This window comes from Lysobacter panacisoli, assembly GCF_009765165.1.
Lineage (GTDB): Bacteria > Pseudomonadota > Gammaproteobacteria > Xanthomonadales > Xanthomonadaceae > Lysobacter_J > Lysobacter_J panacisoli.
Map to the genome: position 1 here is coordinate 1,944,973 of NZ_VLNU01000001.1, position 55,269 is coordinate 2,000,241.

Consider the following 55,269-nt stretch of genomic DNA (forward strand, 5'->3'; position numbering starts at 1 on the left):
GCATCGCGATCGTTGCGGAAACGACAGGCGCCGTGCGGATATGGGCCATCATTGTCCCCTGGAAACGCGATTCGCGCGTGCGGCTTGACGCCGCCTTCACTCTATCTTGAACCGACGCCTCCGGGTTTCACAAGCGAGCCAGCTTCGCCTGCGTACCCTGCGATCCAGGCCCGACACGAGGAGCTCGCCATGACTGCGGATACCAAGTCGCCGCTGGAGCATGTCAACGACACGGTGCTGCAGCTCAAGGAGATGCGGCATTACTCGAAGAACAACGTGGAGCTGCTGACGACGCAGTGGCTGATGTTCGACGGCGAGCTGTCGAAGCTGAAGCAGGCCGGGACGATCGAGGACCTGATGACGCGGCAGTCGCAGTTCTACGACGCGCTGGAAGGCGCGATCACGACGCTGGAGGAAGTGGCGGTGTCGTTGCAGCCGCCGCCGGAGGAGGGAGCGGGCTGACTCCCCTCTCCCTGGCCGCCTGCGGCGGCCTGTCCCTCTCAGCTCTGCACTCCCTTCGGTCGCCACAAGGGGAGAGGGAGGACGCGGTTCAGGCCGGTTCGGCGGAGCGCTCGCGCTCGATCGCGCGCCAGCCGATGTCGTGGCGGTGGAACTCGCCGTGCCACGAAATGCCAGCGACCGCTTCGTACGCCTTGTGCTGCGCATCGGCGACGCTGTCGCCCAGTGCGCACACGCACAACACGCGACCGCCGGCGGTGACGACGTGTTCGCCTTCGACCTGTGTGCCGGCGTGGAAGACCTTCACGTCGTCGACTTCCGGCGCGTCCCAGCTGCCGATGACATCGCCGGTACGCGGCGTGCCGGGGTAGCCTTCGGCGGCCATCACCACGCCCAGCGACGGGCGCGGATCCCACTGCGCCTTCGCTGTGTGCAGGCGTTCGTCGATGGCGGCCTCGACCAGGTCGAGCAGGTCCGAGCGCAGGCGCAGCATCACCGGCTGCGTTTCCGGATCGCCGAAACGCACGTTGTATTCGATGACCTTCGGCGCGCCGCTCTTGTCGATCATCAGGCCGGCGTAGAGGAAACCGGTGAAGGGAATGCCGTCGCTCGCCATGCCGCGCACGGTGGGTTCGACGACTTCGCGCATGATCCGTGCGTGCACTTCCGGCGTGACCACCGGCGCGGGCGAATACGCGCCCATGCCGCCGGTGTTGGGGCCGGTGTCGCGGTCGCCGACGCGCTTGTGGTCCTGGCTGGTCGCCATCGGCAGCGCGGTCTTGCCGTCGACCATCGAAATGAAGCTGGCTTCCTCGCCCTCGAGGAACTCCTCGATCACCACGCGCGCGCCCGCCGCGCCGAACGCGTAGTCGGACAGCATGTCGGTGATGGCGGCTTCGGCTTCGGCCAGCGTCATCGCCACGATCACGCCCTTGCCGGCGGCCAGGCCATCGGCCTTGATGACGATGGGCGCGCCCTTGTCCTGCACGTATTCGAGCGCGGCCTCGGCCTCGGTGAACACCGCGTAGTGCGCGGTCGGAATGCCGTGGCGGGCGAGAAAGTTCTTGGCGTACGCCTTGCTGCCTTCGAGCTGTGCGGCGTCCTTCGTGGGCCCGAAGATGCGGTGGCCTACCGCGCGGAAGCGGTCGACGACGCCGTTGACCAGCGGGCCTTCGGGACCGACGACGGTGACGCTCACGCCCTCGCGTTCGACCAGAGCGAGCAGGGCGTCGATATCGGAAGCGGGCACGTCCACGTTGCGGCACTTGGGCTCGGTCGCGGTACCGGCGTTGCCCGGCGCGACCAGCACCTCGCTGATGCGCGGCGACTGCGCGAGCTTCCAGGCCAGGGCATGTTCGCGACCGCCGGAACCGATGACGAGGATTTTCATGCGCGCGCTCCTGCGGGGGATCCAAGACGGGGCCACGATTTTACGGGGCCTTGCGCGCCCCCGCGACCCGACAGGCGTGCGGGTCCTGTTCTGATCACAACGCCGTCGCGGCCGGTCATCGGCCTGAATGCGTCGCGTCCGGCGTCATTCCGCCGCCGAAAACGCGGCGTGGTAGCGCACTTCGCCCTGGGGAACGGTGTCGTTGAAGGCCAGCGCCTGGAAGTACTGCGCCGGCACGTCGCCGTAACGCAGGCGAGGGTCGGCGCGGAACCCGAAGCGGCCGTAGTAGTCGGGTTCCCCCAGGACCACGCAGCCCGCGGCGCCGCGTTCGGCCAGTTCCGCCAGACCCGCGCGGATCAGCGCGCCACCGACGCCGTGGCGCTGGTCCTGCGGCATCACCGCGACCGGGCCCAATCCGTACCAGTGCGGTGTGCCGTCGCCGATGTCGACCGGCGAGAACACCACCACGCCGGCGATGCGCCCGTCGATGTCCGCCACCAGCGAGAGCTTCAAGTCGCCGCTTTCGCGCAGCGCATCGACGAAGTCCACCTCGATGCGGCCCGCGCCCGGCACGTCGGTGAAGGCAGCGCGCAGCAGTGCGCGGATTGCGTCGTGATCGTCCTGGGTTTCGGTGCGGATCCACATGGCATGCCTCCTTCGGCGAAGTCTGCCGCGGGTGCGGTTACGGCGCGGTCAGCGCCCGGAATCCGATATCCGGAAACGATCATCCCCGCCGGGGCGGGGATGATCGCAACGCATCAGGGCTTCGCGAAGACCTGATCAATGGCGGAAATGGCGCACGCCGGTGAAGACCATCGCCAGGCCGTGCTCGTCCGCGGCGGCGATGACTTCGTTGTCGCGCATCGAACCGCCCGGCTGGATCACCGCCTTGATGCCCGCTTCCGCGGCGGCGTCGATGCCGTCGCGGAACGGGAAGAACGCGTCGCTGGCCATCACCGAACCCGGCACGACCAGACCCGCGTCGGTCGCCTTGATGCCGGCGATGCGCGCCGAATACACGCGGCTCATCTGGCCAGCGCCGACGCCGATGGTGCGATGGTCCTTCGCGTAGACGATCGCGTTGGACTTCACGAACTTCGCCACGCGCCACGCGAACAGCAGGTCGTTCATCTGTTGCGGTGTCGGCGCGAGCTTGGTCACGACCTTCAGCTCATCGCGCGTGACTTCGCGGATGTCGCTGGTCTGCATCAGCAGGCCCGAGCCGACGCGCTTCACGTCGAAGTTGTTGCGGCCTTCGCCGTGCGGGATGCGCAGCACGCGCACGTTGGCCTTCTTCTTCGCGTAGTCGAGCGCACCGTCCTCGTAGTCCGGTGCGATCAGCACTTCGACGAACTGGCGGTCGAGGATGGCCTTGGCCGTCGCCGCATCGAGCTTCGTGTTGAAGGCGAGGATGCCGCCGAACGCGGAGGTCGGGTCGGTCGCGTAGGCGAGTTCGTACGCATCGCCGCAGGCCACGCCCTCGGCGACGCCGCAGGGGTTGGCGTGCTTGACGATCACGCACGCCGGACGCTCGAACTGGCGCACGCATTCCCACGCGGCGTCGGCATCGGCGAGGTTGTTGTAGCTCAACTCCTTGCCCTGCAGCTGGGTGAAGGTCGCCAGCGTGCCCGGCACCGGCCACAGGTCGCGGTAGAACGCGCCCTGCTGGTGCGGGTTCTCGCCGTAGCGCAGGTCCATCACCTTCACGAAGTTGCTGTTCTGCTGCGCCGGGAACAGCGCGCGCGATCCGTCGTCCTGCAGCGAGGACAGGTAGTCGCTGATGCACGCGTCGTACTGCGCCACGCGGTTGAACGCGGCCACCGACAGCGCGAAGCGCGTGCGTGCCGACAAGGCTCCGTCGTTGTTCGCCAGTTCCTCGACGATGCCCGCGTACTGCGCCGCATCGGTGGCGACGGCGACGCGCGCAAAGTTTTTCGCCGCCGAACGCAGCATCGCCGGGCCGCCGATGTCGATGTTCTCGACGATCTCGTCGAGCGTGCTGTCCGGATTCGCCGAGACCTTCTCGAACGGATACAGGTTGAGCACCAGCAGGTCGATCGGCGCGATGCCGTGCTGCGCCATCACCGCGTCGTCGGTGCCGGCGCGGCCGAGCAGGCCGCCGTGCACGATCGGATGCAGCGTCTTGACGCGGCCGTCCATCATTTCGGGGAAGCCGGTGACGTCGCTGACGTCCTTGACCGGCAGGCCGGCATCGCGGATCGCCTTGGCGGTACCGCCGGTGGACAGCAGCTCCACGCCGTGGCCGTGCAGCGCACGGGCCAGGTCGAGCAGGCCGGTCTTGTCGGAAACGGAAAGCAGCGCGCGGCGGAGTTTCACCGGCGAGGCGGCAGGATCGAGGTTCATTGGGGGGCTTGGGAAGCGGAAAGCCCCGGAATTATACGCCGCGTGCCGGACCGGCCGACCCGGCGCAGGACCTGCGTCCTGCGCCAAGTGGTCGTCAGGGCTTGGCCGTGCTGGCGGCCTTGACCGTGGTGCTCGGGAAGTAGAACTCGATCTCGTCGCGCACGGCGAGCATCGCCGGGTCGTGTGCGAGCTTGGTGGCGACTTCCCTGGCGGTGGACTGGACCCATTCCATGCCGCCCTTGCCCAGCCCCTCCGTACCGTCGGAACCGGCGGTCCAGATGTTCTGCGCGCGCGTGGCGGTGCGTTCGAAGGTGTAGCTGGTGACGACCTTGCCGTTCAACAGCACTTCGTAGCGGACGACCAGGCGATCGTTGGTGACCACCGGCAGGATGCCCAGCGTGCCGCCGGACAACATCGCACTGAGCAACCCGGCGGCCGTGCCAGCGGCGGTCGGCCGCACGGTGTGCGTCACCACCAGCACCAGCGGGCTGCCGGCCAGTTCCTTGTCGAGCGCGACGAACGCCGGATCGGACTTGAGCGCGGTGAGCACTTCGTCCTGGGCGACGGACGCGAGGAACTTCATCGGCGGCAACACCACCACGGCGGTGGGCGATGCGCCGCTGGCGATCACCGGTACCTGCACCGGCGGTGGCGGTATCGTGGCATTGGCGGCGGGAGCGGCTGGCTTCGCCGGCGTGCTGCCGTTCGCGACCACGGGGATCGGCGGCGAGACAACAGTCGTGGCGACGGGCGCGACCGGCGTTTGCGCGACGGCGACCGGTGCCGCGGGAGCGGCAACCACGGGCTTGGCCGGCGATATGCCGTTGGGAACCGGCGCCAGCGGCGCGGCGACCTTCGATTGCCCGGCCGTCGCGGACAGCGGAAGTGCGAGCAGGAGAACGAGCATCGGCTTGCGGATCATGGCGCGCCTCCTCACTGGTAGCAGTTGAGCTGGACGGTGTTGGTCAGCGCGGCCTGGTTGGCGGCCTGCATGCTGCCCGCGCCCTGCGCCCGGATCACGTCGAAGGGCACCTTCTCGCGTTGCAGGAACTTCGCCACGTACGTCGCGTCGAGCGCGAAATTCACGTTCTGCGGGATCTGCCCGAGCTGGGCCAGCGCGACCGCGTTGAGCGTGCTCACCGCCATGCCCAGCAGTTCGCCGTTGTCGGAGACGATCGGGCCGCCGCTGTTGCCGGGCTGGATCGGCGCGGAGAACTGGAACATGCCCAGCGAACCGCGTAGCCCCTTGCTCGCGCTGATGTTGCCGCGGGTGACGTTGGGCGAGTCGCCGAGCAACCCCTGCAGCGGGAAACCGACGCTGGTGACCGATTCGCCGAGCACGATCTCGTTGCCCTGGCGCAATGCGATGGCGGTGCCGCGCGGCTTGCCGGAGTCGAGCACGGCGATGTCGAGCAGGTCGCTGGCCGCACGCGAGGTGACCGCGAAGGTGGTGCCGTCCTGGTGCGCTTCCAGCAGCGTGCAATCGCGCGACACGTGGGCCGCGGTCAGCAGCTGGCCGGTCTTGTTGACGAAGAACGCGGTGCCGGTGCGCAGCGGCTTTTCGCGGTCGACGTAGGGCGTGAGGTCGATCTTCGCCGTCGAGGCGTTCGCCGGGAACTGCGTGGCGTCGGGCTTCAGCCGCGTCTGGATGGCGTACATGATCTGCTGCACGGCCAGGCCCGAGGCGGTGGCGGCGCCCGCGTTGAGATTGCTGCCGCGGATCGTCTGATCGATGCTGCCGAACAGCAGCTGCTTGCCGTCGAGGCCGTGGACCGAGTACTTCACCGTAAGCACCGGCTTGCCGGTTTCGCGCGACCACTTCGGCGCCATGTCGACCAGCAGTGCGTACGGTGCGTCGGTCGCACCCGGCACCAGCTGCATGGCCGGGAAGTACTTCTTGCCCACTTCGTCGAGTGCGTCGGCGAATGCCTTGCCCGGCTCGATCCACATGTTGCTGATCGGCACGTAGGTGCGCGCGGTCAGCGACGACGGCGGCACGTAGACGGCGATCGGCGTCGGATTGGACACCACTGGAATGGTCTTGCTCGTCGCGGCGTGGGCCGCGGGCAGGATCATGGACGCGAACAGCACCAGCGCCGGCGCGATGCGCGCAGGCAAGGACACGACGACTCGCATTGGACAGCTTCCCCCGGCTGCGCCGCGTCCACCGGCACGACGCCCGGTACGCGGCAATGGTCTCGTTAGAACCGGCTCCCCAGCCGGTCGAACGGAGTCTAGCGGATTACGGCTCGGGGGTTACAAGGGCCGGAACGAAGCCGGAAGGGCTCAGTCCAGCCCGTACTCGCGCAGCTTCTTGCGCAGCGTGGCGCGGTGGATGCCGAGCATCGCCGCGGCGCGGCTCTGGTTGCCGTCGCAGTGCTGCAGCACTTCCACGAACAGCGGGATTTCCAGCTCGCGCAGTGCGATTTCGTAGAGGTTTTCGGTGCCGCAGCCGTCCAGGTCGCCGAGGAAACGGCGGATCGACGTGGCGACGTGGTCGCGCAACGGCACGCGGGGCGCGGTGCGTGCGGCGTCGGTGCGGTCGATGGCGGCGTTCAACGGATTCCCCAGTGTGGCGTTCGTCGTCCGGTCCTGGCCGACGGGAAGCGGAGTCTAGCGCGCGTCTGTCGCAGGCGACAATGTGATGGCCGTCGCTTAGCGGAAGTCGAAACTGAAGGCGACGATACGCGGCGCCGGCTCGACCACATCGAACGCGACCGTCGTGCTCTGGCCGGGCAGCAATGCGTCGCCGGCACGGTGCGACTGACGGTATTCGTCAGGGGTGAACGCGCGCTGGCCGACCGGGCGGCCGTCGACGTCGGAGAGGCTCAGCACCAGTACGGGCCAGGGCTGCGGCCACTGCGCGTCGTTGCGGAAGCTCGCCTCGACGGCGAGCACGCCACTGTCGCCGGCCTTCGGCCGCACGCCGCGCTGGAGCATGGTGAACGCGGTGGGTTCGTGCCACGGGGGCAGTTCGCACTGGAGCACGCCGCACAGACTGGCGACGAGCGGTCGCCAGCGCGGATCGGCGGCGAGGTCGTTTCGTTGCGCCAGTAACAATTGCAGTGCGAGCAACAATGCGAGGCCGGCGACGATGGCGTAGCCGCGCCACGACGTGCGCGCGGGCGATGCGGCCACGGCATGTCGCGCGAAGCTCGGCGCGCCCTTGCGTCGCGGTCGCGCACGCCGGCGTGCGCGCGCCGGCGCTGCGGTCGCGGTCACCGCGGCGATGGCTTCCTCGTAACTCGGCGCGGGTGCCGGATCCGCATCAACGTCGGCATCCGCATCGACGGCGTCGCTCGCCGCGACGTCATCGCTGGCCGGTTCCACGGACGCCGCATCCGCATCGGATTCCTCGATGGGGGGCGCTGTGTTCTCCGCGGTGTCGGCGATCGCTTCCGAATCGGCGCCGTCCTCGACCGGCGACTGCACGAGCCCGTCGCAGCGCGGACAACGCTGCGGCGGACCGTCCTCGCGGACGATCAGTGCGACCAGGAAACCGCAGTGCGGGCAGGGAACGAACATGCCCTTATTCAAGCATGCCGCCCATGCGGCATGTCAGTGGCGGCGCACGCCTGTGACGCGCATCCAGTCCTCGAGGCGCTCGGCGCGGAGCGACTCGAAGTCCTTAGCGTAGCGTTCGATCACTTCGTCCTCCTGGCCGTGGAGGATGCCCGACATCGCGATGCGGCCGCCCGGCGCGACGCGCGCGGCCAGCGTGTCGGCCAGCGCCACCAGCGCGGAGGCGAGGATGTTGGCGACCACGACCGGGTAGGTGTCGGCCGGTTCGTCCTGCGGCAGGTACACGGCCAGACGATCGGCCACGCCGTTGCGTTCGGCGTTGTCGGCGGTGGCGGTGATCGCCTGCGGATCGTTGTCCACGCCGATGGCCTGCATCGCGCCGAGCTTCAGCGCAGCCAGCGCGAGGATGCCCGAGCCGCAGCCGAAATCGAGCACGCGCGCGTCGCGCAGCGCGCCTTCGTCGGCGAGCGTGTCGAGCCATTGCAGGCACAGCGCGGTGGTCGGATGCGTGCCCGAACCGAAAGCCAGGCCCGGATCGAGCCGTACCACGGCCGCATCGGCGGCGTCGGCGCCGGCCGGCAGCTCATGATTCCACGGCACGATCCAGGTGCGCCGGCCGAACTGCAGCGGCTCGTACTGGTCCATCCACGCGCGCTCCCAGTCCTGATCGGCGACTTCGCGGAAGCTCGCACGCGACCAGTCCAGACCCTCGTCGGCGGCGTCGAGTGCGTACAGCAGCAGTTCCTGTGGCGTGCCCGCCGCGAACAGGGCGGTCAGGACCAGCTCGTTCCACAGCGGCTGCTCGCCGACGCCGGGCTCGAAGATGGCCTGTTCGTCGGGCGCGTCGGCATGCGCGTCGGCGAGCGTGACCGCCAGTGCGCCGACGCTCTCCAGCGCGCGTTCGTAGCGGGGCTGCTGCACTTCGGTGCAGGGCAGGGAAAGTTCGAGGAACGGCATGGTGGGCACGGACGTGGGGCGGCGTGGGCGGTCATGGTGGGCCGTGGCGCCGGCGCCGTAAAGCCGGGTCTTCGCCGGCCGTCATGGCAGTGCGCGCATTCAGGCTGTTTGCCCCGGATGGGCGACCCGATTGCCCTAGAATGGCCGCCACGTTTGGATTCGCGAGCCGATGGCCAACACCCTGCAAACCGGGTTGAGAGGACGTTCGCCCCACTGGGGTGGAACGCGCCTGCTCGCGTGGTCGGCGATGGTGGTGCTCGGCATCGCTGCGTTGGCCGCGCTTGCGCTTTACCGCGATGGTGGGTTCGTGCATCCGGGCGCGGTCAGTATCGCGACCGTGGTCGATGCCGAACTCGACACGCGCGCCGGTGCGACCGACGACCGCGTGCGCCCGAACGACATCGGCGTCGCCGACGCGGCGACGGTTGCGCCGACGTCCGTGCGGGCGCGCTTCGATGCCAGCGACGATCTGTACGCCTACGTGCAATCGCTGGAAGCGGCGGTGCGCGAGAACGACGCCGACGCGATCTGGATGGTCAGCCGCGTGTACGACTACTGCTCGTCGTTCGCGATGGCGCCGGCCGCGTACGACCGCGATACGCGCGCGATCGGCGAGATGAACATGCGCGGTTCGCCGGCGATGGTGGCCGCGCGCCAGCGCGTGGGCCAGCGTTGCTCGCGTTTCGTGCCGCAGGACGAGATCACGCCACGGCTGGTGTTCCTCAAGCGCATGGAAGCCGCGCAGGCCGGCAGCCTCGCGGCGGAAGCTTCGCTCTTGGCCTCGGGCGCGCCGCTGCAGGAAACCGCGGAATACAAGCGCGACCTCGTGCAGCGCGTGCAGCGTTCGGGCGACGCGGAAGCGTATTCGGCGCTGTCGCCGGGCATGGGCATCGCCGCCAGCGGCCAGCCCGCGCTCGCCGACCAGGTCGCCGGTACGCAGTTCGCCGAGCTCGCATGGCAACTCGCCGCGTGCCGGCTGGGCCTGGACTGCGGTCCGAACGGCGCACTCATGACCTCGTATTGCGCGAACGGCGGTATCTGTTCGCGCGATCCGCAACAGGATTTCGAGCGGTTCGTCTTCGACGCCGCCGTACCGCGCCAGGGCGCGGAAGTGATCAACGAAATGATCGACTCGCTCATGCGCGAGAAGAGGACAAAGCAATGAAGAAGCTAGGATGGGCCGACAAGGTCGCGCGGTATTTCTGGGTGCTGCTGTTCGCCACCTATTCGGTCGCCGCGGCGGGCGTGATGATCGACGTGCTCGGCGACGAGTACAAGGATCTGTCGCAGGTCGCGGTGACCACCGTGCATTCGTCGGAGGATGTGCGCATGTCCGGTGCGGCGCAGGTCGCGGCGGTGTATCGCGCCAGCAGCGGCGCGCCGTTCTCGACGCTGCCGCCGGGCAGCACGTTCAAGGTGGTCTGGCCCGACGGCTCCAGCGAGTACGTCATGGTGGTCAGTCCGGCCTCGACGTCCGGCGTGCATCCGATCCCGCACACGCAGCGCGTACCGTCGGCTCCGGGCAAGACCGGCACGGCCGGCGACGCAGCGGCCGAAGCGCAGCTCCAGTAACGACGAACGCGTCGAAAACCCGGGCTCAGCGGCCCGGGCGTTCGGAACGGTGGTGCATCGCCTCGATCGGAGGCACGAAGTCCACCGGCACCTTCACCATCTGTCCCGCCGGCTCGCGTTCCGAACGGATCCGCCAGCGCCATGCGGTGGTGATCGCGGACTGGTCCAGCAGCGGCCAGCCGGAGGATTCGGCAAGGCGCACCGCGCGCACTTCGCCGCACGGATTCACCAGCAGCCGCAATTCCACGCGACCGCCTTCGCCGTTGCGCGCCATCGAATCCGGATACGGCGGTGCCGCCATCTCCTTCGGGGCAGGCGTGCAGGTTTCCTGTTCGATGAGCTTGCGCCACGCGCCGTAGCTCACCGTTTCGGTGTCGGTCGGCGGCTCCGGCGGCATCATCGCCGCGGTGTCGTCGCGCAGCTTGCGGCACGCGGCCTGCGCGGGATCGCAGTACACGCGCGCGACGATGCGGTAGTTGATCGTGTCGGAGCGGTCGATGATCTGCACCGCGCTTTCCGGCCAGTGTCCGTTCTGCGGCGGCAGGAACGTCCATTGCCCCGCCGTCTCGCCGTTGTCGATCGCGAAGCGGGTCAGGTCCGGGCGGAACGCGAAGTACTCCGCGTCCGGCAATACCTTCAGTTCGCTTTCGTCCATCGTCCCGCTGTCGCGGTACCAGCCGAGCAGCTGGTCGCGATAGAGCTTCGAGACGAAGGCCGGCGACACGCCGGCCATTTCGACCTGCAGCCAGTTCTGCGGCCGCGGCTTGGCGCCGATGGCCTGCGACGAGGCCAGTCCGAGCACGAGGGCAAGGGCGAGGCGCGAATTCATGGAAGCTCCGGGTGGAAAGCCGCGGCGACGCCGCGGCCCGTGGCGGTCAGACGATCGACAGCGCCTTTTCCTTCTGTTCCTTCAGCCGCTTTTCCAGGTAGTGGATGTTCATCCCGCCCTGCTGGAAACCGGCGTCGGACATGATCCGCTGCTGCAGCGGCACGTTGGTCTTGATGCCGTCCACGACCATCTCGCTCAGCGCCACGCGCATGCGTGCGATCGCAGTCTCGCGGTCGGGGCCGTGCACGATCAGCTTGCCGATCATCGAGTCGTAGTTCGGCGGCACGCGATAGCCTTCGTAGATGTGGCTGTCCACGCGCACGCCCGGGCCGCCCGGTGCGTGGAAATGCTGGATCAGGCCCGGGAACGGCATGAACGTCTCCGGGTCCTCGGCGTTGATGCGGCACTCGATGGCGTGGCCTTCGAGCACGATGTCGCTCTGCTTGATCGATAGCTTGTGGCCGGCGGCGATCATCAGCTGCTCGCGCACCAGGTCGATGCCGGTGACCAGTTCGGTGACCGGATGTTCCACCTGGATGCGGGTGTTCATCTCGATGAAGTAGAAGCGGCCGTTCTCGTACAGGAACTCGAACGTGCCCGCGCCGCGGTAGCCGATGCGCAGGCAGGCCTCGACGCAGACCTTGCCGATTTCCGCGCGCTGTTCGGGTGTGATGCCCGGTGCGGGCGCTTCCTCGACGACCTTCTGGTGGCGGCGCTGCATCGAGCAGTCGCGCTCGCCCAGGTGGATCGCGTTGCCCTGGCCGTCGGCGAGGACCTGGATCTCCACGTGGCGCGGGTTCTCCAGGAACTTCTCCATGTACACCATGTCGTTGCCGAACGCGGCCTTGGCCTCGGACTTGGTGGTCTGGATGGCCGCGGTCAGGTGCGCTTCGGTGTGGACCACGCGCATGCCGCGACCGCCGCCGCCGCCCGCCGCCTTGACGATGACCGGATAGCCGATCTCGCGCGCGATCTTGACGTTGGTGGCCGGATCGTCGCCGAGCGGACCGCCGCTGCCGGGCACGCAGGGCACGCCGGCCGACTTCATCGCGCGGATCGCTTCGACCTTGTCGCCCATCAGGCGGATCGTGTCGGCCTTCGGGCCGATGAAGATGAAGCCCGACTGCTCCACGCGTTCGGCGAAGTCGGCGTTCTCGGACAGGAAGCCGTAGCCCGGATGGATCGCCTGCGCGTCGGTGACTTCCGCCGCGGCGATGATCGAGGCCATGTTGAGGTAGCTGTCGGTGGACGGCGCCGGGCCGATGCAGACCGACTCGTCGGCCATCGCGACGTGCTTGAGGTTGCGATCGACGGTGGAGTGCACCGCGACCGTACGGATGCCCAGCGCGTGGCACGCGCGCAGGATGCGCAGCGCGATCTCACCGCGGTTGGCAATTACAACTTTGTCGAGCATGGGATCGTTCCGTTAAAGGTTTTGGGGGCTGTGCCCCCGGCCAGCGGGCTCGCATGCCCGCTGGCGTTCGCGGGCTCGCGGCTGGCGCCGCTCGAAATCCCGCTCACCCGATCACGAACAGCGGCTGGTCGAACTCGATCGGCTGGCCGCTCTCGACCATCACCTTGAGCACCGTGCCGGCGACGTCGGCTTCGATCGGGTTGAACATCTTCATCGCCTCGATGATGCCCAGCGTGTCGCCGGCCTTGACCGCCTGGCCGACGCTGACGAACGCCGGCTTGTCCGGCGAGGGCGAGGCGTAGAACGTACCGACCATCGGCGCACGCACGATATGGCCCGGCGGCAGGTCGGCGACGGGCTTGGGCGTGCCGCCGCTGGCGGCCTCGGTCGGGCCGTGCATCGGCATCACGGGCGCGGCAACCGGTGCGGCGTGCATCACCGGGGCCGCGGCCACGGCGATGCCCTTCGGCGTACGGGCCAGGCGGACCGACTCCTCGCCTTCCTTGATCTCGATCTCGGCGAGATTGGATTCTTCGAGCAGGTCGATCAGCTTCTTGATTTTGCGCAGGTCCATGGTGGGCCTCTAGGTCATGCGCCCGCTCAGCGCGGGCAGGTCGGTTGGAATCAGGGCGACGCGGCCAGCCGGGCCAGGGCCGCGTCGAGGGCGTAGCGGTAACTGTCCGCGCCGAAGCCGCACACCACGCCCACGGCCAGATCGCTGAAGTAGCTGGTGTGGCGGAAGGGTTCGCGGCGGTGCGGGTTGGACAGGTGGACTTCGATGAAGGGCAGGGCCACCGCCGCCAGCGCGTCGCGCACGGCGACGCTGGTGTGGGTGAAGGCGGCCGGATTGATCAGGACGAAGGCGGTCCCGTCCTCGCGCGCGGCCTGGATCCGGTCGACGAGGACGTGCTCGGCGTTGGACTGCAGGCTTTCGAACGCATGGCCGGCAGACTCGGCGCGGGCGCGCAGGTCGGCGTCGATGTCGGCGAGCGTCGTGCGGCCGTAGACCTCCGGCTCGCGTGTGCCGAGCAGGTTGAGGTTGGGGCCATGCAGGACCAGCAGCTTCGCCATCGCGGACCGGGAATTCCCATCGAACGGGTCTGAAGGGCGGCAGTGTGCGCCATGCCCGTCGGGGTGTCCAGACGTTCGGTGCCGTATCGGCGAAGTTCGCGGAATTTAATCAGTTGTTTGAGTGGTCGCTCTAATCTGCGACCCAGTTGTCGATTTCGCCGTGCTGGAACGGCCCGATCTTCTGCCTGATCAGCCGTCCGTCGGCGGACACCAGCACGGTGTAGGGCAGTACCCCTTTCGGATTGCCCAGTTGTACGCCCGCGTCGCGCGGTCCGGCCTGGTCGAGCAGGATCGGGTAGCGCACCGGAATCCGCTTGAGGAAGTCCTGGACGGCGGCCGCATCATCCAGCGCGATGCCGACCACTTGCGTGCCGTTCGCACCCTGCGCGGCGGCGAAGCGGTCGAGCTCGGGCATCTCTTCGATGCACGGCCCGCACCAGCTGGCCCACAGGTTGATCAGCAGCGGCCGCCCGGCGTAGGCGGCGGGCAGGGCCACGTTGCGACCGTCGAGCGACGGAAGCTGCAGCGCCGGGATGACCTCGCCGCGCCGAGCCACGGCCAGGTCGGCGGGAGGCTTCGGCGCCGTGGCTTCCATCGCCGACTGCAGCGCGCGCTGGCCGACCTCGGTCCGCAGCAACGGGCCGGGGCCGTTGAGCCACAGGCCCGCGCCGGCGCCAAGCACGCCGGCCACGGCGGCGACCAGCAGGATCTTGCCGGTCGAACCCATCAGCGCGCGGCCCGGTTCGCGCGTTCGACGAACTTGTCGGCGTCTTCGAAGCCGAACAGCCGCAGCTCGCGGCGTTCCGCACCGTCGGCGTAGTACAGCGTGGCCGGCGGGCCGATGATGCCCAGCCGCTTCATCAGCGCCTGGTCGGTGTCGTCGTTGGCGGTCACGTCGGCCTTGAGCAGGACGAAACCGGACAGCGCGCGGTGCACGGCAGGTTCGGGGAAGGTGTACTTCTCCATTTCCTTGCAGGACACGCACCAGTCGGCATAGAAGTCGAGCATCACCGGCTTGCCGGCCGCCTTGGCCGCGGCGACCTCACGGTCGAGATCCTCCAGCGACTTGATCTTGCGGAACGGCAGCTCGGCTTCGCGCACGCCGCCACTGCGCAGGCCGGCGAGCGGCTGCAGCGGATCATGGCTGCCGGCCATCGCGCCGACCAGTTGCGCCGCGCCGAACAGACCCAGCACCAGCGCGGCGGTCCAGCCGACCACGCGCGCACCGGCGCCGTGCGCGGCCCGGATCGCGACCGCTATCGCGGCCGCAGCGGCGAGCAGCACCACGCCCCACAACGCCAGCGTGGCGGCCGCCGGCAGGATGCGCGACAGCATCCAGATCGCCAGGCCGAGGAAGATGAAGCCGAACACGCGCTGCACCGCGACCATCCACGGTCCGCTGGTCGGCAGGCCCTTGCCCGCGGCCACACCGAATGCGAGCAGCGGCACGCCCATGCCCATCGCGAGCAGGAACAACGCCGCACCGCCGAACGCCGGATCCTGGGTCTGGCCGATGTAGAGCACCGCCGCCGCCAGCGGCGGCGCCACGCAGGGGCCGACGATCAGTGCCGACAGCGCGCCCATGATCGCCACGCCGACCCACGAGCCGCCACGCTGGCGGTCGGTCATCGAACCCAGGCGGTTGCGCAGGGCGGTCGGCAGCTGCAGCTCGTACAGGCCGAAACTCGACAGCGCGAGCGCGATGAAGATGAGCGCGAAGACCACGATCACCCACGGCGTCTGGAACGCGACCTGCAGGTTCGCGCCGACCAGGCCGGCGATCACGCCGGCGACGGTGAACACCAGCGCATTGGCCAGCACGTACACGAACGACAGCGAGAACGCGCGGCGCGCGCCCAGGCCCGGGCCGTGGCCGGCGATCAGGCCGGACAGGATCGGGATCATCGGCAATACGCAGGGCGTGAACGACAGCAGCAGGCCGAAGCCGAAGAAGCTCGCCAGCGCCCACCAGCGGTTCGGGCCGGACAACGCCTTGGCGAGACGGCTGTCTTCGGCCAGGTTGGCTTCGTCAGCGGTGGTCGCGGACGGCGCCGTTGTTGCAGCGGTCGCGGGGATCGCCTCGCTACCTGCGGTCGCTGGGGCTGCGCTGGCGACGGCGGTCGCGTCTTCAGTCGGAGCCGTCGAGGTCGCGGTCGTCGCAGGCGCCGCATCGAGCGCCTTGACCACGCCGGCAGGAAGCGCGACATCGACTTCGCGCGTCATCGGCGGATAGCAGATGCCGTCGGTCTGGCAGCCCTGGAAGCGTGCGGTGAGATGCAGGCGCGTGGCGCCGGCCTCGCGGCGCGCGAGCGGCACCGGCACTTCGACCTGGTCGAAGAACACCACGACGTCGCCGAAATGTTCGTCGCGATGTGCCACGCCCCGCGGCCAGCGCGGCGCGCCCAGCGCGAAGCCGGCGCGCTTCGCCGCGTCGTCGAGCGTCAGCGTGGTCTTGTCGCGGTACAGGTAGTAGCCGCGCGCCGGCGTGAAGCGCAGCAGCAACGTATTGCCGTCGCCGGCGATCGCCTCGAAGCCGAACGCCTGTTCCGGCGGCAGCGGCAGCGCGTCCGTGGCACCGGTCTTTCCACCAAACAGTCCGCCACTGAGCGGTGCGCCGGAACGCGCGGCACCAAAGTTCACCACCGGCTGTTCGTCGGCGTTCGCGCCCGCCGATGCCGGCAGTGCGACGTTCACGCTGCGCGTCTGCGGCGGGTAGCAGATGCCCGCGTCGGCGCAGCCCTGGTATTTGATCTTCAGCGTGACCTGTCGCGCCTTCGCCGTGCCGGGCAGCACCGCGGTGAGTGCCTGGCGGTAGGTCTCGACCTTGCCGAAGAACTCGTCTTCGTGCGCGTCGCCCTTGGGCAGCTGCAGCGGCTGTGCAGCGAAGCCGGCGTCGGCCTGCACGGCGATGCGATGGCGGTAGAGGTAGTAGCCGTCGGCGATGCGCCAGCGGATTTCGATGCGGTCCGGCGATGGTGCTTCGGCGCGCAGGGCGAAGGCTTCGTCGACCGGCAGCAGGTCGTCCGGGTCGATCGCCGCATGCGCCGGCAGGATGGTCAGCGCGGTCAGCGCGGCGGCGCCCAGGCGCAGGGCGAGGGAACGGAATTGTCCGCGAAGGCGGGAGCGGAATGCGTCAGTCATCGTCTCGGGTCTGTTCGGCCACCCAGTCCAGGTAGGCGGCCAGGCCGCCCACCGCTTCGACCGCGATGGCCTCGGGCAGTTCATAGGGATGCAGAGCCTGCAGTCGCGCGATCAGCGCGTCCTGGCGGTCGGCGGTGGTCTTGATCAGCAGCAGGATTTCGTCGCCGCGCTCGACCGCGCCCTGCCAGCGGTACGTGGAGACGACGCCGGGAAGCATGTTGACGCACGCCGCCAGGCGCTCGCTGACAAGCGAGCGGGCGAGGGCATCGGCGGTCTGCGGATCGGGGCAGGTGCTGAGCACCAGCCGGACCGGCGGGGCGGGAGACGCGGCCATGAGGGGCGCCAGTGTAGGGCACCGGCCTCGGGCATGGGCGTGGGAAGGTTGCGGCCGGCCGGTCACCCGGGCGTCGGGGCTTTGGCGTAGGCTGCCGGCGCCGGCCCCCACCGGCACGGGAGGTCCGATGCCGTACCGCTCCATCGCCGTCCTCGCGCTGTGCGCGTTCGCCGTGCCGGCCGCCCTGGCCCAGCCGGGCGATGCGCACGGCATCCGCGTTCGCGCCGCCTGCTACCAGGCGACGCCCGCGCCGCGGCTGATCATCGACCTGAGCTGCGAGCACGCGATGGATTGCTGGCGCGATCCCGCCACGATCGGCGTCATCGACCTGGAGACCGGCAAGCGGGTGAGTTCCTCCGCCAACGACCTGGTCTACGTCGATGCCAATGGCGCACTGCTGGTCGAGCCGCCGATGCAGGGCGTCATCCGCGCGGTCTGGACCGTGGGCCTGGGCGACGCGGTGCTGCCCAAGCGCGTCCAGCTGGTGCAGGGCGACGAAACCGCGACGTCCGCGTTCGAACCGGCTGCCGACTGCGCGGCCCTGCCGCCTGCTGCCGTCAGACGCCTGCTCGGACGCTGAACCTATCGGCGCGCGGCGCCGGTGCGACCGCGCCCGGTGCGCACGTCGGCCAGTTGTTCGACCACTTCCACCAGCGGTGCCTTAGAGCGGGTCGGCGCCTCGCGGAAGGCGGCGATCAGGCGCAGCTCCAGTGGGTCCTCGATCAGGATCGCGTCAGCCGCGGCGACGGAGTCCATCGCCGTTTCGGCCGAGAGGTTCATGTTGCCGCGCCCCGTCGCCAGCCATTCGAACTGGACCCCGGTGACCAGTGCGATATCGCGCAGGTGGGACACGCTCGGGAACTTGCCGCGCGTGGCCTCCCAGTGCCCGACGGCACTGCGCTGGACGCCCACGGCCGTGCCGAGCGAGGCCTGGGAGAGGCCGGCATGGCGCCGGGCGAGACGAATGCGTTGCTGCGGGGTCATGGGCTGGCTACCTGTGCTCACCTGGTGAACAAAATACACGCCATGCTGTGCGCTAACGGTAGCGTATGACAGGATCGGCATACATGAAAGCCAACACTCCTCACAGTTTTGCCTGCGCGGCGCTACCCAACGTCAGCAGGCGCGCTCTGGCCGCAGGGCACGCAAATGCCCAACATCCATTCCCGAGCTGACAAGGATTGTTGGCCATGACAAGGCGTCAGGTTCGGGGACGGGTGCAGGGACGCGCCAAGCTCAGGACGGCCAACTCCGCACCAAAAGAGCGCGTTCCACGGGGACGCGCTCTTTCTTTTTGCGTTTTGCGTTCTCACATCGGGGTTCACGTCCTGCAATACGCAGTCGCCCCTTGAAAGGCGGACAGGCTCCCCCACATCTCGCCCATCCCGGTTCGCCGGGTTTTCTTCGCCCCGGACGTTGGCACTCAGCCGGGGCGACTGCTAAAATTTCGATTCTTTCCCCTTTGTTTCAATCACTTACGTCATCCCCGGAGATTGTCGCGATGAATATCAAGCCGCTCTACGACCGCGTGGTCATCAAGCGCATGGAAGAAGAAAAGATGTCCGCCGGCGGCATCGTGATCCCCGACTCGGCGACCGAGAAGCCGATCAAGGGCGAAGTCGTCGCGGTGGGCGAAGGCAAGGTGTTCGACAACGGCAACGTCCGCGCGCCGAAGGTCAAGGTCGGCGACAAGGTGCTGTTCGGCAAGTACAGCGGCACCGAGGTCAAGCTCGACGGCACCGAATTCCTGGTGGTGAAGGAAGACGACATCTTCGCCGTCCTCGGCTGATCAACACCGTGGTTCGCCATCGGTGAACGGCGATCCGTCGCGGCGCACCGCGCCGACGGACTCCTCCCGGAACGAACCACACCCCCGCTTCCACGAATCACAATCACGAATCACGGAGTCAAAGAACATGGCTGCTAAGGAAATCCGCTTCGGCGAGGACGCGCGCGTCAAGATGCTGCGCGGCGTCAACGTGCTCGCCAACGCCGTCAAGGCCACGCTCGGCCCGAAGGGCCGCAACGTCGTGCTCGAGAAGAGCTTCGGCGCCCCGACCATCACCAAGGACGGCGTGTCCGTCGCCAAGGAAATCGAGCTTGCCGACAAGTTCGAGAACATGGGCGCGCAGATGGTCAAGGAAGTCGCTTCCAAGACCTCCGACAACGCCGGTGACGGCACCACCACCGCCACCGTGCTGGCGCAGGCGCTGATCCGCGAAGGCATGAAGGCGGTCGCCGCCGGCATGAACCCGATGGACCTCAAGCGCGGCATCGACAAGGCCGTGACCGAGGCCGTCAGCGAGCTGAAGAAGATCTCCAAGCCGTCGTCGACCAACAAGGAAATCGCGCAGGTCGGCACGATCTCGGCTAACTCCGATGCCAACATCGGCGACCTCATCGCCCAGGCGATGGACAAGGTCGGCAAGGAAGGCGTGATCACAGTCGAAGACGGTTCGGGCCTGGAGAACGAGCTCGACGTCGTCGAGGGCATGCAGTTCGACCGCGGCTACCTGTCGCCGTACTTCATCAACAACCAGCAGTCGATGCAGGCCGAGCTGGACGATCCGTTCATCCTGCTGCACGACAAGAAGATCTCCAACGTGCGCGACCTGCTGCCCGTCCTCGAGGGCGTGGCCAAGGCCGGCAAGCCGCTGCTGATCATCGCCGAGGAAGTCGAGGGCGAAGCCCTGGCGACCCTGGTGGTCAACACCATCCGCGGCATCGTGAAGGTCTGCGCCGTGAAGGCCCCGGGCTTCGGCGACCGTCGCAAGGCGATGCTGGAAGACATGGCCATCCTGACCGGCGGCACCGTGATCTCCGAAGAGGTCGGCCTGCAGCTCGACAAGGCCACCATCAAGGATCTCGGCCGCGCGAAGAAGGTGCTGGTCTCGAAGGAGAACACCACCATCATCGACGGCGCCGGCGACGTGTCGGGCATCGAAGGCCGCATCAAGCAGATCAAGGCGCAGATCGAGGAGACCTCCTCCGACTACGACCGCGAGAAGCTGCAGGAGCGCGTGGCGAAGCTGGCTGGCGGCGTGGCCGTCATCAAGGTCGGCGCCGCGACCGAAGTCGAGATGAAGGAAAAGAAGGCCCGCGTTGAAGACGCCCTGCACGCCACCCGCGCTGCGGTGGAAGAAGGCATCGTTCCGGGCGGCGGCGTCGCGCTGCTGCGCGCCAAGGCTGCCATCGCCGGCCTGAAGGGCATCAACGAAGACCAGAACCACGGCATCGCCATCGCCCTGCGCGCGATGGAAGCGCCGCTGCGCGAGATCGTGACCAACGCCGGCGAAGAGCCGTCGGTCATCCTCAACAAGGTCATCGAAGGCAAGGGCGCGTTCGGTTACAACGCCGCCAATGGCGAGTTCGGCGACATGATCGAGTTCGGCATCCTGGACCCGACCAAGGTCACCCGCACCGCGCTGCAGAACGCCGCGTCGATCGCCGGTCTGATGATCACGACCGAAGCGATGGTCGCCGAGCTGCCGAAGAAGGACGAGCCGGCAATGCCGGGCGGCGGCATGGGCGGCATGGGCGGCATGGACTTCTAAGTCCACGCACCCTTCGCGACACGAAGAACCCCGCAGCGATGCGGGGTTCTTTTTTTTGCGCGTCGCGTTCGTGCGCGCACGCCATTTCAGAATCGTCCGACAGCCGCATCGGTACCGCGCCGATAGCGTTCTCCGGTTCATTGGAATTGGAGAGTCGTCGTGGGTTCGTTCGTGCTTCGCCTCGCGCCGTGCGCGCGCCTGGCCTGTATGGCGCTCGTCCTCTGCACGGGCGCGTGCCAGCGCGAGAAGCCGCCGTCCGTCTCCACGCCGCAGACGGTGCCCGTCGCGGTCGACGATGCGCCGCGCGACGTGTTCGAGCGCAATGCGCAGTCGATCGTCGGCATCAGCTATCCGGCCGGGGCGCACCTTCCGGCGGGACTCGCGCGAGAACTGCAGGCGTACGCCACTACGCAGCGTGCGACGCTCGACGGCGCGATCGCCAGGCGCAAGCCGAACGATGCCCCGTACGAATTGACGCTGGCCTTCTCGCAGCTGGTCGACAGTCCGCGGCTCATCGTGATCGGCGCCGACAGCAGCCTGTACACCGGGGGTGCCTCCAGCCGGTTCACCCAGCACTGGTTCGTCTGGCAGCGCGATCGCGAGCGGCTGTTGCGGGCCGATGAACTCATGCCCGGCACGGCCGGCTGGACCGCGGTGCAGGCGTTCCTGCGCGACCCGGCGGCCACCACACCGGAGGCGCCTCCGGGCGCCCCGGCCAGCGCCGGCCTGGCCGATCCCCGCCAACTGGTCCCCAGGGTGAACTCGCAGGGACAGGTCTTCGCCGTGGGCGTGCCGACCCAGCAACCGGGCAGCGCAGAGACGGCGGTGGTGGACGTGCCGGCGGACGTGGTCCGACCCTTCATCGCCCCCGAGTTCGCCTCCTGGTTCGCCGCGACCCCCGATTTGGCGGGGTCGCGGAGCGCGACCGGGGTCACTTTTTAAACCCGACAGTTCTCTTTTGCATTGCAGCGTGCAAAGCCCCTAACGGTTCCTTCACGATCAGCGCGCATCCCGACGTGGGGGAGGGAGCAGGCCCGCAACCGGTTCGACCGGGGCGGGCTTTTTATTTGTCCAAAGCCCAGGCAGCCGTTGCTGTCGGTCGGCAGGATTCTTGCCAACACCGCCGCATCCGAGCCGCATGCATCCTGCCTCGTCGTTGCGAGGGCCAGACAGGAGCGCGCGTTGCGTGTCCTCCGCACCCAGCCGGGCGTGAGTCGTGAAAGACGCGCGCGCCTTCGCACCAACGCCGCCGACACACTGATCACGCAGTGCGATGACACGCCTGTGCGCAGCGAACATCGTCGTGCGTGCATGCCAGAATCGCGCGGATGAATCCCGATTCCCCCACGCATTCCAGCGCCATCGACGCCATCGCCGAGCGCGCGATGGCGCGCCTGCGCCTTTCGAGTCCGGACGCGATCGACGATCCGCAAACGCACGAGCGTCTGCGCCGCGTCGCCATCGCCAGCGACTTCGCGATCGACACGCTGGTGCGCCAACCCGAGCTGCTGCAGTCGCTGCTGCGCGACGATGGCGCGCATGCGTGGCCTGCGCCGACGCTATCGCCCGAACACCGCACCGACTGGCCGATGCAACTGCGCCGCTATCGCACGGCCGAATCCACGCGGCTGGTGTGGCGCGATGTACTCGGGCTGGACGAAGTCGACGACACGCTCGCCGGGAGCACGCGACTGGCCGAACGCTGCCTGCAGCTCGCACTCGAAGCACTGGAGGCGGAGTTCGCGCAGCGCCACGGCGTGGTGCGCGATCGCGAAGGCAACGTGCAGCGGCTGGTGGTGTTCGGCTTGGGCAAGCTCGGCGGTGGCGAACTGAATTTCAGCTCCGACGTCGACCTCGTCTACGCGTACGAACACGACGGCGAATCCGATGGCGCGCGCGCGCTCGACGCGGAACATTACTTCGCGCGCCTCGGTCAGCAGCTGGCGAAACTGCTCGACGAGCTCACCGTGGACGGCTTCTGCCATCGCGTCGACCTGCGCCTGCGCCCATATGGAAACGCCGGTCGCGTCGCGTGGTCGTTCACCGCGATGGAGCAGTACTTCCAGCGCGAGGGGCGCGACTGGGAACGTTACGCCTGGCAGAAGGCGCGACCCGTCGCCGGTGACATCGATGCGGGCGAACGTTTCCTCGAAAGCCTGCGGCCGTTCGTCTATCGGCGATACCTCGACTTCGGCGCGCTCGACGGCTTGCGTGGCATGAAGGCATCGATCAGCGCCGAAGTGGCACGCAAGGAGCTGGCCGACGACATCAAGCGCGGCCCCGGCGGCATCCGCGAGATCGAGTTCCTCGTGCAGGCGCTGCAGCTGATCTACGGCGGCCGCGAACCCGCGCTGCGCGACCGCCGCCTGTTACCGTCGCTGCAGGCGCTGGTCGAGGCGCGGCAGATGAGCGACGACGCCGGTTCGATGCTGGCGCACGCGTACCGTTTCCTGCGCCGCCTCGAGAACCGCCTGCAGATGCTGCGCGACGCGCAGACGCATGCGCTGCCCGACGCGGAAGGCGATCGCGCGCGCATCGCGATCGCGCTCGATCACGCCGACTGGGCATCGCTGCGCGAAGCGCTCGACGGGCAGCGTGCGCGCGTGACGGCCGAGTTCGAGGCCTTGCTCGCACCGCGACGCAAGCGCAATGCGCCCGATGCGATCACCGCGTACTGGCGCGCGCTGCCCGACGGCGGCGACAGCGCGGTGCTCGGCGACGCGGGATTCGTGGAAGCGGGCAACGCCGACGGCGTGCTGCGCGATTTCGCCCGCAGCCCCGGCGTGCGCGGCCTGTCCGACAGCACGCGTGCGCGACTGGACCGCGTAATGCCGGCGCTGCTGCAGGGCGCGGCCGCATCGAGCGAGCCGATGCTCGCGTTGCGTCGCCTGCTCGCACTGCTGCACAACGTGCTGCGACGCAGCGCCTACCTCGCGCTGCTCGACGAACAGCCGGCCGCGCTGGCGCGACTGGTGGAAGTGGTCACGCGCAGCGCACTGCTGGCCGAACGACTCGCCGCCTACCCATTGCTGCTGGACGAACTGCTCGATGCGCGCGTCGCCGGCCCGTTGCCGGGACGCGAGGCCCTGCACGCGGCCTGCATCGCCGTCGCGGAAGATGCCGACGACGATGCCGAAGCCGTGCTGCAGGCATTGAACGAAGTGCGCCAGGCGCTGAGTTTCCGCATGGCGATGGCGTTGCGCGACGGTCGCCAGTCCGCTAGCGACAGTGCGTGCCAGCTTGCGTGGCTCGCGGACGGCGTGGTCGCGCGCGTGTTGCGGCTGGCCGAGCATGAAGTCGCCACGGCGCACGGTCGCGTGCCCGGTGCGCGTTTCGCCGTGATCGGTTATGGCAGCCTCGGCGGCGAAGAGCTGGGTTTTGGTTCCGATCTCGACCTTGTGTTCCTGTACGACTCGCCCGGCGGCGAGCATGCGCATTCCGACGGTGCCCGTCCGCTGGAAGCCACGCGCTGGTTCGCGCGCGTGGCGCAGAAGGTCGTCGCGCTGCTGGGCGCGGTGACCGGCGCAGGCCGTCTGTACGACGTCGATGTGCGCCTGCGACCGGATGGCGCGAAAGGCCTGCTGGTTTCGAGCTTGTCGAGCTACCGCGACTACCAGCGCGAACGAGCATGGACCTGGGAACACCAGGCGCTCGTGCGTGCGCGCTTCATCGCCGGCGACGACTCGCTGGGTGCGGACTTCGAACAGGTTCGCGCGCAGACGCTTTCCCGCGAGCGCGATGCCAAGACGGTGCGCGACGATGTCGTCGCGATGCGTCGACGCATGCGCGCCGAACTCGATCGCAGCGATGCCGGCAGCTTCGACCTGAAGCAGGGCCAGGGCGGCCTGGTCGACCTGGAATTCCTGTTGCAGTACGCGGTGCTCGCGCACTCGGCCGAGCATGCCGCGTGGCTCGCGCCGCGCAATACGCCGGCGCTGATATCGACGGTAGCGAGTGATGGCTGGCTCGATGCCGACGAAGTGCAGGCGTTGATCGGTGCGCACGCGGTGCTGCTCGACGCAGGGTTGGCGTGCACGCTCGACCGGCGTCCGCGCCGTTTGCCGATCGACGAACGCATCGCCTCCGCGCGCGAGTCGATCATCGCCGCGACGCATCGCCACGGACTGGCATTCGACGACGTGCCCGCCGCCTGACGGCGTCAGCCGTGCAGGCGCGCCTGCACTTCCGCGGCGACACGTGCGGTTTCGCGCAGCGGAGCGACGTCGTACGGCTCCATGTCGACGCCGACTGTGCGCACGCGGCGTGAGCGCAGGAGTCGTTCGATGAAGCGGCGCGGGCGGCCGCCGACACGTTCGTGCCCGGCGACGAACACCGGCGCCAGTGTCGCCGCGGCTTCCGAGAGCATGTTCACCGAATCGGCGGTGCAGACGATGCGATCGGCCCACGCCAGCAGGCCTGCGTAGGGGTTCGCACCGTCGTCTTCGCCCGCCCATACGACGCCGGGCAACGCGCTGAATTGCTGGCGCAGTCGCGCGCGAACGTCGGCGGGCGTGCGTCGCGATGCGGTGGCGAGCACGCTGCCGCTTTCATCGCGCACGACGCTGGCGATGCGATCCAGCAGCACCTCATAGGTGCCGGCATCGAAGCGCGTGTGCGCGCTGTCGCCGCCGATCAGCAGCGCGGTCCGCGGGCCGGGCAGGGCGGCGTAGCTCGCGAAATCGCGTCGCGCCGCCGCCAGCCACAGGTCGTCGATGGGATGCAGGCTGCCGAGCACCGGGATCACGTTGCGACCCTTCAGGCCATCGTGTTCGGGGGCGATCACCAGGTCCCAGTGCGCCGGATCGATGCGGGGATCCAGTATCTGCACCGCGCGCGTGCCGCGTGAGCGCAGCAGGCGGCTGGCCAGCGCTGCCTGTCGGCCGCAGCCGATGGCCAGCCCGGGCGGAGTGTCCCAGGCCCGCGCGAAGCCGTCACCGAACGCATGCCGCGCGCCCGGCAGGATGCGCGGGGCCAGCCATCGCCACGGGGCCCGCGATTGCAGCGTCCAGCGCTCGAAGGCCCCGCCCAGTGCGGCCGCCAGCGCTTCGGCCTGGCGGACGTTGCCGGCGTTACCGTCGGTCAGGGTCCAGGTCGAGGCCGTGGCGGAGGGGCGAAAAAGGCCAGATTCGTCGCGCATTCGTTGCACGTTTGTGATCAATCCGTTCCGGAACAGTCGGCTGTTGCGATCGTGCCAGACTCTACACTCTCGATCCTCGGCCGCGGCAGTCGTGCGGCCCTCCCTGGAGTTCACGAATGTCGCAATCCGATTCCCGGCCCGCCGATGCCGCTCCGCTGTCCGACGCGGCGCTGGACCGGCTGTTCCGCACCGCCCGCACCCATAACGAACTGACGGGCGAGGTGAGCGACGACACCCTGCGCCAGCTGTACGAGCTGGCCAAGTGGGGACCGACCAGCGCCAACATGTCGCCGCTGCGGCTGGTGTTCGTGAAGTCGGCCGAAGCCAAGGCCAAGCTCGCCCCGGCACTCGACGAAGGCAACTACGCCAAGACGCTGGCCGCGCCGGTGACCGCCATCGTCGGCTTCGACATGGCGTTCTACGAGAAGCTGCCGTACCTGTTCCCGCACACCGATGCGCGCGGCTGGTTCGACACCAAGCCCGAGGACACCCTGCACACCATCGCCCTGCGCAACGGCAGCCTGCAGGGCGCCTACGTGCTGATGGCGGCGCGCGCGCTGGGCCTGGACTGCGGGCCGATGTCCGGCTTCAACAACGCCAAGGTCGATGCGGCGTTCTTCGCCGGCACGAAGATCAAGTCCAACTTCCTGATCAACCTTGGCCACGGCGATCCGGCCAAGCTCTTCCCGCGCTCGCCGCGGCTGTCGTTCGACGAAGCCGCGCAGATCCTGTAACCCCACACCTCACGGAGCACTCGCATGTTCAAGCGCATCGCCCTCGTCGCGGCCCTGGCCGTGGCCAGCACCACCGCCTTCGCCGCCCCCGTCACCTACAAGATCGACGCGAACCACACCTCGGTCGTCGCCAGCTGGAGCCACTTCGGCTTCTCCAACCCGATCGCCAACTTCGGCCAGGTCGACGGCGCGATCACCTACGATCCGGCCAACGTGGGCAGCTCCAAGGTCGAAGTGACCCTGCCGCTGGCGGGTCTGGATTCGCACGTCGTGAAGTTCGACGAGCACCTGCGCAGCGCCGATTTCTTCGACGCCGAGAAGTTCCCGACCATCACCTTCAAGAGCACGAAGGTCGAGGCCGCCGGCGACAAGAAGCTGCGCGTGTTCGGCGACCTGACCATCAAGGGCATCACCCGGCAGGTCGTGCTCGACACCACGATCAACAAGGTCGGCGAGCAGCCGATGGCCAAGCGCGCCGCCGCCGGCTTCGACGCCACCACCACGATCAAGCGCAGCGACTTCGGCGTCGACAAGTACGCGCCGAACGTGAGCGACAACGTCACCATCCGCATCACCACCGAAGCCGTAGTGCCGAAGGCGGAATAAGCGGGCAAACCGCGACGGGAACGGGGACAATGCGCCCCGTTCCCGCTTCCGTGAGCGCGCATGATCGTCCAACGCCCCGCCGCCGCACGCGGCCAGTCCAGCCATGACGGTCGCGACGGTCGGCTGACCTTCTCCTTCGGTGGTTACTACGACGCCGCCTGGATGGGCTTCGGTCCGCTGCGCGTGCTGAACGAGGTGCGGCTTGCGCCCGGTGCGGCCTTCGAGACGCAGCGGCGCGCCAACATGGAGATCCTCGCCTACGTGGTCGACGGCGCGCTCGCGCATCGCGACAGCCTCGGCGACGACGTCGTCATCGGTACCGGCGGCCTGCACTGGCTGAGCGCCGGACATGGCGTCCAGCACGGCGAGGCCAACGCGTCCGCCTCCGAACCGGCACACGTGCTGCAGATGTGGATCCAGCCTTCGCGCCTGAATCACGAGCCCGCCCGGGCCGGTCGTGACGCGATCCCGGCCGACGCGCGCGGCTGGATGCTGCTGGCATCGCATGAAGGCCACGAAGGCAGCCTGGCGATCCGCCAGGACGCGTCGATCTCGCAGGCGCGTCTGGAGCGCGGCGCGGAAGTGCGTCGCGAGCTGGATCCCTCGCGTCTGTACTGGCTGCATCTGGCGCATGGCGAGGCGACGGTGAACGGTTCGACCGTGCTCCGGGCCGGCGATGCGCTGGGCTTCCAGGACGAAGGCGGCGAGCTGGTCGTGCAGGGTGGCGGCGAAACGCCGGCCCTCGTGCTGCTGTTCGACCTTCCCGCCTGACCACGACACGGGCAAGGCGCCGGGGCTGGTAAACTTGCGGCCCGCGTCGCCAACCGTGTTTTTGCCATGACCGCAGCCAACGCCCATCCGACCCAGGCCAACGCCGAGCAGCGCTACGTCGTGCACCGCGCCGACCTGCCGCTGAGCTGCCCGCTGCCCTCGATGGCGCTGTGGAATTCGCATCCGCGCGTCTACCTGCCGATCGAAGCCGACGGCGGCGAAGTGCAGTGCCCGTACTGCGGGTCGCACTTCGTGCTCGAAGACTGACGGCTCCCCAGCGACGACGCGTGCCGATCGCATGAGGCCGCCCGGGAGCAGCCCCATGCCGCGACTGACCGTCGTCCAGCTGCTGCCGGCGCTGGAGTCCGGTGGCGTCGAACGTTCCACTCTCGAAATCGCACAGGCGCTGGTGTCGGCCGGACATCGTGCGATCGTCGTCTCGCGCGGCGGCCGCCTGGTGCCGAAGCTGCTCGCGCTGGGCGCAGAGCACGTCGCGCTTGACATCGGCCACAAGTCGCCGCTGACCTTCCGCCACGTCGTCGCGTTGCGCCGCCTGTTCGTGCGCGAGTGCGTGGACGTGGTGCATGCGCGCTCGCGCCTGCCGGCGTGGGTCGGCGAGTTCGCACTGAGCAGCGTGCCGCAGGCGCAGCGACCGCGCTGGGTCACCACCGTCCACGGACTCAACTCGCCGTCGCGCTACAGCGCGGTGATGACGCGTGGCGAACGCGTGATCTGCGTTTCCCGGACCGTGCGCGATTACGTGCTCGCGCACTACTCCGATACGCCGCCGCAGCGGTTGCGCGTGATTCCGCGCGGCATCGATCCGATGGCCTTCCCGCGCGCGCCGCATCCGGATCGCGAAGCGCGCGCCGCGATCGCCGCCCTGCATCCGGCGCTCGCGGGCGACGGTCCACTGTTGTTGCTGCCGGGACGCGGCACGCGCCTGAAAGGCCACGCCGACGCGCTGGTGCTGCTCGCACGACTGCGCGCGGATGGGCTCGACGCGCGCCTGTGGTTGCCCGGTGCGCGCGAAGCGGGCCGCGAGGCCTACATCGCGGAGCTCGAACGCGAAGCCGCCACGTTCGGCATAGCCGGGTCGGTGGCGTTCACCGCGCCCACCGACGACATCGCGCGCGCCTACGCGGCCAGCGACCTGGTTTTGCAGCTGTCGCGCAAGCCCGAAGCCTTCGGCCGCACCGTGGTCGAAGCGTTGTCGGTCGGTCGGCCGGTGCTGGGCTGGAACCACGGCGGCGTCGGCGAGCTGCTGGCGCAATGGCAACCTTCCGGTACGGTCGCACCGTTCGACATCGATGCATTGCATCGAACTTGCTACGAACTTCTTACGCATCCGCCGACGCCACCGGATAGGATTCCGGATTCGTTGCGCGCGATGCAGGAGGCCACGCTTGACGTCTACGCCGAGCTCGTCGATGAACCCCGCCGCTGAAGGCGCGCCGCGCGCGCACGGCTGGCGCTGGGCGCCGGCGTGGGTGCTGACCTATGTCGCGTTGTGGCCCGCCCCGGGCTATGCCGAAGCGGTGCTCGTGCTCGGCGCGCTGGCGGCGATCGTGCGCCTGGCGCTGTCGCGTTTCCGTGGCGGCTCGCAGCTGCTGAGTCATCCGGCGTGGGCGCTCACCAGCGTACTGTTCTTCGCTTACTGGACGCCGGAGCTCGTATCGGCGATCGATGCGCTCGATCCCGCGCGCGCGCTGCGCGAAGCGGCGGTCGACCTGCGCTACCTGCCGTTCCTGTGGCTGGCCGCGGCGGCGGTGGCCGAACCGCGCGGACGGCGCACCACCTTCATCGGTCTGGCGGTGATCGTCACGGTCTGGACTGTCGATGCGCTGGCGCAGGCGGCGAGTGGCAGCAGTCCGCTGTTCTCCGCCATCGACGGCATCAAGCACGCGATCAGCGGCCACGGCATGTGCACGCCGGAGGAAGTCGCCAAGGTCGACCGCCTCAGTGGTGTGCTGGGTCCGTGCAACCTCAAGCTCGGTCCGGTACTGGCGAGCCTGTCGCCGTTCCTGCTGTTCGCCGGCGGCCGTCGTCTCGGGACCGTCGGCTGGCTGCTCTGCGCCGCGGCGCTCGGCGTGGTGCTGGTGCTGGCCGGTTCGCGTGCGTCGTGGATCACCTACGCGGTCGCGCTGTCGCTGTCGGGCTGGCGCCTGCTGGGATGGAAGAAGCTGCTCGGCGTGTTCGTGCTCGGCGCGATCACCATCGGCCTGTTGTCCACCGCGGTGCCGCAGGTGCGCGAGCGCATCGCGCGTACCGCGCACGCGTTGACCGCGGATGTCGAGGGCGTCGACAGCGCGCTGTCGGGGCGTGCGCGCATCTGGGAAGCGGCGACGTGCATGGTCCGCGAGCATCCGTTCAATGGCGTCGGCGCGCGCGGTTTCCGCGAAGCGTTCCCCGCGTGCGATCCGGCACCGGGCCAGCGTGCGGCGTGGGGCGGTGGTCCCGCACTGCACGCGCACCAGATCGTCCTCGAAGTGCTGAGCGAAACCGGTGCGTTCGGTCTGCTGCTGTGGATGGCGGGCCTCGCGCTGGCATGGCGCGCATGGCACTTCGCCGACGAAGCCGCGCGCGAACGCGCGCGTCCGGCGATGTGGGCGCTGGCGGCGACGCTGTTCCCGCTCAACACGCACCTGGCGTTCTATTCGACTTTCTGGGGCGGACTCACGTTGCTGCTCGCGGCGCTGTACGCCGGCAGCCTGCTCGCGCGCGAATAGTCCGCGCGCGTCGCCTCACGCGTAAGGCGAGGCCAGTCCCGGCGGACGACGCTTGAAGCGGCGGTGGATCCACAGGTACTGCGTCGGCGCCTCGCGCACCATCGCCTCGATCGACGAGTTCACCCGCGCACTGTCGATGGCGACGTCGGCCGACGGGAAATCGGCGAGCGGTTCGCCCACGCGCAGGATGTAATCGCCGCCTTCGCGACGATGGAAGAACGGCACCACGGCGCAGCCACTCAGTCGCGAGAACTGGTGCGTGGCGGTGATCGTCGCCGCCGGCACGCCGAAGAACGGCGCGAACACCGTGTCCTTGCCGCGCATGTCCTGGTCCGGCGCGTACCACAGGAAGCCGCCCTGCTTGAGGTGGCGGATCGCCGGGCGCACTTCCTCGTTGGTGAACATCGCCGTCGCGTAGCGCAGGCGGCCGCGCTTGACCGCCCATTCCATCACCGGGCTGCGATGGCGGCGGTACATGCCGGCCAGCGGCAGCTGTTCGCACATCAGCCGGCCACAGATCTCCAGGGTCATGAAGTGGCCCGACACCATCAGCACGCCGCGACCCTGCGCGCGGATCGCGTCGAGGCGTTCGAGTCCTTCGATGCGCACGGTCCGGCGCATCGGCGCGTCCGAGCCCCACCATGCGCGGGCGAATTCGAACAGGCCGATGCCGAAATCGTGGAAGCTCTCGCGCAACAGGCGCTCGCGCTCGGCCGGCGTCTTCTCCGGGAAGCACAGCGCCAGGTTGACCTGCGCCGCGCGGCGTCGCGTGCCGGCAACGCGCAGGGCGACCGCGCCGATCAGGCGTCCCAGCCCGCGCTGCACCGGCCACGGCAGGCGCGCACCGGCGCACATGACGCCAAGCGCGAGCCACATCGGCCAGTGGGCGGGGCCGAGCGGTGGTGAGGCGGGAGAAGTGGGGGACTCGACGGCCTTGGACATCCGGGAATTCTATGGCCTGCGCCGCGTCGCGCAGCAGGTTCCCACTGTGCGCGAGCAGGCGACGCGGAATCTTCGCCTGTCCGTCACGGCCTTCGTTATCCTAGTCGCGATGCCGACGGACCCTATCGAGCGACTGTTGCGCGGCCTGTACTCGGTCGCCCTGTATCTGTTGGCTCCCATCACCGTGTACCACCTGATCTGGCGCGGCCTGCGCCAGCCGTCGTACTTCCTGCGCTGGCAGGAACGCTACGCGTTCTATGGCGACCGGCCGTCGATGCGGACGCTGTGGGTGCACGCGGTGTCGGTGGGCGAGGTCAATGCCGCGGTGCCGCTGGTCAACGCGCTGCGCCGCGCGCGACCGGACCTGCGCATCCTGGTCACCACGATCACGCCGACCGGCTCCGAGCGCGTGCAGGCCGCATGGGGCAACGCGGTCGAACACGTCTACCTGCCCTACGATCTGCCCGGCGCGGTCGGGCGGTTCCTCAGGCACTACCGTCCGTACGCGGCGCTGATCATGGAAACCGAACTGTGGCCGAGCCTGCTGTTCGGGTGCCGCGACCACGGCGTGCCGGCCGTGATCCTCAACGCGCGCCTGTCGGAACGCTCGCTGCGCGGCTACCGCGTGCTGGCGCCGCTGGTGGCGCGCGCGCTGCGCACGGTGCGCACCGTCGCCGCGCAGTCGCATGCCGACGGCGAGCGCTTCGTGCGCCTGGGCGCGAGCCCTGAACAGGTACGGGAAGTAGGCAACCTCAAGTTCGACGTGGCCGTGCCCGACAATCTCGCGGCGTTCGCGGCGACGTGCCGCGGCCACAGCGGCGTGCGTCCGGTGTGGATCGCGGCGAGCACGCACGAGGACGAGGAGCCCGCGGTGCTCTCGATCCACCGCCGGCTGCGCGCGCATTTCCCCGATCTGTTGCTGCTGTGGGCGCCACGGCATCCGGAGCGATTCCGCATCGTTGCCGACAACGCGCGCCTGGCCGGCTGGAACGTGTCCACGCGCTCGCGCCAGCAATGGCCGCAGGCCGACGACGCGGTATTCGTGGTCGACACGCTCGGCGAGCTGATGAGCTTCTACGCCTGCGCCGACGTCGCCTTCGTCGGTGGCAGCCTGCAGGCGATCGGCGGACACAACCTGCTCGAACCCGCCGCCACCGGCACCGCGATCGTCACCGGTCCGCACCTGCACAACTTCGTCGAAATCGCGCAGCGACTCGAAGACGCCGGTGCGCTGCGTGTCGTCGCCGATGCGGATGCGGTATACGACGCTGTCGCCGAACTGCTCGCCGATCCCGCGTCGCGCGAACGCATGACCACGGCCGGCCGCGCGCTGGTCGAAACCGGACGCGGCGCGCTCGCACGCACGATGGAGTTGTTGCAGCCGTTGCTGCCATCTGCCGCGGAGTAAGCCGGAGGCGCTGAAACAGCGCGACCGTGGTCCACCTGCCGGGCAACAAAAAAACCGCCGGGAGACCGGCGGTTTTTCTTGTTGCTGCGACTGACCGCGTGCGATCAGTTCTGCGTCGGCACGTCGCTCGACGGCAGCTGCGCTTCGGTGTTGGCGGTGAGCAGACGGTTCACGTCCTGCACATCGGCCACGTCGAGCGTGCCGGCGGCCTGTTCCAGCAGCAGGCGGTTCTGCAGGTGGTTGTAGCGCGCGCGGGCGTACTCGAGCTGCGCGGTGAACAGGTTGTTCTGGTTCTGCAGGACGTCCAGCACGGTGCGGGTGCCGACTTCCAGGCCGACCTGCGACGCGTCGTACGCGCTCTGTGCCGAGACCAGCGCCAGACGGCGCGCTTCCACTTCGCTGATGCTCGCCACCAGGGTCTGGTAGGCGTTGCGGGTGTTGCGCACGAGGCCGCGCTTCTGCTGCTCCAGCTCGTCGGAGGCGACGTCGCGACGCGCCAGCGCCTGACGCACGCCCGACTGGGTCGCGCCGCCGGAGTAGATCGGCACCGACAGGGTCAGGCCGACGCTCGGGCCGAAGCTGCGGCTGTCGAGGTCGCGCGAGATGTCGCGCACGACGCTGTCGCCCCAGCTTTCGTTGTCGCCGTAGCTGCCGTTGAAGTACAGGCGCGGCCAGTGGCCGGCGCGTGCGGTCTGCACGTCGGCCTCGGTCGAGGCGACCTGCAGTTCCTTGGCGCGCAGCGCGGGGTTGTTGTCGATCGCGGTCTGCACCCAGCCTTCGGCGTCGCGCGTTTCCGGCAGTGACGGCTGGAAGTCCTTCGGCAGGCCCTTCACGTTGCGGACCTGCTGACCGGTGATCTCGGCCAGTGCCTGGTAACGGTCCTCGACCTCGTTGCGGGCGAGGATCGTGTTGGCGCGTGCGCGGTCGTACTGGGCGCGCGCTTCGTGCACGTCGGTGATCGGCGCAAGGCCGACTTCCAGGCGCTTGGACGCGTAGTCGAACTGCTTCTTCAGCGCGGCTTCGGCGGCTTCGGCGGCGGCCAGCGATTCCAGGCCGATCAGCACGTCGAAGTAGGCGGCCGAGGTGCGGGTGATCAGGTCATTGCCGGCGGCGAGCAGCTGGAAGTCGCTGGCTTCGCTGAGCGCCTTGGCGCTCTTGTGGCGGGTGAAGTTGGCGCGGTCGTAGACCATCTGGCTCAGGCGCACTTCGGTGCCGCGCGAGGTGGTCTCCGATTCGCTGTTGCCGCCGCTGAGCGTGCCGTCGGCGTTGAGCGAAGCGTCGCCGCGCTCGTAGTTGCGCGCCTTGCTGATCGAGGCGGTGCCGTCGATCTGCGGCAGCATCGCTGCGCGCGTCTGCACCGAACCTTCGCGGATGGCGAGGCGGTTGGATTCGGCTGCCTGGAGTTGCGGGTCGCTTCCGCGTGCCAGCTCGTAGGTCTGCAGGAGGTCTTCGGCGGAGGCCGTGGCCGGCAGCAAAGCCGAAAGGCTCACGGCGGCGGCGAGGGCGATGACGAGCGGGCGGCGGATCATGCGAGGTCCTTGTCCGTTTTACGTTCTTGTTGAACCGCCCGCGTTCGGCGCGGGCGTGTGGGGGGCGTCAGAACTGGAACGTCGGAGCGGGGGCCGCTCCGACGAGGTAGGGCAGATCGGTTTCGAACAACGATTGGATGCGCACTCCGTTGACATCGTTGCGCACCAGCACCGCTTCCATCGCCGGCGAGCGGCCGCGCACGATGAACATGCGGCCGCCGGGCTGCAGCCAGTCGACGAAACGCTGCGGGATGGTGTCGACGGCGCCGGTCACGAGGATCGCGCTGAAGCGGCGGTCGGTCGTCCAGGTCAGGGCGTCGGCATGGATCACCTGTGCGTTGCCGACGGCCTGTTCGGCCAGCGCGGCGCGTGCGGCGTCGGCCAGGTCGGCGTGGCGCTCCAGGCTGATGACTTCGCGCGCCAGGCGGCCGGCGCAGGCGGTCAGGTAGCCGGAGCCGGTGCCGATCACGAGCACGTCGTCGCCGGGTTCGAACGCGATGCCCTGCAGGGCACGTCCTTCGATCACCGGCTTCATGGCGAACTCCCCGTGGCCCAGCGGCAGGGCGAGGTCGCTGTAGGCGAGGTTGCGGTGCGCCGGGGCGATGAAGGCCTCGCGCGGCAGGGTCGCCATCACCTCGAGCACGCGCGGGTCGAGCACGTCCCAGGGACGTACCTGCTGTTCGACCATCAGTTCGCGTGCCTTGTCGTAATCCATCGTGCTCATCGGGGGAAAATCTCGCGCGGAAGACCGCGAATTGTAACGGTTCCGGCCGCAAGGGCCGTCGCGGGCGCGGCGCACAGGATGGCGGCGCGGCCGCGGACGGGCTGAGTGCCAGAAGTAACCAAGACGGATGTCATCGGCGCGACGCCGGGGTGCGGGACGGTCGCGCCGGCGCGCGGTCGTGCACCCCGAAGGCGCGCAGGAACAGCTCCACCGCCGCGGCCAGGTGGGCCTCGATCTCGTCCTCCGCCGGCGCCGGTCCGCCGAACACCAGGCAGGCGTGGGGCTCGCCCTTGAGCAGTGAGAAGAACTGCCCGGCTGCGCGCGGCACGTCGGCGATGTTCAACTCGCCCGCGGCGATACGGCGCTCGAGCAGCGCGGCGAAGTCGGCCTGCACCCGCATCGGGCCGGCCTCCCAGAACAGCTTGGGCAGGTCGGAACCGGCCATCTGCGGCGAACACAGCATGCGGTGGCCGGCGACGGCCTCCGGCGCAGTGACCATCGCGTAGAACGCGCGGGCGATTTCCATCAGCCGTTCCCGCAGCGGCGTACCCGGCGCGGGCTCGAACAGCGATGAGGGCAGCGATAGGTCGCAATGCGACTCCACCGCCGCCACGAACAGCGCGTCCTTGTCGCCGAAATGGCTGTAGACGGTCAGCTTGGAGACGCCGGCTTCGGCGGCGATCTGGTCCATGCTGGCGCCGTAACCGTGGAGGGTGAACATCCGTTTGGCCGCTTCAAGAATGGCGGCGCGCTTGCCCAGATCCTTGGGCCGGCCGGGACCGGCGGATTTCGTACTGGCAGCCGGCCGGGGCGTGGCTGCGGACTGGCGTGAAGCGGTCATGCGGCAATACTAGACTAATGAGTTCGATATTTATACAGTACCGAAAGGTACATTAATTAACCTCCGAGGTCTCCGCAATGCGCAGCCGACTCCCCGCCGCTGCCCACCGCGCCGCTGTCGCGCTGCTCGGTCTTTCGACCTTGTTATTGGGGGCCTGCAGTGGCCAGGCCAAGCCCGAGGAAGCGGCCCGTCCGGTCCTGGTGACCCACCCCGTCGCGTCCGACCACACCGCCACGGCGTTCGCCGGCGAAGTCCGTGCGCGTGAGGAAAGCCCGCTGTCGTTCCGCGTGGGCGGCAAGCTGATCGAACGACGCGTCGAGGTCGGCGACCACGTGCGCAAGGGACAAGTGCTGGCCGTGCTCGATCCGGGCGACCTGCAGGCGCAAGCGCGCGCCGCGCAGGCGCAACTGGCGGCCGCCGAAGCCGAACTCGGCCGCGCCCGCGCCGATCAGGCCCGCTTCGGCAAACTCGCCGGCGAACAACTGGTCAGCCGCTCCACGCTGGATGCGCAGAACGCCGCCGCGACCGCGGCGCAGGGCCAGGTCAATGCCGCGCGCGCCGAACTCGAAGTCGCCCGCAACCAGGCCGAATACTCGCAACTGCGCGCCTCGCGCGATGGCGTGATCGCGGCGCGCCAGGCCGAAGCCGGGCAGGTCGTGGCCGCCGGCCAGAGCGTGTTCTCGCTCGCAGCCGATGGCGTGCGCGAAATCGCCTTCGCCGTGCCCGAAGGCATGGTCGCTTCGATCAAGCCCGGCCAGCCGGTGCAGGTGGAATCGTGGTCGCAGACCGGCAAGCGCTGGAACGGCCGCATCCGCGAGATCTCGCCCGCAGCCGATCCCGCGTCGCGCACCTACGCCGCGCGCGTCACCGTCGATGCGCCGGCCGACGCGCTCGAACTGGGCCAGAGTGCGCGCGTGTTCCTGCCGACCGACGGCAACGGCGGTCTGAGCGTGCCGATCGCCGCGCTCCAGCGCGAAGGCGGCCAGCCCGCAGTGTTCGTGGTCGATGCGAAATCGTCGACCGTGAACCTCAAGCCGGTGCAGATCGGTGCGTTTGGGGAAGACCGCGTGCCGGTGAAGAGCGGCCTCTCTGCGGGCGACTGGGTGGTCGCGGCTGGTGGCCACCTGCTGCGCAACGGACAGAAGGTGCAGCCGGTCGATCGCGACAACCGTCCCATCAGCATGAAGTGAGCGACGCCGGTCACCGGGATGCTGACCATGCAACGCAAGGTCTGGTCCCGCCCGGTACCCACGCCCTTCTCCCGCTTGCGGGGGAAGGGAACGGGATGGGGGAGAGCGCCGGCAGTGCGTGAAGCGCCGCGCCTTCTCCGTCAGCAACGAAGATCCAGGAACTGAGCCCACGCCCCCATGCGCTTCAACCTCTCCGAATGGGCGCTGCGCCATCGCAGCCTGATCGTCTACGCGATGCTGGTGATGGCGATCGCCGGCGCGTTCTCGTACCTGCGGCTGGGGCGCAGCGAAGATCCATCCTTCACCTTCAAGGTGATGGTGATCCGCACGCTGTGGCCGGGCGCGACTGCGGAAGAAGTGTCGCGGCAGGTCACCGAGCGCGTCGAGAAGAAACTGATGGAGACCGGCCAGTACGAGTTCATCCGCTCGTACTCGCGCGCCGGCGAATCTCAGGTGATGTTCGTCGCCAAGGATTCGCTGCGCTCCAAGGACATCGGGCCGCTGTGGTACCAGGTGCGCAAGAAGATCGGCGATATCCGCCCGACGCTGCCGAGCGATGTGGTCGGGCCGTTCTTCAACGACGAATTCGGTGACACCTTCGGCAACATCTACGCGCTGACCGGCAAGGGTTTCGACTACGCCGTGCTCAAGGACTACGCCGAGCGCGTGCAGCTGGCGCTGCAGAAGCAGCCCGACGTGGGCAAGATCGAGCTGTTCGGCGTGCAGGACGAGAAGGTCTGGGTCGAGCTGTCGAACGTGAAGCTGGCCACGCTCGGCGTGCCCGCGGCGGCCGTGCAGCAGGCGCTGGACGAGCAGAACGCGATGGTACCCGCCGGCTTCTTCGAGACCGGCAGCACGCGCGTGCCGCTGCGCGTGGGCGGCAAGTTCACCTCGGTCGACGAGATCCGCGAGTTCCCGATCCGCGTCGGCGACCGCACGTTCCGACTCGGCGACGTCGCCGACGTGCGCCGCGGATTCTCCGATCCGCCGGCGCCACGCATGCGCTTCATGGGTGAGGACGCCATCGGGATAGGCGTTGCGATGAAGGAAGGCGGCGACATCCTCAAACTCGGCAAGACGCTGGAAGTCGAGTTCGCCAACCTGCAGAGAACGCTGCCCGCCGGCATGGAGCTGCGCAAGGTCGCCGACCAGCCCGCGGCCGTGACCGAGTCGGTCGGCGAGTTCGTGCGCGTGCTGTCGGAAGCCGTCGCCATCGTGCTGCTGGTGAGCTTCTTCTCGCTCGGCCTGCGCACCGGCTTCGTGGTCGCGCTGTCGATCCCGCTCGTGCTGGCGATGACCTTCGCCGTGATGGATCTGTTCGGCGTCGGCCTGCACAAGATCTCGCTGGGCGCGCTGGTGCTGGCGCTGGGCCTGCTCGTCGACGACGCGATCATCGCGGTGGAGATGATGGCCATCAAGATGGAGCAGGGCTTCAGTCGCCTCAAGGCCGCTGCGTTCGCGTGGGACAGCACCGCGTTCCCGATGCTCACCGGCACCCTGATCACCGCCGCCGGCTTCCTGCCCATCGCCACGGCCAAGTCGAGCACCGGCGAGTACACGCGCTCGCTGTTCGAAGTGGTGACGATCGCGCTGATCGTGTCGTGGATCGCCGCGGTGGCGTTCATTCCGTACCTGGGTGACAAACTGCTGCCCGACTACGGCCATGCCGCGAAGCCGCCGAAGCCAGGATCGCTGCCCGCGCGCTGGTACGCGTTCCGCGAGCGCGTCGCCAGCCGCTTCCCCGCGCTGCACGATTACATCGCGCCCAAGCCGCCCATCGACGGACACGCGCACGATCCGTACGCGTCCAAGTTCTACGTGAAGTTCCGCGAGTGGGTGACGTTCTGCGTGCGCCGACGCTGGCTGGTGATCGCGGTGACCGCCGCTGCGTTCGTCGCGTCGGTGTTCCTGTTCCGCTTCGTGCCGCAGCAGTTCTTCCCGGATTCCACGCGCCCCGAGCTGATGGTCGACATGGAGCTGGCCGAAGGCAGTTCGCTGCGTGCGACCACCACGCAGGCACAGCGACTGGAGAAGATCCTCGCCACGCGCAAGGACCTGGCCAATTACGTCGCATACGTCGGTACCGGTTCGCCGCGCTATTACCTGCCGCTCGACCAGCAGCTGCCGGCGGCGAACTTCGCCCAGTTCGTGCTCACGCCGAAGGATCTGGAATCGCGCGAGGAAATCCGTCGCTGGCTGATCGAGGACGTGTTCCAGCGCTTCCCCGAGCTGCAGATGCGCGTCACGCGCCTGGAGAACGGGCCGCCGGTCGGCTACCCGGTGCAGTTCCGCGTGTCGGGCGAGCACATCGACCGCGTGCGTGCGATCGCCTACCAGGTGCAGAAGAAGATCCGCACCAATCCGCACGTGGTCAACGTGAACCTGGACTGGGACGAGCCGAACAAGGTCGTGCGTCTGGTCGTCGACCAGGAACGCGCACGCGCGCTGGGCGTGAGCTCGGCGCACCTGGCGCAGTTCCTGTCGAGTTCGCTGTCGGGCTCGCACATCAGCACCTATCGCGAAGGCAACGAACTGGTCGAGATGCTGCTGCGCGGCCCCGCCGAGGAACGCCTGCGCCTGGACATGCTCGGCAGCCTGATGGTGCCGACCGCGAACAACCGCAGCGTCCCGCTCACGCAGATCGCCACGCTCGACTACGGTTTCGAGGAAGGCATCATCTGGCACCGCGACCGCCAGCCGACCATGACCGTGCGCGCCGACATCTACGACGGCACGCAGCCGGCCACGGTCACCGCGCAGATCTCGCCGACGCTGGACGACCTGCGCGCGCAGCTGCCGTATGGCTACTCGATCGACATTGGCGGTAGCGTCGAGGATTCCGGGCGCGGCCAACGGTCCATCGTCGCCGGCATGCCGCTGTTCCTGTTCGTGGTGTTCACCCTGCTGATGCTGCAGTTGCGCAGCTTCACGCGCAGTTTCATGGTGCTGTTGACCGCGCCGCTGGGACTGATCGGCGTGACGCTGTTCCTGCTGGTGTTCCGCGTGCCGTTCGGCTTCGTCGCGATGCTCGGCACGATCGCGCTGGCGGGCATGATCATGCGCAACTCGGTGATCCTGGTCGACCAGATCGAACACGACATCGGCGAAGGCGCGCAGCCGTGGCAGGCGATCGTCGAGGCGACGGTGCGTCGCTTCCGTCCGATCGTGCTGACCGCGCTGGCGGCGATCCTCGCGATGATCCCGCTGTCGCGCAGCGCGTTCTTCGGGCCGATGGCGGTGGCGATCATGGGCGGCCTGACGGTCGCCACCTTCCTGACGCTGCTGTTCCTGCCGGCGCTGTACGCGGCGTGGTTCCGGGTGAAGGCGCCGCAGGCGACGTGACGCGCGACGCCCTCAGGGCGTCCCGTTCTCGAGCTGGCGCCAGCCCCACGGCGGCGGTGGCGCGGGGACGGGTTCGCTGAGATCGAACTCGACGCGGAACATGCGACCGGGGCGCGAGAGCTCGTAGATGAAACGCTCGCCCGGTTCGACTTCCATCGCCCACACGTTGGTGACGGAAACGTTGCGCTGCTCGCTAACGAACAGAGCTTTCGTCTGCTCGTCGGCGGGGAACACCTGACGCTTGGCCGAACCCGCCTTCACCGTGTCGCCGCCATACATCGTCAGCGGATCCTCGGTGCCGTCCTGGCGTCGATGGTCGTGCTTCAGGCGCAGGCCCGTCGCGGTGCGCGTGACGATCCACGTGCGCGAACGGTCGTCGCCGACCATAAGCGGAATGCGCACGGTGTCGGGCGTGCATTCGCGCACGTGCATGACCAGCGCCTTGCCCTCGAACGGACTCAGCCCGGCCGGCGTCGGCCGGTCGACGATGACGCGGCCCGCATACGCATGGCCGCACAGCGTCGAGAGGTTGCGGAAGAACGCATCGGTCGCCGGCATGGCGGTCGGCCGGGCCATCCCATTGGCGGACGCACCACTCGACGGCCCCGCATCGGTGGCGGGGTTGGAGCGGCACGCCGAAAGCGCGGCCAGCGAGGCGAGGATCAGAACGGTCAGCCGGGGTGCGGTCGTCATGGGCCGCACGCTAGCCCGACGCGGACCGCCGCGCAATGCGACGGTTCCGCCCGAGGCGTTCAGTCGCGCAGGACCACCGGCTGGCACTCCAGTTCCAGCTGCTCCAGCACCGCCGCGGTCGCGGCCCGGGTCCCCACGCCGCGGCCTGCCGGCGCAAGGTCCGCGGTGAACACACCCGCATCGAGCGCGCCGTCCACGGCCTTCTCGACGCAGCGCGCCTCGGCCTCCAGGCCCAGCGAATGCCGCAACAGCAGCGCCGCGCTGAGGATGGTGGCGTACGGATTGGCGACGCCGAGCCCGGCGATGTCCGGCGCCGAACCGTGGATCGGCTCGTACAGGCCGACGCGTCCCGCCCCGAGCGACGCCGACGGCAGCAGCCCCAGCGAACCGGCCAGCATCGAGGCTTCGTCGGTCAGGATGTCGCCGAACATGTTTTCCGTAACGATCACGTCGTACTCACGCGGTTTTGCCAACAGGTGCATCGCCATCGAATCGACCAGCTGGTGTTCGAGCGTGATCTCCGGGAACTCGTCGCGCACCACGCGCGTGGCGACTTCGCGCCACAGCCGCGAGGTTTCCAGCACATTGGCCTTGTCGACCGACGTCACGTGGCCGCGTCGCGCGCGTGCCAGCGTGCAGGCATGGCGGACGACGCGTTCGATCTCGGCGACGGTGTACTCGCACAGGTCACTCGCCGCGTCGCCACGGCGTTGCTTGGCGCCGAAGTAGATGCCGCCGGTGAGCTCGCGCACGACCATCAGGTCCACGCCGGTGAGCAGGTGCGGCTTGATCGGCGACGCGCCCAGCGCGGCCGGATGCGGCTTCACCGGGCGCAGGTTCGCGTACAGGCCGAGCGCCTTGCGGATCGCAAGCAGGCCCTGTTCGGGGCGCACCTTCGCCTTCGGATCGGACCACTTCGGCCCGCCCACTGCACCCAGCAGAACCGCATCCGCGCGCTGTGCGGCGGCGAGCGTGTCCAGTGGAAGCGGCTCGCCGGTGGCGTCGATGGCCGCGCCGCCGATGAGCCTCTCTTCGAACGAGAACTGGTGTCCATAACGTTGCGCGACCGCGCGCAGCACCTGCACCGCGGCGGCGGTGACTTCCGGTCCGATGCCATCGCCCGGCAGGACGACGATCTCAGCTTGCATGGCGGAACTCCTGGGATTGGCGTTGTTGTTCGAATCGGGTGATGGCGTCGTTCTGCCGGAGCAGGTAGCCGAGCTGGTCCACGCCCTCGAGCAGGCACGTCTGCGCGAACGCGTCGAGCGGGAAGCGCACGCTCGATCCGTCCGGCAATGTCACGCTGCGCTGCGCGACATCGATGCGAAGCTCGACGCCGGGCTGTTCCAGCAGCGCATCGACGACGTCCTCCGGCAGCACGACCGGCAGCAGGCCGTTCTTGAGCGCATTGCTGCGGAAGATGTCGGCGATCTCGGCGCTGATGACCGCACGCAGGCCGAGGTCGGCCAGCGCCCACGGCGCGTGTTCGCGCGAGGATCCGCAGCCGAAATTGCGACCGGCGACGAGGATGCGCGCGCCGATGTTCTCAGCGCGATTGAACGGGAAATCCGGATTTGGCGAGCCATCGACGAGCTGGCGCCAGTCGTTGAACGCGTGCTTCCCCAGACCCTTGCGCTCGGTCGTGGTGAGGAAGCGCGCGGGGATGATCTGGTCGGTGTCGATGTTGCGTTCGCGCAGTACGACAGTGCGCGAGACGATCTCGGTCAGCGCTTGCATCACGCATGCTCCAGTTCGGCGACGACCGCAGGCGCGGTGGTCAGGTAGGGGCGCGGGTCGGTGATCTCGCCGGCGACCGCACACGCGGCGGCGGTGAGCGGCGAGGCGAGCACGGTGCGCGCGCCCTTGCCCTGGCGCCCCTCGAAATTCCGGTTGCTGGTCGACACCGCCAGTTGTCCGGGCCCGACGATGTCGCCGTTCATGGCGATGCACATCGAGCAACCCGGCTCGCGCCACTCCGCGCCGGCGGCGCGGACGATGCGGTCGATACCCTCGGCTTCGGCCTCGCGCTTGACCTGCTCCGAACCCGGCACCACCAGCATGCGCACGCGCGGATGCACGTGGCGGTCGCGCAGGACGCTCGCCGCTTCGCGCAGGTCGGACAGGCGCGAATTGGTGCAGCTGCCGACGAACACCACATCCACCGGTCGCCCGGCGAGCGACGCGCCCGCCTGCCACCCCATGTAGTCGCGCGCCTTGGCTTCGTCGCCGTCGTCGTGTGCGGGTACGTTCGCGGAGATCGCCGCGACCTGGCCCGGGTGCGTGCCCCAGGTGACGGTCGGCTGGATGTCACGCGCGTCGACGTGCACTTCGCGATCGAAACGCGCGCCATCGTCGCCGCCCAGCCGCGACCAGCGTTCGACCGCGGCATCGAAGTCCGCGCCCTGCGGCGCGCGCGGGCGTCCGCGCAGGTAGTCGAACGTCACCGCATCCGGCGCTATCAGGCCCGCGCGCGCGCCGGCCTCGATCGACATGTTGCACACGGTCATGCGCTGCTCCATCGACAGTGCACGGATGGCGGAGCCGCGGTACTCGATGACGTGACCCGTGCCGCCGTTGACGCCGATCACGCCGATCACGTGCAGGATCAGGTCCTTCGCGCCGACGCCCGGCGCGAGTTCGCCATCGACGGTGATCGACAGCGTCTTCGGCTTGCGTTGCAGCAGGCACTGTGTCGCCAGTACGTGGCCGACCTCGCTGGTGCCGATGCCGAACGCGAGCGCGCCGAACGCGCCGTGCGTGGCGGTGTGGCTGTCGCCGCAGACGATGGTCTGGCCCGGCTGGGTCAGGCCCAGCTCCGGTCCCATCACGTGCACGATGCCGCGCTGTGGACTGTCGTAGTCGAACAGCTCCACGCCGAAGCGCGCGCAGTTGGTGCGCAGCGTGTCGACCTGCGCGCGCGCTTCCGCGTTCACGTAGGGACGCTGTCCGTTCGCATCGACCGGCAGTGTCGGTGTGGAATGATCGAGCGTGCCCTTCGTGCGCTCGGGGCGTCGCACGGGAAGGCCGCGCAGGTCGAGTTCGGCGAAGGCCTGCGGCGAGGTGACTTCGTGGATCAGGTGCAGGTCGATGTAGAGGATCGCGGGCGCGGCGTCGGTCTCGGGCGTGACGACATGCGCGTCCCACAGTTTGTCGAACAGCGTTCGAGGTGTCTTGGGTTCGGGCTGGCGGGTCATGGTCGGCTGGCGTGGATGGAGGTGTGGTCAGGCAATGGCGACGGCGCGCGGCGTTTGCGCCTGCACGCGCGTGCGGTGCGCGCGGTTGGCGACGTCGAGCCACGCCAGCGCGCTGGCTTCGAGGATGTCGGTGCTGGTGCCGGAGCCGGTCAGTTCGCGTCCGTCCACGCGCGCGATGATCTGCGCCTGTCCCTGCGCGTCGTCGCCGGTGGTGACGCTGGAGACCTGGTAGCTGTCGATCTCCAGCGCGATGCCGGTCGCACGCGCAAGCGCGGCGAACAGTGCATGCACGGGACCGTCGCCGACCGCGGCCTCGCTGACGGTCGCGCCGTCGGCATCGACCAGCTGCACGCTCGCGGTCGGCAGGCTGTCCTGCGCGACGCCGGTGCTGACGTGGAATCGCGCCAGACGATGGCCACGCGCGGCGCGCGCGTCACTGCCGAGCACCAGCGCTTCCAGGTCGGCGTCGAACACTTCGCGCTTCTTCTCGGCCAGCGTCTTGAAGCCCGCGAACACTGCGTTGAGCTGCGCCTCGTCGAGGGTGAAGCCCAGCGTCTGCAGGCGGTCGTTGAGCGCGGCACGGCCGCTGTGACGGCCCATCACCATCTGCGACTGCGACCAGCCCACGTCTTCCGGGCGCATGATCTCGTAGGTGCCGCGGTGCTTGAGCATGCCGTGCTGGTGGATGCCGGACTCGTGCGCGAACGCGTTCTGCCCGACCACGGCCTTGTTGCGCTGCACGGCCATGCCGGTGATGCGCGATAGCAGGCGCGACGTGGGTACGAGGCGGCGCGCATCGATGCGCGTGTGCGCGGCGTAGTACTCGCCCCGCACGCGCAGCGCCATCACGAGCTCTTCCAGCGCGCAGTTGCCGGCGCGTTCGCCGATGCCATTGATGGTGCATTCAACCTGACGCGCGCCGCCTTCGATCGCGGCCAGCGAGTTCGCGACCGCCAGGCCGAGGTCGTTGTGGCAGTGCGCACTGAACACCACCTGGTCCGCGCCGGCGACGCCGGAATCGGCGACGGCGGCACGCAGGTACTCGAACAGCGTCCGGATCTCGCTGGGTGTCGTATAGCCGACGGTATCGGGAATGTTGAGCGTGCGCGCGCCGGCAGCTACCGCCGCGCTGCATATCTGCGCAAGAAAGTCCGGTTCGGTGCGCAGCGCATCTTCGGCCGAGAACTCCACGTCGTCCGCGTACTTTCGCGCCAGGGTCACGCCCATCACGGCCCGCTCGAGTACCTGGTCGCGCGTGAGTCCCAGCTTGTGTTCGCGATGCAGCGGACTGGTGGAGATGAACACATGGATGCGCGGATGCGCGGCGCCATCCAGTGCACGTGCGCAGGCTTCGATATCGCCTGTGTGGCACCGCGCGAGCGTGGCGATGGTGGCACCGCGGACTTCGCGCGCGATCGTGCGCACCGCGTCCATGTCGGCATCCGAGCTGGCCGGGAAGCCCGCCTCGATCACATCGACGCCAAGCTCGGCGAGCGCGTGCGCGAAGCGCAGCTTCTGCGGTGCGGTCATGCTGCACCCCGGCGACTGCTCGCCGTCGCGCAGGCTGGTGTCGAAGATGCGTACTCGGGAAGCGGGGTCGTTCATGCGTGTAGCTCCTCGTGGGCGCGCACGACGGCGGCGGCGCGGGGCGTGGTGGTGGGGAAAGTGGGAAGCGTGGCGATGGCCGGCTCCAGCGGAGGCGTCGCCGGCAGTTCGCGATGGCGGCGTCGCGGACGCCGTGGCGCACGCGGGCGCACTTCGGACAACAACTGCGCGAGCACGCCGGCGTCGAGGTTTCCGCCGGACACGACCGCGCACTTGCGCCGGCCGGCGACGCGACGACCGGCAGCGAGCGCGAGCGCGCCCGCGCCCTCGGCGATGATGTGTTCTTCCAGTGCGAGACGGACCAGCGTCTCGCGCAGCTCGGCTTCGCGCACGACGACGATGTCGTCGATCAGCGAGGCGAGCAGGTGTTGGGTGAGATGCCCGGGCTCCCTGACGCGAACGCCGTCTGCGAGCGTCGCGACCGGTTCGCGCAGCGCATGATCGCCACGCAATGCGCGCAGCATCGAGTCGACACCCTCGATCTGCGCGCCGATCACGCGCACGCCTTGCGACTTCAATGCCAGCGCCACGCCAGCAGCCAGGCCGCCGCCACCGATGGGGACGATCACTGCATCGGGTGCGAGTGCCGCCAGTTCCAGGCCGACCGTGCCCTGTCCGGCGATCACGTCGGGATCGTCGAATGCGGACAGCAGACGGTAGCCGTTCTGTGCTGCAAGCTCGGCGGCGAAAGCCTTTGCCTCGTCGTAACTGTCGCCATGCAGGCGCACGGTCGCGCCCCAGTGCGACACGCCGGCGATCTTGGTTTGAGGCGCGCCGCGCGGCATCACCGTGATCGCGGCGACGCCGAGGCGGTACGCGGCCCATGCCAGCCCCTGCGCATGGTTGCCGGCGGAAGCGGCGATCACCGGGCGATGGTCGCCGCGCTCGCGCGCGGCCAGCAGCGCGTTCAACGCGCCGCGCACCTTGTACGAGCCGGTGCGCTGCAGGTTCTCCAGCTTCAGCCAGCAGCCGAAGCGCTCCGCGTGATGAAGTGGCGTCGGTGCGAGGTAGCGGCGCAGGCGCGCCTGCGCCGCCAGCACATCGGCGACGGTAACCATCGCGTCGCGACCATCGGTGGCTACGTCGCCGTCCATGCTCAGACCGTCGTCAGCCACGCGGCGCGTGAGCTTTCCTCGCCGCGCACGACGCGCGCGTACAGCGCCTGCAGCTCGCGCGTCACGGGGTTGTCGCCGAACTCGCGACGGTCGAGCGCGCAGATCGGCGCGACTTCGGCCGCGGTGCCGCAGACGAAGACCTCATCCGCGTCGAGCAGCTCGTGGTGCGTGACCGCGCGCGACTGCGCGCCGGTCAACGCGATCACCGTATCGCGCGTGATGCCCGGCAGCGCGTCGCGATGCTCCACCGCCGTGACTTCGCCATTGCGCACCATGAACACGTTGGCGCCCGTGCATTCGACGACCATTCCCTCGTCGTCGACGAACAGCGCCTCGTCGAAGCCGCGCAGCCGCGATTCGCGCTTGGCGAGGATCGAGTTGATGTAGGCACCGCACAGTTTCAGCGGCGGCAGCGACGTGGCGGGATTGCGCCGCCACGGCGACACGGTCAGGCGCGCGCGCTTGCCGTTGAGGTGGACGATCGTCGGCAGCGTGACGACCATGAAGTGCTGGCTCAGGCCGGGCACGTCGAGGCCGACGGTGATGCCGTCCGCGCCGGTGCCCAGCCATGTCAGCGGGCGCACATAGGCGTCGCGATGGCCGTTGGCGCGCAGCGTTTCCAGTGTCGCGTCGAAGGCCTGCTGCACATCGAACTCGATGCCCAGCAGCTCCGCGCCCTTGCGCATGCGCTCCAGGTGCTCGGGCAGGCGGAACACCGCCGCGCCGTCGCGCGTTGCGTAACTGCGGATGCCCTCGAACACGCCGGTGCCGTAATGCATCGCATGGGTGGTCAGCGGTGCCTGCAGCGTATCGGCGCTGGCGAGTTCGCCGTCGAACCACAGCAGCGGCGTGTCGGTGCGGCGCCCCTCGTCGAGCATCGACAGCGGCATCGCGCCGCGTTGTCGGGCCGATGCGGGCGTCGTGGTGGCCATCACTGACATGGCGACACCTCCACCGCGAGGCAGTCGTAGAGCTTGGCGATCTGGCTCTGCAGCGTGGTGTCGGCGCGGTCGCCTTCGACGGTCAGGCGCAGGTGCCAGCGGTCGCCGTCGGCCTGCGCCTCACCATCGACGGCGAGCGGACGGAAGCCGCGACGCTCTGCCGCGCCCAGTACCCGCGACAGCGCGCCTTCGGCCTGGCGAAGCGTGAGATCAAGCTGGTATCGCATGGCGGGTTTCCTCCGTGGGGGTGGTCTCGGACGCGCGCGACGCTTCGAGCTCCGGATCGAGCATCTGCGCGTTGTTGTGGTTGGGCGGCACCAGCGGCCACACGTTCGCCGCCGTGTCGATGGCGACATGCAGCAGCGCCGGACCCGGTGCATCGAGCAGTGCCTGCAACGCGCCGTCGACCTGGTCGGCGCGGTCGATGTGCATCGCCTGAACGCCGAACGCGGCGGCGATCGCCGCGAAGTCGGGGTTGTCGGACAGGTCGATCTCGGAATAGCGCTTCTCGAAGAACAGCTCCTGCCACTGGCGCACCATGCCCAGCGCCTGGTTGTCGAGCAGCACGATCTTCACCGGCAGTCCATAGCGGCGCAGCGTCGCCAGCTCCTGCACGTTCATCAGGAACGAACCGTCACCGCTCACGCAGATCGCCTGCGCGTCGCGATCCTGCAACTGCGCGCCGATGGCAGCGGGCAGGCCGAAGCCCATCGCACCGAGCGCGCCGCTGGTCAGGTGCTGGCGCGGTTCGCCGAAACGCCAGTGCTGCGCGACCCACATCTGGTGCTGGCCGACGTCGCAGGCGACGACGGCGCTGGGCGCCAGCTCGGACAGGCGCTTGAGCAGCGCCGGCGCGTACACCGATTCGCCCGATGCGTCGTAGCGTGCAGCGTGGTCGCGTGCGCGCTGCTGGCACGTCGCGCGCCACGCGCGACGCGCCGCACCGTTGCGCCCGTGCAGGTGCGCGGCGCAGGGCAGGGTGAGCGCGGTCAGCGTGCGGCGGATGTCGCCGCACACGCCGGCGTCGGCGTGGCGCAGCTTGCCGATCTCGCACGCGTCCAGGTCCATGTGGACGACGCGCGCGTTCGGTGCGAACTCGGCGAGCTTGCCAGTGGCGCGGTCGTCGAAGCGTGCGCCGACCACGATCAGCAGGTCGCTTTCCTGCACGGCGAGGTTCGCCGCGCGGCTGCCGTGCATGCCGAGCATGCCCAGGTTGAGCGGATGGCCCGATGGAAGCGCGCCCAGACCTTTCAGCGTCAGCACGGTCGGGATCTGCGTCGCATCGACGAACGTGCGGAACGCCGCCACCGCGTCGCCCAGCGCGATGCCGCCGCCGCCGTACACCACCGGCTTGTGCGCCTGCGAGATCAACGCCAGCGCGGCATGCAGCGACGCGTCCTTCGGTGCCGGCGCATCGTCGATGGCTGCAGGTACATGCGGCGGCAGGTGCGAGGCGTCGCCGATCTGCACGTCCTTGGGCAGGTCGATCAGCACCGGGCCCGGACGGCCCGAACGCGCGATGCGGAATGCCTCCGCGACCATGTTCGGCAACTCGTCCACGCGACGCGGCAGGAAGCTGTGCTTGACGATCGGCATCGTCATGCCGAACACGTCCAGTTCCTGGAACGCGTCCGTGCCCATCAGCGCGGTCGGCACCTGGCCGGTGATGATCACCATCGGCACCGAATCCAGCATCGCGTCGGCGATGCCGGTGACGAGGTTCGACGCACCGGGACCGGACGTCGCAACGCATACGCCGACGCGCCCGCTGGCCCGCGCATAGCCGTTCGCCGCGAAGGCCGCGCCCTGCTCGTGGCGGACCAGCACATGGCGCAGGTCCGACCCGTGCAGGGCGTCGTAGAACGGCATGATCGCGCCGCCCGGATAGCCGAAGAGCGTATCGACGCCTTCGGTCGCCAGGGCCTGCACCAGCCAGCGGGCACCGTTCATCACGCGGCCTCGGTCTGCGCTTCTTGCTTGGCCGGCGCGGCCTGCGGCGCGGTGGAAAGCCACTTCATGTTCGCGCGCAGCTTCTTGCCGACGGCTTCGATCGGATGGTCGAGGTCGGCCTGCTTGAGCGCCTTGTAGTTGGCGTTGCCCGCCGCGTACTCGGCGATCCACTGACGCGCGAACGTGCCGTCCTGGATCTCGGCGAGGACCTTGCGCATCTGCGCGCGCGTGTTCTCGTCGACCACGTACGGGCCGCGTGTGAGCGCGCCGTACTGCGCGGTCTCGCTGATGAACTCGTGCATGCGGGTGATGCCGCCTTCGTAGAACAGGTCGACGATCAGCTTCAGTTCGTGCAGGCACTCGTAGTACGCGACTTCCGGCTGGTAACCGGCTTCGACCAGCGTTTCCCAGCCGGCCTGCACCAGCTTGGTCGCGCCTCCGCAGAGCACGGCCTGCTCGCCGAACAGGTCGGTCTCGGTCTCTTCCTTGAAGGTGGTGCGGATCGCGTTCTGGCGCGCGCCGCCGATGCCGGCGCAGTAGGTCAGCGCGAGCTGTTCCGCATTGCCGCTGCGGTCCTGGTGCACGGCGTACACCGACGGCACGCCGCGACCGATCTCGTATTCGCGACGCACGAGCGCACCCGGTCCTTTCGGCGCGACGAGCACCACGTCGAGATCCTCGCGCGGCGAAATCTGGCCGTAGTGCACGTTGAAGCCGTGCGCGAACAGCAGGCACGCGCCTGGTGCGATGTTCGGTTCGATCACCTCGCCGTAGAGCTGCGGCTGCACCATGTCCGGCGTGAGCACGGCGACGAGCTGCGCGTCCTTCACCGCCTCGGCCGGCGACTTGACGGTGAAACCATCCGCCTTCGCCTTGATCTCGGTCGGGCCGCCGGGACGCAGGCCGATGGTGACGTCGAAGCCGGAGTCGCGCAGGTTCAGTGCATGCGCGCGGCCCTGGCTGCCATAGCCGACGATCGCGATGCGGGGTTTGTGCTGGGTGCTCATGGTGTGGTCCGGTGGGTGGAATGGAGGGCGGAGCGAAACGTCAAACCAGAAGCAGTTCCCGCGATTCGTCGGGAACGACGTGCAAGGGGATTTCACGCGAGGTCGGCCAATCCGCATCGAGCGGTCCGGGTGCGGTGACCGCGCCGCGCGAGGCCGAGCTGACCGACTGCGCGTACTTGGCGAGCACGCCGGTACGCACGCGCGGCGCGATGCGCGCGGCTTCGCGCGCGGCGAGGTTGGCGTCGACGTCGATGCGGCGCGTGGCGACGTCGATGCGCACGCGGTCGCCGTCGCGCAGCTTCGCGATCGGCCCGCCACGTGCGGCTTCCGGCGCGATGTGTCCGACCATGAAGCCGTGCGTCGCACCGCTGAAGCGGCCGTCGGTGATCAGTGCGACGTCGTTGCCCAGCCCTTGCCCGACCAGCGCGGCGGTGACGGCCAGCATTTCGCGCATGCCCGGTCCGCCGGCGGGACCTTCGAAGCGGATGACGACGACGTCGCCCGCACGGATGCTGCGCGCCTGTACCGCTGCGAACGCCGCTTCCTCGGAATCGAACACGCGCGCAGCGCCTTCGAAGTGCTCGATGCCGTGGCCGGCGAGCTTGACGATGCAGCCTTCCGGTGCGAGATCGCCGTACAGGATCGAGTAGCCGCCGCGCGGCTTGATCGGATCGGCGACGGAACGCACCACGTCCTGCGGTTTCGGTGCGGGGATCGTGTCGAGTTCCTCGAAGAAGCTGCGGCCGGTGACGGTCGGGATGTCGGCGATCAGTCCCGCCGAACGCAGCTCGCGTGCGACCAGCGCGGTGCCGCCGAACTCGAACATCTCCGCCGCGGTGTAGCGGCCGCCGGGCTTGAGGTCGGCGATGACCGGCGTGTGCGCGGCGGCCTCGAATTCTTCGAGGTCGAACGGAACACCTGCTTCGTGCGCGATCGCGAGCAAATGCAGCGCGGCGTTGGTCGAACCCGCCGTGGCCGAGACCGCGCGCGCCGCGTTGCGCAACGCGGCGGGAGAGATGAGGTCGCGCGGTCCCGGCCCGCCCTCGCGCAGACGCTGCATCACCAGCGCGCCACAGGCACGTGCGGCGGCGGGCTTGTCGGGGTGGATCGCGGGGATGTCGTTGAGCTGCAATGGCGACAGGCCGAGGAAGGTCAGCACCATCGCCATCGTGTTGGCGGTGAACTGGCCCCCGCATGCGCCGGCGCCGGGGCAGGCGTGCGACTCGATGCGGTGCAGCTCCGCATCGTCGATCTTCCCGGCCGAATGCGCGCCGACGGCCTCGAAGACATCCTGGATCGTGAGCGCTCGCTCGCTGCCCTCTCCCTCTCCCTGGCCCGCTGCGCGGGCCTGTCCCTCTCCCGCGAGGGGAGAGGGATCTGCGTGGTCGCGAGCGTCTTCGCCGCCAGCCTTGCTTTTCACCTCTCCCCTTGCGGGAGAGGTCGACGCGCGGAGCGCGTCGGGAGAGGGGGGACTCGCACACTTGCCCGGCATGATCGTGCCGCCGTAGAGGATCACGGTCGGGATATCGAGCCGCGCCGCGGCCATCGCCGCGGCGGGGATGGTCTTGTCGCAGCCGACCAGCAACACCATCGCATCCAGGCAATGGCCGTCGACGGCGAGCTCGATCGAGTCGGCGATGGTCTCGCGCGAGGCCAGCGACGCGCGCATGCCGTCGGAGCCCATCGCGATGCCGTCCGTTACCGCGATCGTGTTGAACTCGATGGGCGTGCCACCGTGCGAGATCACGCCGTCACGCACGTGCTGGGCGAGATCGCGCAGCGTGAAGTTGCACGGCGACACGTCCGACCAGGTGTGCACCACCGCCACCAGCGGTTTCGCGATCGCCGCGTCGTCCAGTCCGGTCGCACGCAGCATGGCGCGTGCGGGAGCGCGAGCGGGGCCTTGCTTGATGGCGTTGCTTCTCACGAACTGGATTCCTCGTTGTGGAATTCCAGGCCCGCAGAAACAAAAACCCCGCGCCGTTGTCGGGCGCGGGGTCTTTGGATCGAGACCTGGGGTGTGTGGTGTCTTACTTACACAAACCCGTACTCCGCGCTGGCAAGCCCGGTAATAAGTACGAGTACAAGAATGAGCGCGGCCGCGATCGGCGCGGCCTTCGTCAGGAGTGCGAGTGCGTTGGCGTCAGCGGCTGCGCGCGTGATCGCGACCGGGCGTCGGCTCCGGTTCGATGCGGTCTGCAGGTGGTTGTTGCGCTGCGTCATGGAGTCGAGGTAAACATGCGCCAAAGGGGCGTGTCAACAGTTTCGTTTGCAACGGGAGCGAATCGTGACGAACGGCGTACCTCGGGCCGGCGATGGTTTCGCCTGCAACGACATGGCCGCCGCCGCAGGCCCCGGATCACCCGCGCAACACCGCGCGTAGCGCCGCGTAGTCGGCATCGAGACGTTCGCCCGACGCCGGCCAGGACAGCGTTTCGGCCAGCGCCGGAGGCGGTTCGACGACGTGGCCGACCAGCGGTTCGACGATGCTGTCGAACTTCGCCGGGTGCGCGGTCGCGACCACTGCCCACGGGCGCATGTCGCCACCGGCACGTAGACGCTCCAGCACGTGCAGCCCAGTCGCAGTGTGCGGGCAGGGCACCACGCCGTGGCGCGCCGGCGCATGGCGGATCGTTTCGGTGATGGTCGCGTCATCCACCGCATGTGCCGACAACGACGTGCGCAGGTGCGCGTCGCTGTCGTGCCAGTGGCGCAGGCGCTCGAAATTGCTGGGCGCGCCCACGTCCATCGCATTGGCGAGCGTCGCCTTCGTCGCCTGCGGAACGTAAGGCTCGCCTGCGAAGTAGCGCGGCAGCACGTCGTTGGCATTGCACGCGAGCACCAGCTCACCGATCGGCAGTCCCATGCGGCGCGCGAGGAACGCAGCACATGCGTTGCCGAGGTTGCCGGTCGGCACGATCACGTTGAGCGGCTGGCCGTGCCGCGCATGGAAGCTTAGTGCCGTGTGCGCGTAATAAGCGACCTGCGGCAGCAGGCGTCCAAGACTGATGCTGTTGGCCGAACTCAACGGGATCTCGCCGCGCAGCGTTTCGTCGGAGAGCGCCTGCTTGGCCATGCGCTGGCAGTCGTCGAACGTGTCCGTCACGCGGAAGGTGCGCACGTTGTCGCCCCAGCATTCCAGCCCGTGCGCCTGGCGCGGCGAGACGCGCCCTTCCGGGTACAGGATCACGACCTTGAAGCCGGGGCGTCGGTGGAACGCCGAGGCGACCGCGGCGCCGGTATCGCCCGAGGTCGCGACGACTATCGTCGTCGGCGCTGCATCGGGATCGCGAAGCCGCGACAGCGCGCCGGCGAGGAAGCGCGCGGCGTAGTCCTTGAACGCGGCGGTCGGTCCGTGGAAGAGTTCGAGCAGGTGGTCGTCCGCGCCATCGAGCGGACGCAGTGGCGCATCGAACGAGTACGCGTGCTCGCACAAGGCGGGCAACGCATCGCGCAGCGAGGAGGCGTCGAAGAACGGCGCGAGCACGCGTCGTGCGGTGTCCGCGAGGGTCTCGCCGGCGGTGAGGTCGAGTTGCGGGACATGCGCGGGAACGTACAGGCCACCGTCGGGCGCGAGGCCGGCGACGAGCGCGTCGTCGATGCCGGTGGCCGGCGTTCCGCCGCGCGTGCTGGTGAAGTTCATCGTCGCACTCCCTGCGTCTCGATCACGTCCGCGCGCGGCCCCGCCACTGGCGTGACGTAGGAGCGCGATCCGTAGCCCGCGTCGGCGAATGCGGCCTGCATCGCCGGCGCGGCGGCGGTGGCCTCGGCTTTCGATGCGAACCACGCGAACGTGCTCGGGCCTGCGCCGGAGATGCTCGCGCCCAGTGCGCCGTGGTCGAGCGCCGCGGCCTTGGCATCGAAGAAACCGGGAATCAGCGGCGCGCGCCGCGGTTCCACCAGCAGGTCGCGCAGGCCTTCGCGCAGCAGTTGCGCGTCGCCGCGCTGCAGGCCAGTGAGGAACAGCGCGAGGTGCGAACTCTGTTCGACCACCAGCGACAGTGGATACGGATCGGCCAGCACCGCGCGCGCGCGTCGCGTTTCCAGCACCTGGTCCGGATGCACGACCACCGCGTGCAGCCATTCGGGCACCGACAGCGGGATCATGCGCGTAGCCGTCGCCATCACCACGCCGCCGAGCAGCATCGGGGCGACGTTGTCGCCGTGGCGGCTGCCGCTCGATACCGATTCACCGTCGAGCGCG

General features: G+C 69.0%; 53 protein-coding genes (2 of these 53 cut by a window edge). 17 read left to right on the forward strand and 36 right to left on the reverse strand.

Features of this window, described 5'->3' with window-relative positions; all coding sequences use genetic code 11:
* On the reverse strand, positions 1–49 hold the start of the coding sequence (locus FOF45_RS09185) for a hypothetical protein (protein ID WP_158984140.1). It extends 611 nt beyond the left edge of the window; only the first 49 of its 660 coding nucleotides appear in the window; its start codon is at positions 47–49; its stop codon lies beyond the left edge, outside the window.
* A gap of 140 nt (positions 50–189) precedes the next feature.
* Here FOF45_RS09185 and FOF45_RS09190 point away from each other — a divergent pair, with 140 nt between their 5' ends.
* Positions 190–462, forward strand: a complete 273-nt coding sequence (locus FOF45_RS09190) for a hypothetical protein (RefSeq protein ID WP_158984142.1) — start codon at positions 190–192, stop codon at positions 460–462.
* A gap of 88 nt (positions 463–550) precedes the next feature.
* On the opposite strand, the gene purD is transcribed toward FOF45_RS09190, so the two are convergent.
* The 8 genes from purD to prmA all read right to left on the reverse strand — a co-directional run bounded on the left by purD (position 551) and on the right by prmA (position 8,692).
* Complete coding sequence (gene purD / locus FOF45_RS09195; protein ID WP_158984144.1) at positions 551–1,849, reverse strand: phosphoribosylamine--glycine ligase; 1,299 nt, start codon at positions 1,847–1,849, stop codon at positions 551–553.
* Between the two features lie 144 nt (positions 1,850–1,993).
* The gene (locus tag FOF45_RS09200; RefSeq protein WP_158984146.1) at positions 1,994–2,494 is read right to left on the reverse strand and encodes a GNAT family N-acetyltransferase; all 501 of its coding nucleotides are present in this window, start codon (positions 2,492–2,494) and stop codon (positions 1,994–1,996) included.
* A gap of 135 nt (positions 2,495–2,629) precedes the next feature.
* Positions 2,630–4,213: a bifunctional phosphoribosylaminoimidazolecarboxamide formyltransferase/IMP cyclohydrolase gene (gene purH / locus FOF45_RS09205; RefSeq protein WP_158984148.1), complete on the reverse strand. Its 1,584-nt coding sequence runs from the start codon at positions 4,211–4,213 to the stop codon at positions 2,630–2,632.
* Positions 4,214–4,307: 94 nt separating this feature from the next.
* Positions 4,308–5,135: a hypothetical protein gene (locus tag FOF45_RS09210; protein WP_158984150.1), complete on the reverse strand. Its 828-nt coding sequence runs from the start codon at positions 5,133–5,135 to the stop codon at positions 4,308–4,310.
* A gap of 11 nt (positions 5,136–5,146) precedes the next feature.
* Positions 5,147–6,337 carry a S1 family peptidase gene (locus FOF45_RS09215; RefSeq protein WP_158984152.1) on the reverse strand — a complete coding sequence of 397 codons (1,191 nt, stop codon included), beginning with the start codon at positions 6,335–6,337 and terminating at the stop codon, positions 5,147–5,149.
* 162 nt (positions 6,338–6,499) lie between these two features.
* Entirely contained in the window at positions 6,500–6,772 is a 273-nt protein-coding gene (fis, locus tag FOF45_RS09220) for a DNA-binding transcriptional regulator Fis (RefSeq protein WP_158984154.1), read from the reverse strand.
* Between the two features lie 96 nt (positions 6,773–6,868).
* Positions 6,869–7,738 carry a DUF3426 domain-containing protein gene (locus FOF45_RS09225; RefSeq protein ID WP_158984156.1) on the reverse strand — a complete coding sequence of 290 codons (870 nt, stop codon included), beginning with the start codon at positions 7,736–7,738 and terminating at the stop codon, positions 6,869–6,871.
* 33 nt (positions 7,739–7,771) lie between these two features.
* Positions 7,772–8,692 (reverse strand): 50S ribosomal protein L11 methyltransferase, encoded by a 921-nt coding sequence (prmA, locus tag FOF45_RS09230; protein WP_158984158.1) that lies wholly within the window; start codon positions 8,690–8,692, stop codon positions 7,772–7,774.
* A 247-nt stretch (positions 8,693–8,939) separates the two neighbouring features.
* Here prmA and FOF45_RS09235 point away from each other — a divergent pair, with 247 nt between their 5' ends.
* Positions 8,940–9,857: a hypothetical protein gene (locus tag FOF45_RS09235; RefSeq protein ID WP_158987401.1), complete on the forward strand. Its 918-nt coding sequence runs from the start codon at positions 8,940–8,942 to the stop codon at positions 9,855–9,857.
* Positions 9,854–10,264, forward strand: coding sequence for a hypothetical protein (locus tag FOF45_RS09240; RefSeq protein WP_158984160.1), 411 nt, complete (start codon positions 9,854–9,856; stop codon positions 10,262–10,264). The genes FOF45_RS09235 and FOF45_RS09240 overlap by 4 nt, the downstream gene beginning before the upstream one ends.
* 25 nt (positions 10,265–10,289) lie before the next feature.
* On the opposite strand, the gene FOF45_RS09245 is transcribed toward FOF45_RS09240, so the two are convergent.
* The 7 genes from FOF45_RS09245 to cutA all read right to left on the reverse strand — a co-directional run bounded on the left by FOF45_RS09245 (position 10,290) and on the right by cutA (position 17,053).
* Positions 10,290–11,093, reverse strand: coding sequence for an energy transducer TonB (locus tag FOF45_RS09245; protein ID WP_158984162.1), 804 nt, complete (start codon positions 11,091–11,093; stop codon positions 10,290–10,292).
* 46 nt (positions 11,094–11,139) lie between these two features.
* Positions 11,140–12,507: an acetyl-CoA carboxylase biotin carboxylase subunit gene (gene accC / locus FOF45_RS09250; protein WP_158984164.1), complete on the reverse strand. Its 1,368-nt coding sequence runs from the start codon at positions 12,505–12,507 to the stop codon at positions 11,140–11,142.
* Between the two features lie 103 nt (positions 12,508–12,610).
* Positions 12,611–13,081, reverse strand: coding sequence for an acetyl-CoA carboxylase biotin carboxyl carrier protein (gene accB, locus FOF45_RS09255; protein WP_158984166.1), 471 nt, complete (start codon positions 13,079–13,081; stop codon positions 12,611–12,613).
* A 50-nt stretch (positions 13,082–13,131) separates the two neighbouring features.
* Complete coding sequence (gene aroQ / locus FOF45_RS09260) at positions 13,132–13,578, reverse strand: type II 3-dehydroquinate dehydratase (RefSeq protein ID WP_158984167.1); 447 nt, start codon at positions 13,576–13,578, stop codon at positions 13,132–13,134.
* A gap of 130 nt (positions 13,579–13,708) precedes the next feature.
* The gene (locus tag FOF45_RS09265; protein WP_158984169.1) at positions 13,709–14,305 is read right to left on the reverse strand and encodes a TlpA family protein disulfide reductase; all 597 of its coding nucleotides are present in this window, start codon (positions 14,303–14,305) and stop codon (positions 13,709–13,711) included.
* Complete coding sequence (locus tag FOF45_RS09270; RefSeq protein WP_158984171.1) at positions 14,305–16,719, reverse strand: protein-disulfide reductase DsbD; 2,415 nt, start codon at positions 16,717–16,719, stop codon at positions 14,305–14,307. Before FOF45_RS09270 ends, FOF45_RS09265 begins: the two co-directional genes overlap by 1 nt.
* The gene (cutA, locus tag FOF45_RS09275; RefSeq protein ID WP_158984173.1) at positions 16,712–17,053 is read right to left on the reverse strand and encodes a divalent-cation tolerance protein CutA; all 342 of its coding nucleotides are present in this window, start codon (positions 17,051–17,053) and stop codon (positions 16,712–16,714) included. Before cutA ends, FOF45_RS09270 begins: the two co-directional genes overlap by 8 nt.
* Positions 17,054–17,180: 127 nt before the next feature.
* On the opposite strand from cutA, the gene FOF45_RS09280 reads away from it, so the two are divergent.
* On the forward strand, positions 17,181–17,633 hold the full coding sequence (locus FOF45_RS09280; protein WP_158984175.1) for a hypothetical protein: 453 nt from the start codon (positions 17,181–17,183) through the stop codon (positions 17,631–17,633).
* Between the two features lie 2 nt (positions 17,634–17,635).
* On the opposite strand, the gene FOF45_RS09285 is transcribed toward FOF45_RS09280, so the two are convergent.
* Positions 17,636–18,037 (reverse strand): helix-turn-helix transcriptional regulator, encoded by a 402-nt coding sequence (locus tag FOF45_RS09285; RefSeq protein ID WP_158984177.1) that lies wholly within the window; start codon positions 18,035–18,037, stop codon positions 17,636–17,638.
* Positions 18,038–18,554: 517 nt separating this feature from the next.
* Between FOF45_RS09285 and groES the strand changes: the two genes are divergently transcribed.
* The 4 genes from groES (at position 18,555) to glnE (ending at position 24,761) form a co-directional block, all read left to right on the forward strand.
* On the forward strand, positions 18,555–18,842 hold the full coding sequence (gene groES, locus FOF45_RS09290) for a co-chaperone GroES (RefSeq protein WP_158984179.1): 288 nt from the start codon (positions 18,555–18,557) through the stop codon (positions 18,840–18,842).
* Positions 18,843–18,969: 127 nt separating this feature from the next.
* The gene (gene groL, locus FOF45_RS09295) at positions 18,970–20,607 is read left to right on the forward strand and encodes a chaperonin GroEL (protein ID WP_158984181.1); all 1,638 of its coding nucleotides are present in this window, start codon (positions 18,970–18,972) and stop codon (positions 20,605–20,607) included.
* A gap of 159 nt (positions 20,608–20,766) precedes the next feature.
* Positions 20,767–21,549 (forward strand): hypothetical protein, encoded by a 783-nt coding sequence (locus FOF45_RS09300; protein ID WP_158984183.1) that lies wholly within the window; start codon positions 20,767–20,769, stop codon positions 21,547–21,549.
* Positions 21,550–21,935: 386 nt separating this feature from the next.
* Complete coding sequence (glnE, locus tag FOF45_RS09305) at positions 21,936–24,761, forward strand: bifunctional [glutamate--ammonia ligase]-adenylyl-L-tyrosine phosphorylase/[glutamate--ammonia-ligase] adenylyltransferase (RefSeq protein WP_158984185.1); 2,826 nt, start codon at positions 21,936–21,938, stop codon at positions 24,759–24,761.
* 5 nt (positions 24,762–24,766) lie between these two features.
* Here glnE and FOF45_RS09310 read toward each other — a convergent pair whose 3' ends face one another.
* The gene (locus FOF45_RS09310) at positions 24,767–25,744 is read right to left on the reverse strand and encodes a mitochondrial fission ELM1 family protein (protein WP_158984187.1); all 978 of its coding nucleotides are present in this window, start codon (positions 25,742–25,744) and stop codon (positions 24,767–24,769) included.
* A 116-nt stretch (positions 25,745–25,860) separates the two neighbouring features.
* Between FOF45_RS09310 and FOF45_RS09315 the strand changes: the two genes are divergently transcribed.
* The 6 genes from FOF45_RS09315 to FOF45_RS09340 all read left to right on the forward strand — a co-directional run bounded on the left by FOF45_RS09315 (position 25,861) and on the right by FOF45_RS09340 (position 30,584).
* The gene (locus tag FOF45_RS09315) at positions 25,861–26,478 is read left to right on the forward strand and encodes a malonic semialdehyde reductase (RefSeq protein WP_158984189.1); all 618 of its coding nucleotides are present in this window, start codon (positions 25,861–25,863) and stop codon (positions 26,476–26,478) included.
* Between the two features lie 24 nt (positions 26,479–26,502).
* Complete coding sequence (locus FOF45_RS09320) at positions 26,503–27,084, forward strand: YceI family protein (RefSeq protein ID WP_158984191.1); 582 nt, start codon at positions 26,503–26,505, stop codon at positions 27,082–27,084.
* Between the two features lie 60 nt (positions 27,085–27,144).
* Positions 27,145–27,855: a pirin family protein gene (locus tag FOF45_RS09325; RefSeq protein ID WP_158984193.1), complete on the forward strand. Its 711-nt coding sequence runs from the start codon at positions 27,145–27,147 to the stop codon at positions 27,853–27,855.
* 66 nt (positions 27,856–27,921) lie between these two features.
* Complete coding sequence (locus FOF45_RS09330; protein WP_158984195.1) at positions 27,922–28,122, forward strand: zinc-finger domain-containing protein; 201 nt, start codon at positions 27,922–27,924, stop codon at positions 28,120–28,122.
* A 55-nt stretch (positions 28,123–28,177) separates the two neighbouring features.
* Positions 28,178–29,302, forward strand: a complete 1,125-nt coding sequence (locus FOF45_RS09335; RefSeq protein WP_158984197.1) for a glycosyltransferase — start codon at positions 28,178–28,180, stop codon at positions 29,300–29,302.
* Entirely contained in the window at positions 29,286–30,584 is a 1,299-nt protein-coding gene (locus tag FOF45_RS09340; protein WP_158984199.1) for an O-antigen ligase family protein, read from the forward strand. The genes FOF45_RS09335 and FOF45_RS09340 overlap by 17 nt, the downstream gene beginning before the upstream one ends.
* A gap of 15 nt (positions 30,585–30,599) precedes the next feature.
* Here the strand turns inward: FOF45_RS09340 and lpxL are convergent, their stop codons facing one another.
* A complete protein-coding gene (gene lpxL, locus FOF45_RS09345) occupies positions 30,600–31,526 on the reverse strand; it encodes an LpxL/LpxP family Kdo(2)-lipid IV(A) lauroyl/palmitoleoyl acyltransferase (protein WP_158984201.1) in 927 nt (308 codons plus the stop codon).
* Positions 31,527–31,635: 109 nt separating this feature from the next.
* On the opposite strand from lpxL, the gene waaA reads away from it, so the two are divergent.
* Positions 31,636–32,934 carry a lipid IV(A) 3-deoxy-D-manno-octulosonic acid transferase gene (gene waaA, locus FOF45_RS09350; protein ID WP_158984203.1) on the forward strand — a complete coding sequence of 433 codons (1,299 nt, stop codon included), beginning with the start codon at positions 31,636–31,638 and terminating at the stop codon, positions 32,932–32,934.
* 104 nt (positions 32,935–33,038) lie between these two features.
* On the opposite strand, the gene FOF45_RS09355 is transcribed toward waaA, so the two are convergent.
* The 3 genes from FOF45_RS09355 to FOF45_RS09365 form a co-directional block, all read right to left on the reverse strand.
* Complete coding sequence (locus FOF45_RS09355; protein ID WP_158984205.1) at positions 33,039–34,463, reverse strand: TolC family outer membrane protein; 1,425 nt, start codon at positions 34,461–34,463, stop codon at positions 33,039–33,041.
* 67 nt (positions 34,464–34,530) lie between these two features.
* Positions 34,531–35,187: a protein-L-isoaspartate O-methyltransferase family protein gene (locus FOF45_RS09360; protein ID WP_158984207.1), complete on the reverse strand. Its 657-nt coding sequence runs from the start codon at positions 35,185–35,187 to the stop codon at positions 34,531–34,533.
* 130 nt (positions 35,188–35,317) lie between these two features.
* Entirely contained in the window at positions 35,318–36,028 is a 711-nt protein-coding gene (locus FOF45_RS09365) for a TetR/AcrR family transcriptional regulator (RefSeq protein ID WP_158984209.1), read from the reverse strand.
* Positions 36,029–36,105: 77 nt separating this feature from the next.
* On the opposite strand from FOF45_RS09365, the gene FOF45_RS09370 reads away from it, so the two are divergent.
* The gene (locus FOF45_RS09370; RefSeq protein ID WP_158984211.1) at positions 36,106–37,218 is read left to right on the forward strand and encodes an efflux RND transporter periplasmic adaptor subunit; all 1,113 of its coding nucleotides are present in this window, start codon (positions 36,106–36,108) and stop codon (positions 37,216–37,218) included.
* Between the two features lie 177 nt (positions 37,219–37,395).
* Complete coding sequence (locus FOF45_RS09375; protein ID WP_158984213.1) at positions 37,396–40,560, forward strand: efflux RND transporter permease subunit; 3,165 nt, start codon at positions 37,396–37,398, stop codon at positions 40,558–40,560.
* A 12-nt stretch (positions 40,561–40,572) separates the two neighbouring features.
* Here the strand turns inward: FOF45_RS09375 and FOF45_RS09380 are convergent, their stop codons facing one another.
* The 14 genes from FOF45_RS09380 to FOF45_RS09445 form a co-directional block, all read right to left on the reverse strand.
* The gene (locus tag FOF45_RS09380) at positions 40,573–41,253 is read right to left on the reverse strand and encodes a hypothetical protein (RefSeq protein WP_158984215.1); all 681 of its coding nucleotides are present in this window, start codon (positions 41,251–41,253) and stop codon (positions 40,573–40,575) included.
* A gap of 59 nt (positions 41,254–41,312) precedes the next feature.
* Positions 41,313–42,401 (reverse strand): 3-isopropylmalate dehydrogenase, encoded by a 1,089-nt coding sequence (leuB, locus tag FOF45_RS09385; RefSeq protein ID WP_158984217.1) that lies wholly within the window; start codon positions 42,399–42,401, stop codon positions 41,313–41,315.
* Positions 42,391–42,990, reverse strand: a complete 600-nt coding sequence (gene leuD, locus FOF45_RS09390) for a 3-isopropylmalate dehydratase small subunit (RefSeq protein WP_158984219.1) — start codon at positions 42,988–42,990, stop codon at positions 42,391–42,393. Before leuD ends, leuB begins: the two co-directional genes overlap by 11 nt.
* The gene (gene leuC, locus FOF45_RS09395) at positions 42,990–44,447 is read right to left on the reverse strand and encodes a 3-isopropylmalate dehydratase large subunit (RefSeq protein ID WP_158984221.1); all 1,458 of its coding nucleotides are present in this window, start codon (positions 44,445–44,447) and stop codon (positions 42,990–42,992) included. Before leuC ends, leuD begins: the two co-directional genes overlap by 1 nt.
* Positions 44,448–44,474: 27 nt before the next feature.
* The gene (locus FOF45_RS09400; protein ID WP_158984223.1) at positions 44,475–46,052 is read right to left on the reverse strand and encodes a 2-isopropylmalate synthase; all 1,578 of its coding nucleotides are present in this window, start codon (positions 46,050–46,052) and stop codon (positions 44,475–44,477) included.
* Positions 46,049–47,146, reverse strand: coding sequence for a threonine dehydratase (locus FOF45_RS09405; protein ID WP_158984225.1), 1,098 nt, complete (start codon positions 47,144–47,146; stop codon positions 46,049–46,051). Before FOF45_RS09405 ends, FOF45_RS09400 begins: the two co-directional genes overlap by 4 nt.
* 2 nt (positions 47,147–47,148) lie before the next feature.
* Positions 47,149–48,108, reverse strand: coding sequence for an aminotransferase class IV (locus FOF45_RS09410; RefSeq protein ID WP_158984227.1), 960 nt, complete (start codon positions 48,106–48,108; stop codon positions 47,149–47,151).
* On the reverse strand, positions 48,099–48,335 hold the full coding sequence (locus FOF45_RS09415; protein ID WP_158984229.1) for an ACT domain-containing protein: 237 nt from the start codon (positions 48,333–48,335) through the stop codon (positions 48,099–48,101). The genes FOF45_RS09410 and FOF45_RS09415 overlap by 10 nt, the downstream gene beginning before the upstream one ends.
* The gene (gene ilvG, locus FOF45_RS09420) at positions 48,319–50,058 is read right to left on the reverse strand and encodes an acetolactate synthase 2 catalytic subunit (protein ID WP_158984231.1); all 1,740 of its coding nucleotides are present in this window, start codon (positions 50,056–50,058) and stop codon (positions 48,319–48,321) included. The genes FOF45_RS09415 and ilvG overlap by 17 nt, the downstream gene beginning before the upstream one ends.
* A complete protein-coding gene (gene ilvC, locus FOF45_RS09425; protein ID WP_158984233.1) occupies positions 50,058–51,065 on the reverse strand; it encodes a ketol-acid reductoisomerase in 1,008 nt (335 codons plus the stop codon). The genes ilvG and ilvC overlap by 1 nt, the downstream gene beginning before the upstream one ends.
* A 40-nt stretch (positions 51,066–51,105) precedes the next feature.
* On the reverse strand, positions 51,106–52,941 hold the full coding sequence (gene ilvD / locus FOF45_RS09430) for a dihydroxy-acid dehydratase (RefSeq protein ID WP_158984235.1): 1,836 nt from the start codon (positions 52,939–52,941) through the stop codon (positions 51,106–51,108).
* A gap of 158 nt (positions 52,942–53,099) precedes the next feature.
* The gene (locus FOF45_RS09435) at positions 53,100–53,288 is read right to left on the reverse strand and encodes a hypothetical protein (protein ID WP_158984237.1); all 189 of its coding nucleotides are present in this window, start codon (positions 53,286–53,288) and stop codon (positions 53,100–53,102) included.
* A 136-nt stretch (positions 53,289–53,424) separates the two neighbouring features.
* Positions 53,425–54,708, reverse strand: a complete 1,284-nt coding sequence (gene thrC, locus FOF45_RS09440; RefSeq protein WP_158984239.1) for a threonine synthase — start codon at positions 54,706–54,708, stop codon at positions 53,425–53,427.
* A protein-coding gene (locus FOF45_RS09445; RefSeq protein ID WP_158984241.1) for a homoserine kinase crosses the window boundary here: on the reverse strand, positions 54,705–55,269 show its 3' portion. Its footprint extends 401 nt past the window's final position; the window shows 565 of its 966 coding nt (coding positions 402–966); its start codon lies off the right edge, out of view — the gene reads right to left on this strand; its stop codon occupies positions 54,705–54,707. Before FOF45_RS09445 ends, thrC begins: the two co-directional genes overlap by 4 nt.

What these genes read in the sequence shown, in the direction of transcription:
- FOF45_RS09190 (WP_158984142.1), top strand. Translation starts at nt 190, where the DNA reads ATGACTGCGGATACCAAGTCGCCGCTGGAGCATGTCAACGACACGGTG.
- purD (WP_158984144.1), bottom strand. Translation starts at nt 1,849, where the DNA reads ATGAAAATCCTCGTCATCGGTTCCGGCGGTCGCGAACATGCCCTGGCC.
- FOF45_RS09200 (WP_158984146.1), bottom strand. Translation starts at nt 2,494, where the DNA reads ATGTGGATCCGCACCGAAACCCAGGACGATCACGACGCAATCCGCGCA.
- purH (WP_158984148.1), bottom strand. Translation starts at nt 4,213, where the DNA reads ATGAACCTCGATCCTGCCGCCTCGCCGGTGAAACTCCGCCGCGCGCTG.
- FOF45_RS09210 (WP_158984150.1), bottom strand. Translation starts at nt 5,135, where the DNA reads ATGATCCGCAAGCCGATGCTCGTTCTCCTGCTCGCACTTCCGCTGTCC.
- FOF45_RS09225 (WP_158984156.1), bottom strand. Translation starts at nt 7,738, where the DNA reads ATGTTCGTTCCCTGCCCGCACTGCGGTTTCCTGGTCGCACTGATCGTC.
- prmA (WP_158984158.1), bottom strand. Translation starts at nt 8,692, where the DNA reads ATGCCGTTCCTCGAACTTTCCCTGCCCTGCACCGAAGTGCAGCAGCCC.
- FOF45_RS09235 (WP_158987401.1), top strand. Translation starts at nt 8,940, where the DNA reads ATGGTGGTGCTCGGCATCGCTGCGTTGGCCGCGCTTGCGCTTTACCGC.
- FOF45_RS09240 (WP_158984160.1), top strand. Translation starts at nt 9,854, where the DNA reads ATGAAGAAGCTAGGATGGGCCGACAAGGTCGCGCGGTATTTCTGGGTG.
- FOF45_RS09245 (WP_158984162.1), bottom strand. Translation starts at nt 11,093, where the DNA reads ATGAATTCGCGCCTCGCCCTTGCCCTCGTGCTCGGACTGGCCTCGTCG.
- accC (WP_158984164.1), bottom strand. Translation starts at nt 12,507, where the DNA reads ATGCTCGACAAAGTTGTAATTGCCAACCGCGGTGAGATCGCGCTGCGC.
- accB (WP_158984166.1), bottom strand. Translation starts at nt 13,081, where the DNA reads ATGGACCTGCGCAAAATCAAGAAGCTGATCGACCTGCTCGAAGAATCC.
- aroQ (WP_158984167.1), bottom strand. Translation starts at nt 13,578, where the DNA reads ATGGCGAAGCTGCTGGTCCTGCATGGCCCCAACCTCAACCTGCTCGGC.
- FOF45_RS09265 (WP_158984169.1), bottom strand. Translation starts at nt 14,305, where the DNA reads ATGGGTTCGACCGGCAAGATCCTGCTGGTCGCCGCCGTGGCCGGCGTG.
- FOF45_RS09270 (WP_158984171.1), bottom strand. Translation starts at nt 16,719, where the DNA reads ATGACTGACGCATTCCGCTCCCGCCTTCGCGGACAATTCCGTTCCCTC.
- cutA (WP_158984173.1), bottom strand. Translation starts at nt 17,053, where the DNA reads ATGGCCGCGTCTCCCGCCCCGCCGGTCCGGCTGGTGCTCAGCACCTGC.
- FOF45_RS09280 (WP_158984175.1), top strand. Translation starts at nt 17,181, where the DNA reads ATGCCGTACCGCTCCATCGCCGTCCTCGCGCTGTGCGCGTTCGCCGTG.
- FOF45_RS09285 (WP_158984177.1), bottom strand. Translation starts at nt 18,037, where the DNA reads ATGACCCCGCAGCAACGCATTCGTCTCGCCCGGCGCCATGCCGGCCTC.
- groES (WP_158984179.1), top strand. Translation starts at nt 18,555, where the DNA reads ATGAATATCAAGCCGCTCTACGACCGCGTGGTCATCAAGCGCATGGAA.
- groL (WP_158984181.1), top strand. Translation starts at nt 18,970, where the DNA reads ATGGCTGCTAAGGAAATCCGCTTCGGCGAGGACGCGCGCGTCAAGATG.
- glnE (WP_158984185.1), top strand. Translation starts at nt 21,936, where the DNA reads ATGAATCCCGATTCCCCCACGCATTCCAGCGCCATCGACGCCATCGCC.
- FOF45_RS09310 (WP_158984187.1), bottom strand. Translation starts at nt 25,744, where the DNA reads ATGCGCGACGAATCTGGCCTTTTTCGCCCCTCCGCCACGGCCTCGACC.
- FOF45_RS09315 (WP_158984189.1), top strand. Translation starts at nt 25,861, where the DNA reads ATGTCGCAATCCGATTCCCGGCCCGCCGATGCCGCTCCGCTGTCCGAC.
- FOF45_RS09320 (WP_158984191.1), top strand. Translation starts at nt 26,503, where the DNA reads ATGTTCAAGCGCATCGCCCTCGTCGCGGCCCTGGCCGTGGCCAGCACC.
- FOF45_RS09325 (WP_158984193.1), top strand. Translation starts at nt 27,145, where the DNA reads ATGATCGTCCAACGCCCCGCCGCCGCACGCGGCCAGTCCAGCCATGAC.
- FOF45_RS09330 (WP_158984195.1), top strand. Translation starts at nt 27,922, where the DNA reads ATGACCGCAGCCAACGCCCATCCGACCCAGGCCAACGCCGAGCAGCGC.
- FOF45_RS09335 (WP_158984197.1), top strand. Translation starts at nt 28,178, where the DNA reads ATGCCGCGACTGACCGTCGTCCAGCTGCTGCCGGCGCTGGAGTCCGGT.
- FOF45_RS09340 (WP_158984199.1), top strand. Translation starts at nt 29,286, where the DNA reads ATGAACCCCGCCGCTGAAGGCGCGCCGCGCGCGCACGGCTGGCGCTGG.
- lpxL (WP_158984201.1), bottom strand. Translation starts at nt 31,526, where the DNA reads ATGTCCAAGGCCGTCGAGTCCCCCACTTCTCCCGCCTCACCACCGCTC.
- waaA (WP_158984203.1), top strand. Translation starts at nt 31,636, where the DNA reads ATGCCGACGGACCCTATCGAGCGACTGTTGCGCGGCCTGTACTCGGTC.
- FOF45_RS09355 (WP_158984205.1), bottom strand. Translation starts at nt 34,463, where the DNA reads ATGATCCGCCGCCCGCTCGTCATCGCCCTCGCCGCCGCCGTGAGCCTT.
- FOF45_RS09360 (WP_158984207.1), bottom strand. Translation starts at nt 35,187, where the DNA reads ATGAGCACGATGGATTACGACAAGGCACGCGAACTGATGGTCGAACAG.
- FOF45_RS09365 (WP_158984209.1), bottom strand. Translation starts at nt 36,028, where the DNA reads ATGACCGCTTCACGCCAGTCCGCAGCCACGCCCCGGCCGGCTGCCAGT.
- FOF45_RS09370 (WP_158984211.1), top strand. Translation starts at nt 36,106, where the DNA reads ATGCGCAGCCGACTCCCCGCCGCTGCCCACCGCGCCGCTGTCGCGCTG.
- FOF45_RS09375 (WP_158984213.1), top strand. Translation starts at nt 37,396, where the DNA reads ATGCGCTTCAACCTCTCCGAATGGGCGCTGCGCCATCGCAGCCTGATC.
- FOF45_RS09380 (WP_158984215.1), bottom strand. Translation starts at nt 41,253, where the DNA reads ATGACGACCGCACCCCGGCTGACCGTTCTGATCCTCGCCTCGCTGGCC.
- leuB (WP_158984217.1), bottom strand. Translation starts at nt 42,401, where the DNA reads ATGCAAGCTGAGATCGTCGTCCTGCCGGGCGATGGCATCGGACCGGAA.
- leuD (WP_158984219.1), bottom strand. Translation starts at nt 42,990, where the DNA reads ATGCAAGCGCTGACCGAGATCGTCTCGCGCACTGTCGTACTGCGCGAA.
- leuC (WP_158984221.1), bottom strand. Translation starts at nt 44,447, where the DNA reads ATGACCCGCCAGCCCGAACCCAAGACACCTCGAACGCTGTTCGACAAA.
- FOF45_RS09400 (WP_158984223.1), bottom strand. Translation starts at nt 46,052, where the DNA reads ATGAACGACCCCGCTTCCCGAGTACGCATCTTCGACACCAGCCTGCGC.
- FOF45_RS09405 (WP_158984225.1), bottom strand. Translation starts at nt 47,146, where the DNA reads ATGGACGGCGACGTAGCCACCGATGGTCGCGACGCGATGGTTACCGTC.
- FOF45_RS09410 (WP_158984227.1), bottom strand. Translation starts at nt 48,108, where the DNA reads ATGTCAGTGATGGCCACCACGACGCCCGCATCGGCCCGACAACGCGGC.
- FOF45_RS09415 (WP_158984229.1), bottom strand. Translation starts at nt 48,335, where the DNA reads ATGCGATACCAGCTTGATCTCACGCTTCGCCAGGCCGAAGGCGCGCTG.
- ilvG (WP_158984231.1), bottom strand. Translation starts at nt 50,058, where the DNA reads ATGAACGGTGCCCGCTGGCTGGTGCAGGCCCTGGCGACCGAAGGCGTC.
- ilvC (WP_158984233.1), bottom strand. Translation starts at nt 51,065, where the DNA reads ATGAGCACCCAGCACAAACCCCGCATCGCGATCGTCGGCTATGGCAGC.
- ilvD (WP_158984235.1), bottom strand. Translation starts at nt 52,941, where the DNA reads ATGCTGCGTGCGACCGGACTGGACGACGCGGCGATCGCGAAACCGCTG.
- FOF45_RS09435 (WP_158984237.1), bottom strand. Translation starts at nt 53,288, where the DNA reads ATGACGCAGCGCAACAACCACCTGCAGACCGCATCGAACCGGAGCCGA.
- thrC (WP_158984239.1), bottom strand. Translation starts at nt 54,708, where the DNA reads ATGAACTTCACCAGCACGCGCGGCGGAACGCCGGCCACCGGCATCGAC.